Genomic DNA, 55,666 nt, shown 5'->3' with positions numbered 1-55,666 from the left:
GGGGCGTCGTGATCGTCGACGCGCACGTCGACCCACCGGTCGTTGCGGCCGTCGTACCCGCCCTCGGGCTTGGCGACGTACAGCGCCGCCGACTGTTCGCCCCGCTTGTCGCCGCCGGCCTCGTTGCCGGCGTGGAGCGCCGCGATCAGCCGCTCCGGGAGTCCGCCCGCCGTCGCCTCGAACGTCTCGGCCATCGCGGTCAGCGTCTCGGCGTTCTCCAGGATGTTCCCCTGGACGGTGTAGGTCTCGCCCTGCAGGTCGCCGGCGTGGTCGTGGCAGTCGTCGCCGGTGAACGCGGCCACAGAGCCGTCGGCGCCGACGACGCCCACCTGGCGCGAGGGCGCCTCGTCGTCGCCGTCGGTGAGTCGGTCGACGACCTCGGCGGCGCCGTGTCCCTCGCGGAGGAGGTCGAGCCCGTCGGGGCCGTAGGCGACGTTCGCGTAGCTCTGCGTCGCGACCGCGCCGGCGTCGGCGCTCGCGAACGGGACGACCGCGCCGACGCCGACGAACTTCGACTGGACCGCGACGCCGACGGCGTCGGTCTCCGGGTCGCGCGCGACGATCGAGAAGGTCGAGGGACGGGGTTGCATGCGGATCGTGCGGTCGGTCGGACCCTTGATAAATCCGGTCGGAGTCGGGCCTCCGCACCTGCGTTCGGGCCCCGCGCCGGCGCTCGCGACCGCGTTCTGCAACGCTTATGCACGCTGACCGACTTCGATCGGACATGAGCGACGACGACGCCGTCGACGTCGAGGTCGAGTCCCCCGACGACGCCGCGGCCGACGCGGCGAGGACGAACGGCATCGCGGACGCGACCGCCGAGGAACCGAGCGGCGAGTCGGCCGGCGCGAACGGCGACGCCCGCGACGCCGAGGCGCTGGCCGCCGCCGTCGCCGAGCACGACGAGGCGCTCGCTCGGGAGGTCGCGGCACTGGAGGCGGAGCTCGACGAGACGCGCGACGAACTCCTCGAAGCCGAGGAGGAGGTCGAGGAGCTGACGAGCAAGCTCGCCCGGGTTAAGGCCGACTTCAGCAACTACAAGCAGCGCGCCAAGCGGAAGCAGGACGAGATCCGCGAGCGCGCCTCCGAGGACCTCGTCGAGCGCATCACGCCGGTCCGCAACGACCTCCTGCGCGCGCTCGACCAGGAGGAGGGAAGCGACCTCCGCCCGGGCGTCGAGTCGACGCTGGAGAAGTTCGACGAGGTGCTCGCCGACGAGGGCGTCGAGCCCATCGATCCCGATCCCGGCGAGGAAGTCGATCCCGCCCGCCATCAGGTGATGCTGCGCGTCGAGAGCGACCAGCCCTCGGGGACCGTCCACGAGGTGTACGAGCCCGGCTACGAGATGGGCGACCGCGTGGTCAGCGAGGCGAAGGTCACCGTCAGCGCCGCCGAGGAGTAGCTCGGGCAGTCTGTCACCGGACGCTCTCGGTCGCCCGCCCGTACGCGGCCGCTACCTCGTCGAGCCCCGCGTCCGGCTCCGCGGCGTGGGGGACCGACAGCGGCGAGACGGAGATCTCGCCGTCGACGACCGCCCGGCGGTCGGTGCCGATCGAGTCGGGCACGTCGCCCTCGTTCATCCGACCCCAGATCGGGTCCGAGAAGCTCACGCGACCGTTTCCGTCGTGTACCGCCTCCATCCCGTACCACGGCGAGGGCGCGGTGACGCGCATCGGCGCCGGGCCGTCGCGCTCGCCGTCCGCGATCGGGGCGTTGACGTTGAGGTAGTCGACGCGGTCGAACGCTCCCGACGCGGTCGCCTCCGCGACGAGGTACCGGGTCGCGCGGGTCGCGTTCGCGAACTCCGCCGGCTCTAACTCCCGCTTCCACCAGTCGTCGCCGCCCGGAACGTACATGGAAGTCGCCACCGCGGGCACGTCGAAGAAGGCGGCCTCGACCGCGGCGGAGACGGTCCCCGACCGGCCGAGGGTGTACGCGCCGAGGTTCGCCCCCTCGTTACAGCCCGCGACCACGACGTCGGCGTCCGGGACTAAGGCGTCGAGCCCCGCGACGACGCAGTCGACCGGCGTGCCGTCGACGGCGTAGCCGAGCTCGTGGTCCGCGACCTCGACGCCCTCCGAGAGGGCGCGTCCCGCCGACGACCGGTCACCGGTCGGCGCGACCGCCACCACGTCGTAGTCGGTCGCCAGCGCGTCGTAGAGCGCTCTGATACCGGTGGCGTCGATCCCGTCGTCGTTGGTCAACAGGACGCGTTCGACGCTCATACCGGTTCCAGGGGCGGTTCGGCCAAAAGTCCACCGTCGCGGGGTGGAGGTGGCGGGGGCGGACCGCCGACCCGCCGCGCCGAACGGAAAGGCCCACGTACCCCGGGTTCGATCGGCCGGTATGGGATTCGGGGACACAGCGAAGAAGATCCAGACGCTCGCCGACAGGGCGGAGCGCACGTACCAGAAGATCAACGAGCTCCGCAGCGAAGTCGAGGAGACGCAGACGACCGTGCTCGACACCTCGGAGCGCGTCCAGCGGCTCGAAAACGAGATGGCCGAACAGCGGGCCGTCCTCGACGCTGTCGCCGAGGAGGTCGGCGTCGACTTGGAGAGCGTAAGCACCGAGGCGCACATCACCGACGCCGAGGAAATCGCCGCGTCGAAGGAAGGCGAGGCCGAGGACGCCGGGAACGCCGGAGGCGCCCGCTCGGAGAGCGACGCCGACGAGTCCGCGGACGACGGCGGGAAGTAGCTGAGACGCTCCGATCAGTCGTCGTCCAAGTCCTTCTCACCGCCCGTTTCACTGCCCGCGCGCGAGGCGACCTCGGCCGGCACGCCGGCGACCGTCGTCCCGGGCGGCACGTCCTCGGCGACGAGAGAGTTGGCGGCGACGCGGGCGCCCTCGCCGACCGTGACGCCCGGGAGGACCACCGCGCCCGCGCCGATCATCGCGCCCTCTTCGACGACAACGTCGCCGAGGCGGTACTCGTCTCGGAGGAACTCGTGGCAGAGCAACGTGGCGTCGTAGCCGACGATGGCGTCGTTTCCGACCGTGATCCGCTCCGGCCAGAACACGTCCGGCGTCGACTCCAACCCCCACGAGACGCCGGCGCCGACGGTCACGCCGATCCGGCGCAACAGCCAGTTCTTCAGCCGGAGGCTCGGGCAGATCCGCGCCAACACGATCACGACGTAGTTGCGGACGACCGCGAGCGGCGACTTCGCGTCGGGCCACGACCACAGCGAGTTCCGCGCGCCGCCGGTCGGGTGGCGCTCAAGCCGATCGGCGCGGGAGCCGCCGGTCTCTGCGGTGTCGGTCGCTCCGGCGTCTGCCCCCGCGGAATCCGCCCCGCCGATCGCGCGCTCGTCCTCGTGAGTCACAGGGGACGGTTCGGGCGGCTCATGTAAAAGAGTCGCTGACGGGACGCGTTACTCGCGGAGTTCGGCCATGTGCTCGATCCGACGCTCGACGAGGTCGGCCGTGCCGATGTCGTGACGGATGCGGACGCGGTCGCCCGCGGCGGCCAGCGCGTCCTCGGCCTCGGCCTCCGCGGCCGCGATGGAGTCACCGCGGCCGACGACCGCGAACGACCGGGAGGTGGTGGTGTACAGGCCGTCCTCGCGCTCGTCGACGCTGGCGTAGTAGAGGAGCGCGTCGCCGACGCTCTCCTCGTCGACGGCGACCTCCGCGCCCGCGTCGGGGTCGGTGGGGTAGCCGTCCGGCACGGCGTACTTACAGACGGTGGCCTCGCCGGAGAAGGCGAGTTCGGGGAGGGCGTCGTCGTCGCGCGCGGCGGTGAGCACGTCGAGGAAGGGGGTCTCCAGGACGGGGAGCGTGTTCATCGCCTCCGGGTCGCCGAAGCGCGCGTTGAACTCGACGACTTTCGGTCCCGCGTCGGTGAGCATGAACTGGCCGTAGAGGACGCCCTTGTAGTCGGGGAGCGCGTCGACGACCGCCTCCAGCACGTCGACGGCGGCGTCGTAGTCGCCCTCGGCCATGAACGGCAGCGAGAGCCCGGTGTCGGTGTACGACCCCATCCCGCCGGTGTTCGGCCCCTCGTCGCCCTCGTAGGCGCGCTTGTGATCCTGGACCGCGGGGGTCGTGCGGATCTCGCCGTTCGCGACGAACGCCTGCACGGTGAACTCCTCGCCGACGAGCCGCTCCTCCAACACGACCCGGTCGTAGTCGGAGTCGCGGAGGTACGCCTTCGCCTCTTCGGCGGTCACCTGATCGCCGATAACCTTCACGCCCTTCCCGCCGGTGAGCCCGACCGGCTTCACCGCGAGGTCGCCGTCGTACGCGTCGATGTAGTCGCAGGCGGCCTCGATGTCGTCGAACACCGCGTAGTCGGGGCAGCCGGGGATCGCGTTCTCGTCCATGAACTCGCGCTGGAACGCCTTGTCGGTCTCCAGCCGCGCCTCCTCGGCCCGCGGGCCGAACGCGTACACGCCGGCCTCGTCGAGCGCGTCGGCGACGCCCGCCGCGAGCGCGGACTCGGGGCCGATCACGGCGAGATCCGCGCCGACCGCGGTCGCGTAGTCCGCGACGGCCTCGGCGTCGGTCTCGTCGATCGTCTCGAACCCGTCGGCGAGCCGGCGGATCCCCGGGTTCCGGTTGCTCGCGCAGGCGTACAGCGCGCAGTCGTCGGCCACGGCGCGGGCGATCGCGTGCTCGCGTCCGCCGCCCCCCACCAGGAGTACGGTCTCCGTCATGTGCGACCGATCACTACACGGTAGTGTAAGCTTTACTCTCTATCGGAGCGCGGATACACACGTCTGTGGGTACACGACCTCGCCGTCGCTCTAGTGACGGGTTTTTGCCGTCCCGGGCCGAACCGGGCGTATGTCACAGCCGACCGAGCGGAACCGCCTCGACGGGGAGGCGAGTCCGTACCTCCAGCAGCACGCGGATAACCCCGTCAACTGGCAGCCGTGGGGCGAGGCGGCGTTCGAGCGCGCCCGCGAGCACGACGTGCCGGTGTTCGTCTCGATCGGCTACTCCTCCTGTCACTGGTGTCACGTGATGGCCGAGGAGAGCTTCGAGGACGAGTCGGTCGCGGCCGTGCTGAACGAGGAGTTCGTCCCCGTGAAGGTCGACCGCGAGGAGCGACCCGACGTCGACAGCGCGTTCATGACCGTCTCGCAGCTCGTCACCGGCGGGGGCGGGTGGCCCCTCTCCGCGTGGTGTACGCCGGAGGGCGAGCCGTTCTACGTCGGGACCTACTTCCCGCCGGAGCCGCGCCGGAACCAGCCCGGATTCCGCGATCTGTGCGAGCGCATCGCCGACTCGTGGGCCGACCCGGAGCAGCGCGAGGAGATGCAGCGGCGCGCCGACCAGTGGACCACGAGCGCCCGCGACGAGCTGGAGTCGGTTCCGGACGCGGAGGCGGGCCCTGCCGGCGGCGCGGACGACGCGGGCGGCACGGACGGAGCGGACGGCGAGGCGCCCGGCCCCGACCTCCTCGACGAGGCCGCCGCCGCCGCGATCCGCGGGTACGACGACGAGTACGGCGGGTTCGGGAGCGGGGGCGCGAAGTTCCCGATGCCCGGCCGGATCGACGTGCTCATGCGGGCGTACGCGCGGACCGGCCGCGACGCCGCCCTCACGGCCGCGACGGGCACGCTCGACGGGATGGCCCGCGGGGGGATGTACGACCAGATCGGCGGGGGGTTCCACCGGTACGCGGTCGACCGACAGTGGACGGTCCCGCACTTCGAGAAGATGCTGTACGACAACGCGGAGCTCCCGATGGCGTTCCTCGACGCCGCCCGGCTCACCGGCGACGCCTCGTACGCCCGCGTCGCGAGCGAGACCCTCGGGTTCCTCGACCGCGAGCTCCGCCACGACGACGGCGGGTTCTTCAGCACGCTCGACGCCCGGAGCCGGCCGCCTGAGACCAGGCGGGGGGGCGTGGGCTCCGACGGCAGCGACGGGAGCGGTCACGCCGCCGACGTGGAGGGCGCCTTCTACGTCTGGACGCCCGGGGAGGTCGACGCGGTCCTCGACGAGCCCGCGGCGTCGCTCGCGAAGGAGCGGTACGGGATCGAGTCCGGCGGCAACTTCGAGCGCGGCACGACCGTCCCGACGGTCGCGGCGTCGATCGAGGAGTTGGCCGACGACCACGACATGTCGCCTGAGGCGGTTCGGGAGGCCCTGACGGAGGCCCGCGTCGCGCTCTTCGAGGCGCGCGAGTCGCGGCCGCGTCCCGCGCGCGACGAGAAGGTGCTCGCGTCGTGGAACGGACGAGCGATCTCCGCGTTCGCCGCGGCCGGGCAGGTCCTCGGAGAGCCGTACGCAGACATCGCGGGCGACGCCCTCGCGTTCTGCCGCGAGAACCTCTACGACGAGTCGACCGGCGACCTCGCGCGGCGGTGGCTCGACGGCGACGTGCGCGGACCGGGCTACCTCGACGACCACGCGTTCCTCGCGCGCGGCGCGCTCGACGTGTACGCCGCCACCGGCGATCCGGACGCGCTCGGGTTCGCGCTCGATCTGGCGGAGACGGTCGTCGCGGACTTCTACGACGACGAGGACGGGACGATCTACTTCACCCGGGATCCGGACGAAGCCGCCGGAGAGGACGGCGACGACACCCTCTTCGCCCGACCGCAGGAGTTCACCGACCGGTCGACGCCGTCGAGCCTCGGCGTGGCGGCGGAGACGCTCGTGCTCCTCGACGGGTTCCGGACCGACCGCGAGTTCGCGGAGGTCGCCGAGGCGGTCGTGACGACCCACGCGGATCGCATTCGGGCGAGCCCGCTGGAGCACGTCTCGCTGGTGCGCGCCGCCGACCGGGTCGCCTCCGGCGGGATCGAGGTGACCGTCGCCGCCGAGAGCGTGCCGGACGCGTGGCGCGAGACGCTCGGGGAGCGCTACCTGCCGGGCGCGCTCGTCGCGCCGCGCCCCCCGACCGAAGACGGGCTCGCGGTGTGGCTCGACCGGCTCGACATGGACGAAGCCCCGCCGGTCTGGGCCGACCGTGACGCCGCCGACGGCGAGCCGACCGCCTACGTCTGCGAGGGGCGGACGTGTTCGCCGCCCGAGACCGACCTCGACGCGGCGCTGGAGTGGCTGGCGGCGCGGCGCGAGGCCGAGTAAGTCACGTCGTAATTATATGCGTCCGCGACGATTCCGCGGACATGCACGATTTCGTCGTCGTGGGCGCGGGGCCGCCGGGCTCGCGGTTCGCCCGGCGCGCGGCCGAGGCCGGCCGCGACGTGGTCGTCTTCGAGAAGGGGTCGGTCGGCCAGCCGCTGGCCTGCTCCGGGCACGTCTCCGACGACGTGTGGGAGTACGTCCCGAGCGACGCCCGCGACGAGCTCCTCCAGAACCGGGTGTACGGCGCGCGCTTCCGCGTCGGCGGCCCGGGATCGAAGGCGTACCCGTTTTACAAGTCCGAGCCCGTCTCGAACGTGATCGACCGCGTCGGGCTCGACCGCGCCCTCGCCGACTGCGCGCGCGACGCCGGCGCCGACGTGCGAGAGAACCACACGGTCGTCGGCGTCGAGGAGCGTCCCGACCGGGTCGTCGTCGAGGTCCGGACGCCCGCGGGCGACGTGGCGGAGGTCGAGGCGCGGATGGTCGCGGGCTGCGACGGCCCGACCTCGCGCGTCCGTCGGTCGCTCGACCTCCCGGAACCGGACGAGCTGCTCCACGGCGTGCTCGCGTTCGACGACGCCCCGGACGACGGCGACCTCGTCGACGTCCACCTCACCGCGCCGACCTTCTTCGCGTGGCGGATCCCCCGCGGCGACGCGGGCGTGGAGTACGGGCTCGCCGCGCCGCCGAGCGACGACGTGTCCGCGATGTTCGACCGGCTCACCGACGCGTACGACGTGACGACCGACCGGTTCTGCTCGGGCGCGATCCCGATCGGTCCGCCGGACCGCGTGACGACCGATCGCGCGTTCCTCGTCGGCGACGCCGCCGCGCAGACGAAGCCGTTCACCGGCGGCGGAATCTTATACGGGATGACCGCGGCGGACGTGGCGGCGGACGCCATCGACCCGCGGGACCCGGCGACGCTCGCCGACTACGAGTCGGGGTGGCGCGACGCGATCGGCACCGAGATCCGGCTCGGCGCGGCGATCCGGCGGTGTTACTCGCTCCCGGAGCCGGTCCAGCGAGCTGGGCTGTGGGCGCTGTCGGGCGAGATCGGCGTCCACATGGACCGGCCGAGCTCCTTCTTCTCGCCGGCGCACCTCAAGAAGCTGTTCTCGCGGAGCGATCCCGAGGACGCGCCGCGGTAGCCCGGATCGGCGGGAGCGCTACTCCTCGACGACTTCCGCGAACGACACGTTTTCGCGGACGCTCGTGATCTCGACCGTCGGCTCGTCGCCCGGCTCCGAATCGGGGACGATGACGACGTACCCCCGCTCGATCTTCGCGATCCCGTCGCCCTTGTCGCCGAGCGTCTCGATCGTCACCTCTCGTACGTCCCCCTCGGAGACCGGCGGGCCGGAGGCCCCGGCGTCGCTCGTCGGTCGCGACGACGTCGACGCCTGACTCCTCCCGGCGCCGTTGCCGGCGACCGCGCGGTCCGCGGCGCCGTCGGTCGCGACACTCGCACCGTCCTCGCCCTCGCGTTTGATCAGCGCGACGCGGTACGACGCCCCCGCCTCGATCGTGCCGTGCTCGATCTCGGTGGCGGGGACCGTGACGACGTGTTCGTCGCCGCGCTCCTCGACAGTTCCGGTAAAGAGACACTTCAGCGAATCCGTGAGTTCGACCATGCGGGTAGTTGAGGGTACGTCAATGAAAAACTCCCTATTCGCACAGCGACCGAAACGCGGCGCTCGGGGCGCCGCGAAGCTTCCTGCGGAGGAACATAAACATTTACCCTGTTCCGAATGAATCGGGTGCTATGAGCCGGAACTACGAGTCGCTCCACGACCCGAACGCGGAGTACACGATGCGAGAGCTCTCCGCCGAGACGATGGGCACGACGGGCTCGCGCGGCGGCGGACGCGACGTCGAGATCACGGACGTGCAGACGACGATGGTCGACGGGAACTTCCCGTGGACGCTGGTCCGCGTGTACACCGACGCGGGCGTCGTCGGCACCGGTGAGGCGTACTGGGGCGCGGGCGTGCCGGAACTCATCGAGCGCATGAAGCCGTTCGTGATCGGCGAGAACCCGCTCGACATCGACCGCCTCTACGAGCACCTCATCCAGAAGATGTCCGGCGAGGGCTCCGTCGAGGGCGTCACCGTCACCGCGATCTCCGGGATCGAGGTCGCGCTGCACGACGTGGCCGGCAAGATCCTCGACGTGCCCGCCTACCAGCTGCTCGGCGGCAAGTACCGCGACAAGATGCGCGTGTACTGCGACTGCCACACCGAGGAGGAGGCCGACCCCGAGGCGTGCGCCGACGAGGCCGAGCGCGTCGTCGACGAGCTCGGCTACGACGCTCTGAAGTTCGACCTCGACGTGCCGAGCGGCTTCGAGAAGGACCGCGCGAACCGTCACCTGCGCCCCGGCGAGATCCGCCACAAGGCGGAGATCGTCGAGACGGTCACCGAGCGCGTGAAGGACAAGGCCGACGTGGCGTTCGACTGCCACTGGACGTTCTCGGGCGGCTCCGCGAAGCGCCTCGCGGACGCCATCGAGGAGTACGACGTGTGGTGGCTCGAAGACCCCGTCCCGCCGGAGAACCTCGACGTGCAGGAGGAAGTGACGAAGAACACGACCACGCCGATCACGGTCGGCGAGAACCGCTACCGCGTCACGGAGCTCCGCCGCCTCATCGAGAACCAGGCGGTCGACATCGTCGCGCCCGACCTGCCGAAGGTCGGCGGGATGCGCGAGACCCGCAAGATCGCTGACGTTGCGAACCAGTACTACGTTCCCGTCGCGATGCACAACGTCGCCTCCCCGATCGCGACGATGGCGGCGGCCCACGTCGGCACCTCCATCCCGAACTCGCTCGCGATCGAGTACCACTCCTACGAGCTCGGCTGGTGGGAGGATCTCGTCGAGGAGGATGTCATCGAGGACGGTTACATCGAGGTGCCGGAGAAGCCGGGGATCGGCCTCACGCTCGATCTGGACACCGTCGAGGAGCACATGGTCGAGGGCGAGACGCTGTTCGACGAGGCGTAAGCCTCGTCGAGCCCGCCTGACGCAGTCAGGCGGTGTTCGATCCGGCGTAGCCGGGTCAGGCTCGGCCGACGCGGTCGGCCGGTGTTCGACTGAGCGTAGCGAAGTCGAACTCGACAGGCGGGCGTAGCTTCGTCGATCGCTACTTCTCCGGCATCCACGCCGGCCGGATCACCGTCGCGTCTCCGAACTCGGAAACGTCGTATCTCGTCTGCCGGGAGAACCCGTCGTTTCCCCTCGTGACGTTGAATTCCGCGATGTATCCCTTCTCAGTGACGACGACGTGCCCGGTCGCGTTCACTCCGACCTCCGACAGGGGCCGTATCAGCGTCTCGTAGGAGGCGAAGCGAGCTGGTACCCTCTTTTCGTCGAGGTTTCGGGTCAGCTCACCCGTCGTGCGGTCGTACTCGAAAACGCCCTCGTCGCTGTAGTAATAGTGAACGTCGCTACCGAACAGCGTATCGCTCCATCGCACTGAGGCGGTTCCGGAATCGGTGTCTACCGCTCTCACAGTCGTGCGGTTTCCGTCCCCGCTGACGATGCTCAATCGAGTTCTGCGGGAGGCGTTGTTCACCGTCGCGTCGTGCGCTTCCAGCGCGGCGGGGAGGTCTGCGATCTCGTCTTGTGACCAGCCTGAGGGATACGGGAACTCCTCCACCGTCGGTTCGGAAGTCGATTCCTGTCGGTCCGTGGCGGGCAGCCCGGAACAGCCGGCCAGAAGGAGGACAAGGACCAGTGTAATTGCGGGGAGGGGCCCTCGGATCCGGCGGACCATACCGACACTGGCCGGTCTCCGGTGAAGACGTTTGTGGCGAGTCCCACCGCGGAAGCGACGCCGCCCACCACGGAAACGTTCAATTCGTCAGGGGATCTATTCCGGCGTATGGAGACGACAGCCTCCGCAGCCGACCCGCGTCCCGACCGAACCGAGGTGGCGGGCCCCCGCCCCTGAGGTCGTCGGCGTCGACATCAGCGGCCGCCACGAGGAGGACGGCGAGTACCTGATGGTCGCGGCCGCTGTCCACGCCCGGATCGACTCGACGCGGATCCGGACGGTCGAAGGGATGGGGTTCGCCGCCGTGCGCGAAGGCCCCACACTCGACGCGACCGTGGCGCTCACGGCCGAGGCGGTCGGGAACCTCCCGGAGCCGCCGGGGGGACCGATCGTCGCGGAGGGCGGTGAGTTCTACGAGGAGCCCGCGGAGCGGGTGGGACTGAGCTTCCAACCCGAGTTTAAATACGTCGAGAGCATAGGGGAACGCGAAACAGTGCAGGCAGCACACCACGCCGCGTACGCCGCCCGCGACCTCCTGTTATGACCGGGAGCGCCGAGGGTGCGAGCACCGACGGAGACACCGAATCGGCCCCCCGTGAGCGACGCGCGGTCGTCGCCAAGCGCGTCGAGTCCGGATCGGCGGACCTGACGGAGATCACGCAGCTCGCGGCCGCCGCGGGCTACGAGGTGGTCGGCGAGCTCACCCAGACCCGCACCGAGGACGCCGCGTTCATGTTCGGGAAGGGGAAGGTCTCCGAGCTCCGCGACCTGGTCCGCCGGACCGGCGCCGGAGCCGTCATCATCGACAACGACGTGGGGCCGTACCAGACGTTCAACATCGGCGGCGAGCTTCCCGAGGGCGTCGAGGTGATCGACCGGTTCACGCTCATTCTCGAGATTTTCGGGCAGCGCGCCAACACCCGGAAAGCGCAGCTTCAGGTCGAACTCGCCGAACTGCGGTACGAGCTTCCGCGCGCGGAGGCGAAGGCGAGCCTCGCGAAGCGCGACGAGCGTCCCGGGTTCATGGGGCTCGGCGAGTACGACGAGAGCGTCGAGCGCGACATCAAACGCCAGATATCCGAGATCCGCGACGAGCTGGAGTCGATCGCGGAGAAGGAGGAGGCGCGCCGCGAGCAGCGCCGCGACTCCGGGTTCGACCTGGTGGCGCTCGCGGGCTACACCAACGCCGGGAAGTCGACGCTGATGCGCCGGCTCGCGGCCGAGATCGATGTCGACGAGAACGCCGAGCGCCACCCCGACCTCGACACGACCGCCGAGTCGCAGGACATGCTGTTCACCACGCTCGGCACCACCACCCGCCGGGCCGAGATGGAGAAGCGCGACGTGCTCTTGACCGACACGGTCGGGTTCATCTCGGACCTCCCTCACTGGCTGGTGGAGTCGTTCGAGTCGACGCTCGACTCGGTGTACCGCGCCGACCTCGTGCTGCTCGTCGTCGACGCCAGCGAGCCGGTCGAGGAGATGCGCGAGAAGCTCGTCACGAGCCACGACACCCTCTACGAGCGCAACGAGGCCCCCGTCGTCACCGTGTTCAACAAGGTCGACCGGCTGGCTCCGGGCGAACTGGCCGACAAGCGCGCCGCGCTCTCTGGGGTCGCGCCGGACCCCGTCGCCGTCTCGGCGAAGACGGGCGCCGGCGTCGCGGAGCTCCGGGACCGCGTCGAGGCGGAGCTGCCGGACTGGGAGCGCGAGCGGCTCGTCCTCCCCCTCTCCGACGACGCGATGAGCCTCGTCTCGTGGATCCACGACCACGGCCACGTCGAGGAGGAGACGTACGCGGACGACCAGGTCACGCTCGACTTCGAGGCGAAGCCGTCGATCGTCGCGCGCGCCCGGTCGAAGGCGGCCGGGCTGGCGCCCGCGGAGTCGAGGTAGACGTCCGGCTCTCCCCCTCCCTCCCTCGACCGGTCTCATCTTCTCTGATCGCTCTGACCTCCCTCGACCGGTCTCACAGAGTAACAAGGAGTAGGCCCACGGCTTCAGCCGTGGGTGGAATCCGACGTGCCGGCGTCGCGGACAAAGTATACATTCCTTCGATTGTGAGGTAGTATCATGGATTACGCCGGAGTCGACGGCCGGCGGACGGACGAGACCGCCGCCGGCGACGACGAGGACGTCGTCCAGCCGCCCGCCGCGTTCAGCGACGGGGCCGTCGCCAGGGACCCGGAGCTGTACGAGGCCTTCGCCGAGGAGGGGCCGGCGGCGTGGCGCCGCGCCGCCGACCTGCTCGACTGGGAACGGCCCTACGAGACGGTACTGGACGACGGCGACCCGCCCTTCTACGAGTGGTTCCCGGACGGGCGGCTCAACGCCGCGGCGAACTGCGTCGACCGCCACCTCGACGAGCGGCGGAACCAGCTCGCGATCCGCTGGTTCGGCAAGCGCGGGGAGCGCCGGTCGTACACCTACCTCGACCTCCACCGCGAGGTGAACGCGCTCGCGGCCGGGCTCCGCGATCTGGGAGTCGAGGAGGACGACGTGGTGACGCTGTACCTCCCGATGGTCCCGGAGCTGCCGATCGCGATGCTGGCGTGCGCCCGGATCGGCGCGCCCCACAACGTCGTCTTCGCGGGGCTGTCGGCGGAGGCGCTCGCGACGCGCATCGACGCCGCCGACTCGGAGTACCTCGTCACCTGCGACGGCTACTACCGCCGGGAGGACGCGTTCAATCAGAAGTCGAAGGCGGACAACGCCCGGCTCCGTGCCGACGCCGACCTGTCGGCGACGGTGGTCGTCGACCGGCTCGGCGACGCGCTCGACGTGCCCCTCGGGGACGACGAACACGAGTACGAGGCGATCGTGGAGGCGCACGACGGGGAGACCGTCGAGCCGGTCGCGCGCGACGCCACCGACCTCCTCTTCGTGATGTACACCTCCGGGACCACGGGGCGCCCGAAGGGCGTCGAGCACGCGACCGGCGGCTACCTCGCGCACGTCGCGTGGACGACCCGGAACGTGCTCGACGTGCGCCCCGACGACACCTACTGGTGCGCGGCCGACATCGGCTGGATCACGGGTCACTCCTACGGCGTGTACGGCCCCCTCTCGATCGGGACCACGAGCGTGCTCTACGAGGGCTCGCCCGACTACCCCGACCGCGACCGCGTGTGGGACCTGATCGAGCGCAACGCCGTCAGCGTCTTCTACACCTCGCCGACCGCGATCCGGTCGTTCATGAAGTGGGGCGCGGAGTACCCCGAGGCTCACGACCTGTCGTCGATCCGCCTGCTGGGGACCGTCGGGGAGTCGATCACTCCGAAGGCGTGGCGCTGGTACCGAGAGCACGTCGGCGGCGGCGAGGTGCCGATCGTCGACACCTGGTGGCAGACCGAGACCGGCGCCATCTCCCTCGCGACGCTGCCGGGGATCACTCCGATGAAGCCCGGAAAGGTCGGGCCGCCGCTGCCGGGAATCGACGCCCGCGTCGTCGACGAGGACGGCGAGCCCGTCGAGCCCGGCGAGCCGGGGTACCTCACGATCGCCGCCCCGTGGCCCGGCATGCTCCGCGGGCTCCGCGAGGGCGACGAGCGGTACCGTCGGGAGTACTGGCTGGAGGGAGAAGACGGGTGGCGGTACCGCACCGGCGACGGCGCCACCGTCGACGAGGACGGCTACGTGTCGATCCTCGGTCGGGTCGACGACGTGATCAACGTCCGGACGCACCGGTTCAACACCGCGGAACTGGAGGCGGCCATCGTCGAGGCCGACGGCGTCACCGAGGCCGCGGTCGTCGGCGACGGCGACGGGCGGATCGTCGCGTACGTCACCACCCGAGGCGATGTCGATCCAGACGAACCCCTCCGCGAGGCGATCGGCGAGCGGCTGGCGCAGGCGGTCGGCGACGTGGCACGCCCCGACCGGATCGTGTTCACTCCCGACCTCCCGAAGACTCGATCCGGAAAGATCATGCGACGCCTGCTGGAGGACATCGCGCGCGGCGACGAGTTCGGCGACGTGAGCGCCCTCCGCAATCCGGAGGTCGTCGGCGAGATCGAGTCGTCGGTTCGCAATGAGTAACTGATAGTAGTTTCTTTTTCAGATATTAGAAACTACTGTAGGTTTCTTAGCGCTGCAGTCCGTCTCACGCCCCATGAGCAGTCTCGTCTCTCGTTCGGCGCTACACGCGCGGAAGCGGGCGCTCGCGAAGACCCTCTGCTACCGGGCGCTCATGGTCGCGATCACCGTTCTCGTGGCTTGGATCGTCGTCGACGACATCAGCGCCGCCGTGAACATCGGACTGGTCGCCAACGTGGTGAAGACGATAACCTACTACAGTTACGAGCGACTGTGGGATCACATCACGTGGGGAATCACCGAAACGGTCTGAACCGACGGCTTCGAGCGCGAGCGGGGGATCTCCCCGTCACGCGACAGTCGTGTTCTGACATCGTTTCGGCTAGCAATTTGAAAGCGAAATAGATCGGTAATCGATCGGAGTGTTCTCGACCGCGAGAGGAGCATTAGAAACCCAACCAGAGTTGAGAACTCGATTAACACGAGTTTTCGGGGAAACACTTACTTCGCATCTCGCTGTGAATACGAAACGAATGGCCGACGGATTGGACGCCGACGCGTACGACTCGCTCGTGACTGCGGCGGAGACGTACCGCGCGGCGCTGGTCGTCCGCCTCGGCGGCGAGGCCGGCCTCCGAACCGGGGAGATCACGCGCGTCGCCCCGCGACACCTCCGAGAGACGGAGGGCGACGCCGATGTCTCGCTCCTCGCGGTCCCAGCGGACGGCGCTGGACCGAACGAGGGATCGGAGTCGGGAGCGGGCGGCGACACGAAGGCGGAGACCGCGGCGCGAGACCGAGAGGCGGTCGCGCGCGAGACGGCGATCCCGGCGTCGCTGGCGGCGGAGTTGCGGCGGTACGCCGAGAGCGCCGACCTGGGCGAGACGGAGCCGTTCGTCGACGTGTCGCCCCGGCGCGTCCAGATGATCGTGAGCGAGACGGCGGAGCGCGCGGCGGCGCGGACCGACGGCCTCGTCGACCCCGACGTGACCCCGCGAGACCTCCGCCGGACCTTCGCGCGGCGGCTCCTCGTCGACCGCGGCGTCGACCCCCACGCCGTCCGCGAGGCCGGCGGCTGGGAGACGATGGGGACGCTCGACGGCTACCTCGGACCGCTCGACGGGGAGGCGATCGCCGAGGCCGTCGCCGACGGTCGGGCCGGTCCCGCGGGCGGATCGGCAGGGGGTTCGGCGCCGACCGCCCTCGGCGGGTTCGAGGCGCTCGCCGACGGCGACGACCGGTCGACGCCCCTCGCGGCGGTTCCCGAGGGCGTGGTCGAGTCCGACCGCTGGGCCGAGGCGTGGGTCGTCCGCGGGACGGGGAACCGCGAACGCGTCGAGATCGCGGGCGCGGCCGGAGCCGACCGGGGGACGCTCGTCGACCGCGGCGTCACCGGCGACGGGCCGTGGATCGACGCGGTCGAGGAGGGGGAGCCGATCGCGACCGAGGGATTGCCCGCGACCGCCGGTCGGCCGGGGGTCGCGGTTCCCCTCCGGTACCGCGACGTGACACACGGCGCGCTGTGCGTCGTCACCGGGGGAGATCCCCCCCTACCCCCAGTCTCGCCGGTCGAGCGTCGGGAGATCGCGGCGCTCGGCCGGTGTCTCGGGTGGGCGGTGACCGCGCGGCGCTGGCGCGACCTGCTCCACTCGGACACCGTGACCGAGGTGGAGTTCCACACCGGCGACGAGGGGGCGTTCCTCGCCCGCGCGAGCGCCGCGCTCGGCTGTCGGATCGAACTGGCCTCGACCGTGGCGGTCGACGACGAGGCCTCTCGCTTCTACCTCTCCGTCGAGGGGGCGCGCCCGCAGGCGCTGGCCGACGCGGTCGCGGGCGCGTCCGGCGTCTCGGACCTCCGCGTGATCGAGACCCGCGAGAACGGCTGCGACGTGTCCGCTCGCGTGGAGGGTGGATCCGCTGTCCGGACGCTCACGGAGCACGGTGCGACCGTCCGCGACGCGACCGCGGAGGACGGACGGGTCAGAGTCGTCGCGGACCTCCCGGAGGGCGCCGACGTCCGCCCCGTCGCCGACGGGTTCCGGAGCGCGTTCTCCGACGCGCGGCTCGCGAGCAAGGAGTCGGTCCCTCGGTCGCCACGGAGCGAGGACTCGCTGCGGGAGGGGGTCACGGACCGATTCACCGATCGGCAGTGGGCCGCGCTGTCGGCCGCGTACCACGGCGGGTACTTCGACTGGCCGCGGGGGAGCACCGCCGAAGAGGTCGCCGACGCCATGGACGTCTCCTCGCCGACGTTCCACAACCACCTCCGGAAGGCGCAACGCAGGCTGCTCGACGAGCTCTTCGAGGACGGCCGGCGGGCGCGACGCCCCGATCAGAGGTGAATCGAAGCCGAGCGGCCGAGACGCTCCGAATTGTGGCCCGTATCCTTCACGATTTTTCGTATTTAGCGCCAGCGTTTATATGGTGAGATCGGTTGGGTATGCCCGTACCATGACAGAGGGAGACGGTCAACTGGAAGCGAGACTCGCAGAGCAGGAGGTGTTCGAGCCGCAGGAGTCGTTCGTCGAACAGGCGAACGTCTCGGATCCCGGTATCTACGACGAGTTCGAGGAGAACTGGCCGGAGTGCTGGGAGGCGGCCGCCGATCTGCTCGACTGGGAGACGGGGTACGACCAGGTGTTGGACGACAGCAACCCTCCCTTCTACGAGTGGTTCACGGGCGGCGAGCTGAACGCGTCGGCCAACTGCCTCGACCGACACCTCGACGAGCGCGGCGACGAGGTCGCGATCGAGTGGGTCGGCGAGCCCGTCGACGAGGACGACCGGTCGTTCACCTACGAGGAGCTCCACCGCGAGGTCAACGAGTTCGCGGCGGCGCTCCGGGCGCAGGGCGTCGAAGAGGACGACGTGGTGACGATGTACATGCCGATGATCCCGGAGCTGCCGATCGCGATGCTGGCGTGCGCCCGCATCGGCGCGCCCCACAGCGTCGTCTTCGCCGGGTTCTCGGCCGACGCGCTCGCGACGCGGATGAACTCCGCGGACTCGGAGTACCTCGTCACCTGCGACGGCTACTACCGCCGCGGCGACCCCCTCGACCACCTCGACAAGGCCAACGAGGGGCTCGCGGACGTCGAACACGACACGACGACGGTCGTCGTCGACCGGCTCGGCCCGAACGGCGACGGCTTCGGTCACGATCTCGGCGACGACCAGATCGACTACGGCGACCTCGTCGCGGACCACGAGGGCGCCGAGGTCGAGCCGGTCACCCGCGACGCCGAGGACATGCTGTTCCTGATGTACACGTCGGGGACGACCGGGAAGCCGAAGGGCGTGAAACACACGACCGGCGGCTACCTCTCGTGGGTGTCGTGGACCTCGCAGTCCGTCCTCGACATCAAGCCGGATGACACGTACTTCTGTTCGGCCGACATCGGCTGGATCACGGGGCACTCCTACATCGTCTACGGACCGCTCTCGCTCGGGACGACGACGATGATGTACGAGGGGACGCCCGACCACCCGGAGCGCGACCGGCTCTGGGAGATCGTCGAGGAGTACGACGCGACGCAGCTGTACACCGCGCCCACCGCGATCCGCGCGTTCATGAAGTGGGGCGAGGAGTTCCCCGACCGCCACGACCTCTCCTCGCTGCGGCTGCTCGGCACGGTCGGCGAGCCGATCAACCCGCGCGCCTGGAAGTGGTACTACCAGCACATCGGGAACGAGGAGTGTCCCATCGTCGACACGTGGTGGCAGACCGAGACCGGCGGCATGATGGTGACGACGCTGCCCGGGGTCAAAGACATGAAGCCCGGGGCGGCCGGACCGCCGCTCCCGGGCCTCGACGTACAGATCCTCGACACGCTCGGCGACGAGGTCGAGCCGGGGAAGGCCGGCTACCTCACGGTACAGAAGCCGTGGCCCGGGATGCTCCGGACGCTGTACAACAACGACGAGCGCTACATCGAGGAGTACTGGGCGGAGTACTCCGACACCGACAGCGACGACCCCGAGGACTGGGTGTACTTCCCAGAGGACGGGGCGAAGATCGACGAGGACGGATACATCACCGTTCTCGGGCGCGTCGACGACGTGCTCAACGTCTCCGGCCATCGACTCGGAACGATGGAGATCGAGTCGGCGATCGTCGGCGTCGAGGGCGTCGCCGAGGCGGCCGTCGTCGGCGGTGACCACGACATCAAGGGCGAGGCGGTGTACGCGTACGTGACCACCGAAGACGGGTACGAGGGCACCGACGAGCTCCGCGACGCGATCGTCGCGGGCGTCGAGGACGCCATCGGCCCGATCGCCCGGCCGGAACAGGTCGTGTTCACGCCCGATCTGCCGAAGACGCGGTCCGGGAAGATCATGCGTCGCCTACTCGAGAACATCGCCGACGGGAAAGAGCTGGGTAACACCAGCACGCTCCGGAACCCGGAGATCGTCGAGGAGATCCAGCGGAAGGCGGAGAACGACTGACCGCTACACCCCCGTTTTCGAAACACGAAGCGAGAGACGACGCGCTCGACACCGAAACTAAATATCACGATAAAACCGCATAAACGCACCACGACAATACACACCACAACACATGACAGACAATAGCTCACGAAGTTCTGACGACGCGGCCACCGACGGCGGCGTCGCCACGGGTGCGGCACAGAAGCACAGCGACACCGACTACCTCGGAGCGGAGGTGAACATCCTGAATCCGAGCACGCCGTACATGCGAGACCACCTCCGTATCGTCTGGTCGGGGTTCGCCGTCTGGGTCCTCGCGGTGTGGGGGCCGGTGACCCTGACGCGGCTCGCGCCCGGTCCGATGACGAATCAGATGCCGATCTTAGGCTTCCCGCTCCACTACTTCCTCGTCGCGTTCGGCGCGCCGACCAGCGCGCTGATCTTAGCGTTCTGGTACTCGCGCAAACGGGACGCGCTCGACGAGAAGTACGGTATCGAACACGGTACCGCTGACGTCGCAACCGACGGAGGGGCCGACGAATGAAGGCGAGTTCGATCCTCCTGCAGAGCGAGCTCCTTCCGGAAGCGCTCGACATCTCGTTCAAGGTGGGACCTGCCCTCCTCGTGATCGGGATGTTGGGGCTGTTCCTCACGATCGGCTTCGTCTTCCGCGTCGCCGACACCGAGGACATGTGGGTCGCCGGCCGCTCGATCGGGAACGTCGAGAACGGGATGGCGATCGGGGCGAACTGGATGTCGGCCGCCTCCTACCTCGGTATGGCGGCGTCGATCGCGCTCGCGGGCTTCTACGGGCTCGTGTACGTCGTCGGCTGGACGACGGGATACTTCATCCTGCTCATCTTCCTCGCCGCGCAGCTGCGCCGGTTCGGGAAGTACACGGCGCCGGACTTCGTCGGCGACCGGTTCAACTCCGACACCGCGCGTGCCATCGCGGCGGTGACGACGTTCCTCATCGGCTTCGTCTACGCGATCGGCCAGGCGAAGGGGATGGCCTTGGTCGGCCTGTACATCTTCGGTAACTACGGAGGCCTCATCCCGGGTCTCGACGGGTACCAGGTGATGGTCGTCGCCATGATGGTCGTCACCGTGGGCTACCTGACGCTGTCCGGAATGTTAGGCGCCACGAAGAACCAGGCCGTCCAGTACGTCATCCTCATCCTCGCGTTCGTCGTGGGGCTGTTCGTCGTCGGCTACACGAACGGCTACTCCACGGTGTTGCCGCAGCTCGAATACGGAATGTTGATCAGCGAGCTCGGCAGCGAGTTCTCCGAACCGTTCGCCTCGTCGAGCTACTACCTCTGGGTAGCGACGACGTTCTCGCTGATCGTCGGCACCTGCGGGCTCCCGCACGTGCTCGTCCGGTTCTACACGGTCGAGAGCGAACGGACGGCCCGCTGGTCGACGGTCTGGGGGCTGTTCTTCATCTGCATCCTGTACTGGAGCGCTCCGGCGTTCGCCGCGTTCGGGACCGACCTCTACTCGCAGACGGTCAGCCCGACCTACGGCGATCCCGGCATGACGAGCGCCGCCAGCGAAGTCATCGTCGTGCTGGCGGCACAGCTTTCGGGGCTCCCGGACTGGTTCGTCGGCATCGTCGCGGCGGGCGGTATCGCCGCGGCGATCGCGACGGTCGCCGGACTCTTTATCGCCGGCTCGTCGGCGATCAGCCACGACATCTACACCAACATCATCAACGAGGACGCGACGCAGCGCCAGCAGATCCTCGTCGGCCGCCTCTCGATCGTCGCGCTGGGCGCGCTGACCACGCTGGCCGCGCTCAACCCCGCGTCGTCGATCGCGGCGCTCGTGGGCTACGCGTTCTCGCTCGCCGGCTCCGTCCTGTTCCCGATGTTCTTCCTCGGCATGTGGTGGGAGAACGCCAACCGCCAGGGCGCGCTCGCCGGCATGACCACCGGGCTGACGCTCTGGTCGCTCCCGATGATCAACCAGATCGTCCCGACGTACATCGGCTCGCTCGAGGCGCCGCTGTCGACGGGGCTGGCGACGTGGATGCCCGCCATCGGCTCCGCGCTCATCACGCTCCCCGTCGTGTTCGTCGTCACCATCGCCGTCTCGATGGCGACCGACGAGCCGTCGCTCGAAACGAAGCGGATCGTCCGGCAGTGTCACAGCCCCGAGCCGATGGGGCAGCAGGAGACCGCCGAGGACGTCGTCGCCGCGGACGGCGGCGAGGACGTTGCGACTGACGGCGGTCGCGCAGTTGACGACGCGGCCGCCGAGGGGGACCGTGCAGTTGACGACGCGGCCGCCGACGAGAGCCGCGCAGTTGACGACGCGACCACGGAGGAGGAGCGATAATGTACGAACGCATCCTCGTACCCACGGACGGAAGCGACGTCGCGGAGGCCGCCGTCGACCACGCGCTCGACCTCGCGGAGAAGTACGACGCCGAGGTCCACGCGCTGTACGTGGTCGACATCGACTCCGTGAACTTCAGCCTCGGCACCGAGCAGGTCGATCGGCTCAAGCAGGGCCGGTTCGACGAGATGGGGGAGCTGAAAGAGCAGGCCGACGAGGCGACCGGGGTGGTCGCCGATCGCGGAGCCGAACGCGGCGTCGACATCGTCGAACACGTCTCGGGCGGTCGTCCGCACAAGGTGATCGGCGACTACGCGGAGAACCACGACATCGACCTCATCGTGATGGGGAGTCACGGTCGGGCCGGCGTCCGGAGAGCGCTCCTCGGGAGCGTCACCGAGCGGACGCTGCGTTCGACGCACGTCCCCGTCCTCGTCGTCGACTACCTGGACGAGGACTGAACAGCCGAGCGCGCACCCACGCGGGGCCGCTCGGGCGCTGGACCGTTCCGGAACACCGACGTATTTCGACGCCGACCTTTACCCATGACCGACGCCGAGCACATCGACGACCCCGACGCGAACGAGAGCCTCACCGACAGGATCCGGTCCCATGTCAAGGGGAACCGAACCGGGATGATACAGGACCTCGCGTTCGCGGTCGCATGGGTGACGCTCGTGTCGCTGTTGTACGACTTCGCGTTTTCCGCCTCGCCCCGGTGGGTGTTGTACATGTTCATGCTCGCCGGGATTCCGGCGTACTTCGGCTTCTTCATCTCCCTGGAAATGGCGAAGGCACAGCGGTGATCGACGCGGGCCCAACGCAGACGGGGATCCGACCGTCCGTCGACTCCGAGCGAGCGTGACGCGTCGGCCGGCGTCAGCGGGGCGGTCGATCGGCTTCTTCGCCCGGGTCGGTTTTTTCCACCGGGTCGGCTCTTTCGATCGGAGCGGGTTTCTCGACCCGGTGCGGAAGTCGGAGACCGTTCGTTTTGCGGGCCCGTCTCAAACACGGTCGAGGATTCTGGGGGTCACACAACACTTATCAATCAGTCGGGAGTGGATCGAAATGCGATGGCGACAGGCAAGGTCGACTTCTTCAACGACACTGGCGGCTACGGATTCATCGAGACTGACGACGCTGACGAGGACGTATTCTTCCACATGGAAGACGTCGGCGGCCCGGACCTCGAGGAAGGACAGGAAGTAGAGTTCGAGATCGAGGAGGCCGATAAGGGGCCGCGCGCGACGAACCTCACCCGGCTGTAATCGTCGGCTTCGACCCCCTCGGACAGCTCTCGAAACGCGTCTCGCGTATATGATAGCCTCCAGCGGCGGCGCCGAAATTCCGATCGCCGGGCCCTACCGGTCGCGGGGCGTCGAGCCCTACCGGCCGCAGGGCGCTGTTCGCACGCGACGACCGCGTGCGAGAGGGGCCGTTGCACTCGGGAGCGCCTCGACGCTTCAAACCGGGAACGCGACGCCGGTCGCCTCCGTCGAGTACTCCCAGAGCCGCCGGGCGTCCTCGCGGTCGTAGGAGGCGTCGTTCGACCGACCGGTTGTCGGCTTGCCGCGCATGTTCAGCAGCCCGCCGGGCTCGACGTAGGCGCCGCCGTCGACGTCGGCGGTGGCTGCGTACAGCATCGGGAGGGCGCCCGTCGCGGCGTCCTGACCGAACAGCGCGTTCGCCAGCCGCATGGCGACCGTCAGCAGGGGGTTGCCGCTCTCCGCGGCGGTGCGCAACTGCAGGTTGGTGTCGGCGTACCCGGGGTGGCAGGCGGCGCTGCGGACGCCGATCGCGGCGTCGCCCTCGCGGTTCGCGGCGTCGATCCGGCGCTGAAGCTCGTAGGCGAACAGGAGATTCGCGAGCTTGCTCCGGCCGTACGCCTTCCACTTGCCGTACGACTCCTCCCAGTTGAGATCGGAGAAGTCCATCTCGCCCTGCTCGTGCGCGCCCGACGACTGCGTGACGACGCGCGCGTTATCCTCGATCCCCTCGGCGGCTTCGAGGAGGTCGAACAGGCGCCCGGTGAGCGCGAAGTGACCGAGGTGGTTCACGCCGAACTGCGTCTCGAAGCCGTCCTCGGTCTCGCTCCGCGGGATCGCCATCACTCCGGCGTTGTTACAGAGGGCGTCGACCGCGTCGTAGTCGTCGCGCAGGTCTTCCGCGAAGGCCGCCACCGAGTCGAGCGACGCGAGGTCGCACTCCCGCACGTCGAGGTCGCCGTCGACCTCGCCGCCGGCGTCGGCGCGGAGCTCGTCGGCCGCGTCCTCGCCGCGCTGGACGCTCCGGCACGCCATCACCACGGTGGCGCCCTTCGCGGCGAACTCGCGCGTCCCCTCGTAGCCGAGCCCGCTGTTCGCGCCGGTGACGACCGCTGTCTTCCCGTCCAGTCGCGGCATGTCCTCCGCGGTCCACCCTGACATGATCGAACGAAAGGGCGTCGCGGGGAGAAATCTGTCGGCGGGATCGGACGTTGCCCGTTCGTGCGACACGTTCCCGAACAGGGCGACGAGACGGCGTCTGACGACGAGATACACTTTCACCGCGCCGGCGGTGCGTTTTTAGGTGCCTCGGTGGAAGGGGAGGGTACCGAATGACGTCCTTCCAGTCGACGATCGGCGACGAGGAGGGGATCGCGGAGGAGCTGGCCGAGGGTCAGCGCGAGATCTCCATCGCCGAGTTCTTCGAGAAGAACAAACACATGCTCGGGTTCGACTCGGGCGCCCGCGGGCTCGTCACCGCCGTCAAGGAGGCGGTCGACAACGCCCTCGACGCGACCGAGGAGGCCGGCGTCCTCCCCGACATCTACATCGAGATCGAGGAGGTGGGCGACTACTACCGGCTCGTGATCGAAGACAACGGGCCGGGCATCACGAAGGAACAGCTCCCGAAGGTGTTCGGGAAGCTCCTGTATGGGAGTCGTTTTCATGCCAGGGAGCAGTCTCGCGGTCAACAGGGAATCGGTATCTCAGCCGCTGTACTGTACTCTCAGTTGACTTCCGGCCAGCCCGCGAAGATCACCTCGCGCCCGAAGGGGCAGTCGCGGGCGCAGTACTTCGAGCTCATCATCGACACCGACACGAACGAGCCGGAGATCAAGGCGGACGAGGAGACGACGTGGGACCGCCCCCACGGCACCCGGATCGAGCTGGAGATGGAGGCGAACATGCGCGCTCGCCAGCAGCTCCACGACTACGTGAAACACACCGCGGTCGTCAACCCCCATGCGCGGCTCGAACTGCGCGAGCCGGGACTCGACGAGCCGATGAAGTTCGAGCGCGCGACCGACGAGCTGCCGGCGGAGACGAAGGAGATCCGGCCGCATCCCCACGGCGTCGAGCTGGGCGCGCTGATCAAGATGCTGGAGGCCACCGAGTCGTACTCCGTCTCCGGGTTCCTCCAGGAGGAGTTCACACGGGTCGGCAAGAAGACCGCCGACAGCGTGATCGACAACTTCCGCGACGTGTACTACGGTCGCGAGCTCGCGTGGTCGCCGCCGCGGACCCACGACGACCGCGACGTCGCCGCCGCGGTCAGCGAGGCGGTCGCCAACAAGGGCGAGACGGCGACGACCGCCTTCGCCGAGGGGGTCGCCGAGACGGTCGCGAGCAACGACCGGCTCTCCCGCTCCGAGCTCGCGACGATCGTCGACAACGTCGCCGAGACGGTCGCGAACGACACCGGCAAGACGTTCGGCGGGACCGTCCGCGAGAACGCGGTCGGCGCCGCGTGGCGGGCTATCTCCGGGCTCGGCGGCGACGAGGCCGGCGGCGACGAGGCCGGCGAGGGCGGTAACAGCGAGGACGCGACCGAGTCGCCGCTCGTCGCCGACGCCTACGCTCTCGTCGACGACGCCACCTCGACCCGGAAGGACGACGCCGCGGTGCGGGCGATGGCCGAGGCCCTCGCGCGCCGGTTCGAGAACCTCGACGGCGACGCGTTCCGGATCGCCCGCGACGACCTCGACCGCCTCGTCGCGGACGCGGCCTCGTTCGTCGCCGAGCAGCACGACGCGACCTTCGGTGAGACCGCCCGCGAGAACGTCGCGGAGGCGTTCTGGTCGCGGGCGCGGACGGTGCCGGACGACCCGCCGAAGGTGAAGTCGATCGCGGGCAGCCGCGACGCCGCCGCCGACCTGCTCGACGCGATGCGGACGACCGACATCCTCGCGCCGCCGACCGACTGTCTCGCGCCGATCACGGCCGAGCTGGTCGAGGCCGGGCTCCGCAAGGAGTACGACGCCGACTTCTACGCGGCGGCGACCCGCGACGCCGAGGTCCACGGCGGCGACCCGTTCATCGTCGAGGCCGGCATCGCCTACGGCGGCGAGATCCCGGCGGAGGGCAAAGTGGAGCTCCTCCGGTTCGCGAACCGCGTCCCGCTCGTGTACCAGCGCGGCGCCTGCGCGACGACGGACGTGATCAAGAACATCGGCTGGCGCAACTACGGCCTCGACCAGCCCGGCGGCTCGGGGCTCCCCAACGGGCCGGCCGTCATCTCGATCCACGTCGCCTCAACGAACGTCCCGTTCACGAGCGAGTCGAAGGACGCGCTCGCGAACGTCCCGGCGATCGAAGACGAGATCGAACTCGCGGTGCGCGAGGCGGCCCGCGAGCTGAAGTCGTTCCTCAACAAGCGGCGCTCGATGCAGCAGCGGCGGGAGAAACAGGACGTGCTGGGCCGAATACTCCCCGAGATGGCCGACAAGGTCTCCGAGGTCACGGGGCGGCCGCGCCCCGACATCGACGGGGCCTTGGCGCGGATCATGAACAACGTCAGCATCGAGCGCGAGGTGAACGGCGAGACGGTGACGCTCGTCGTCGAGAACCACTCGGACGTGAACGAGCGGCTGGAGATCACGGACATCGTCTCCACGGAGCCGACCGACCTCTCCGACGGGATGGTCGTGGACATGGACGGCGAGTGGTTCGTGCAGTGGAAACCCGAGGTGGCCTCGGGCGACGAGCGGGAACTGACGTACGCGGTCGACGACGGCGCGGAGTTCGAGGTCAGCGTCGGCGGCGTCGAGACTGAGAAACTCACGGTGAACGACTAATGACGACCGAAAGCGACGCACGAGACGAGCTGATCGACCTGGCCGCGGACTTCTACGACCAGTTCGCCGCCGGGGACATCCCGGAGATGACGCTTCCCACGCGGACGAAGAGCAACATCGAGTACGACGAGGAGAGCGGCGTGTGGACGTACGGCGACCGCACGTCGACGCGCAGCGCGAACTCGGTGCGAGGCGCGCGCAAGCTGTTGAAGGCCGCCTACACGATCGAGTTCCTCGCGAATCAGCTCGACGACGACCGCTCGTCGACGCTGCGTGAGCTGTACTACCTCTCGGAGTCGTGGGACAACGACGAGGCGCAGTTCTCCAGTCAGGACGAGTCGAACGACCTCGTGGAGGACTTAGAGATCGTCACGGGCGTCACCCGTGAGGACTTCCACATGCGCCCGGAGGAGTCGGGCGCGACCCTGATGGGGCCCCTCCTCATCCGCGAGCAGACCCGCCGCGGGGAACGGGAGATCCACTGTCAGGAGGACGTGGGCGCGGGCGGCTACCAGATCCCGAACAACCCGGACATGATCGACTTTCTCGACGACGACATCGACTTCGCGCTCGCCGTCGAGACCGGCGGGATGCGCGACCGGCTCGTCGAGAACGGGTTCGACGAGGCGTACAACTGCCTCGTCATCCACCTCAAGGGCCAGCCAGCGCGGGCGACCCGCCGGATCACGAAGCGCGTCCACGACGAGCTCGACGTGCCGATTGCCGTCTTCGCCGACGGCGACCCGTGGTCCTACCGGATCTACGGCTCCGTGGCGTACGGCTCGATCAAGTCCGCCCACCTCTCGAAGTACCTCGCGACGCCGGAGGCGCAGTTCGTCGGGATCCAGCCGGAGGACATCGTCGAGTACGACCTCCCGTCCGATCCGCTCTCCGACTCGGACGTGAACGCCCTCGAATCGGAGTTAGAGGACCCCCGGTTCCAGACCGACTACTGGGAGGAGCAGATCGAACTGCAGCTCGACATCGGGAAGAAGTCCGAACAGCAGTCGCTCGCGAGCCGCGGGCTCGACTTCGTCACCGACACGTACCTCCCCGAGCGGCTCGACGCGATGGGCGTGCTGTAGCGGGGCGCCACCGCGGCTCGACGCGGCGTCTCACTCCCCTTCGTACGCGATCTCGTCGATCTCGCGCCGCTCGCCGTCGGCGTCGTCGTTCTCGTACTTGTACACGACGCCGTCCGCCTCGTCCGCTGTCGCGTTGTGCGAGCCGTCGCAGAGCGGCTTCGAGTCGGAGAGGCCGCACTGACAGACGTAGATCAGGTCGTCGTCTCCCATGTCGGACTCGTCGAGTATCGCCGGTCCTCGGTCCTCGTGCGTGACTTCGCGTGCCATGGTCGTCGATCGACGGCCGTCCGAATACCGCTTGCGGCCGCCGATCGGAAGCAGCCGGGTCCCGGTGCGACCGCCGCAACCCCCTTGCACGTGGGGCGCCTATCGAAGATATGAGCGAAACCGAAGAGGGCGACGCGGTCGACCCGGGCGATCTGACCGACGAAGAGTGGCGCGAACGGCTCTCCGAGGAGGAGTACCGCGTGCTCCGTGAGAGCGGCACGGAGGCGAAGTTCTCGGGCGAGTACGTCGATCATCACCCCGACGACGGGGAGTACCGCTGTCGGGCCTGCGGGACCCTCCTCTTCGACGCCGAGACGAAGTACGAGTCCGGCTGCGGCTGGCCCGCCTTCTACGCCGCCGAGGAGGAGTCGGTGACGACGACGGTCGACACCAGCCACGGGATGCGCCGCACCGAGGTCCGGTGCGCGAACTGCGACTCCCATCTGGGCCACGTGTTCGACGACGGCCCCGAGCCCACGGGCAAGCGGTTCTGTATCAACTCGGTCGCGATGGAGTACGACGAGGAGTAGCTCGACCTCGGTGCGGCCGAGTCGACGCGAACGCCGCTACTCCGCCAGCGGGAGCGTGAGCGCGAATACGGTGCCTTTCGGCTCGTTGTCCTCGATCCACACGTCCCCGTCGTACAGGTCGACGAGCGACTGCACGAGGTAGAGCCCGATCCCCGCGCCCGGGCTGTCGAGCCCCTTCTCGCCTTTCCCGAACACCTCCTCGCGCTGGTCTTCGGGGATTCCCGGGCCGTCGTCGGCGACGCGGACCTCGGCGACGCCGTCCTCCTCGTCGACCGCCGCCGACACCGTTACCCTCGGGGGCGTCTCGTCGTTGTGCTGGACCGCGTTCCGCAGGACGTTCCGGAACACCGAGCTCAGCATCTCGTCGGCGACGACCGCCTTCTCGGGGAACGATCCCTCGACCGTGAAGACGGCCTGCGAGTACGCGGACCGGACCTCCTCGACCTGCTGGGAGAGGACCGGGGCGAGCGAGACGCTGTCCGGCTCGGCGTCCTCGCGGAGCATCACGTCGGCGAGATCTCGGACCGTCGTGGTGAGCTCGACGGCGCTTCGGGTGTTCTCTCTGATCACGTCGAGGTACTCCTCGCCCTCCTCGTCGACGTGGCCGTCCAGCAGTTCCGCGTACGCGCTGACCAGCTGGAGGTCGTTGCGGATGTCGTGGCGCATCACCTGGTTCAGCAGCCGGAGGTCGTCGCGCTGCCGTTTGAGTCGCTCCTCGGGCGTCGCGTCGTCGCTCATAACGGGCTATGCGACGCCTGTCGTTTTTAAATGCCGGTCACGTCCCCCGGGCGACGTACGGTGGCCCACTCAGATCCCCTCGTCGAGCAGTTCGCGGGCGATGATGTTCTTCTGGATCTCGGTGGTTCCTTCGTAGATCTGGGTGATTTTGGCGTCTCGGTAGAGCCGTTCCACGTCGTGGTCGTTGACGAAGCCGGCGCCGCCGTGGACCTGAACCGCCTCGTCGGCGACGTCGACGGCGACCCGCGAGGCGAACTCCTTGGCCATCGACGCGAGCGCGGTCAGGTCACCCGACTCGTTGTCGACGGCCCATGCGGAGCGGTAGGTGAGCCAGCGCGCGGCCTCGGTGTTGGTGTGCATCTCCGCGAGCTTGTGTTTGATCGCCTGGAAGTCGCTGATCGGGCGGTCGAACTGCTCGCGCTCCTCCGCGTACTCCAGCGCGCGCTCGGCCGCACCGCGGGCGATCCCGACGCCCTGCGCGGCGACCGCGGTGCGGGTCTCGTCGAAGAACTGCATGAGCTGGAGGAATCCCATCCCGCGCTGGCCGATCTGGTTCTCCTCCGGCACCCTGACATCGTCGAACCGCAGTTCGGCGGTGTCGCTCGCGCGGATGCCGAGCTTCCCGGTGATCTTGTCGCGGGTGAGCCCGTCGCGGTCGCCCTCGACGAGGATCTGCGAGTAGCCGGAGTAGCGGTCGTCGATCTCGGGATCGGTCTCGCAGACGACGACGAAGTAGTCGGCGACGGTGCCGTTCGTGATCCACATCTTCGAGCCGTTGATCACCCACTCGTCCCCGTCCTTTCGAGCGCGCGTCGCGACCGAGGTCACGTCAGAGCCCGCCTGCGGCTCGGAGATCGCCGACCCCATCACCGCGTCGCCGGCGGTCACCTCGGGGAGGACGCGCTCCTTCTGTTCCTCCGTTCCGAACTCCATCAGCGCCTCGGCGCCGAAGCCGGCGCTGGAAACGCAGAGACCGATCCCCGGGTCGGCGGCGAACAGCTCCTCGGTGAGGATCGCGTTCTCCAGCGAGGAGTAGCCGACGCCGCCGTACTCGACCGGGACGTGCGGCGCGAGCAGGCCCATCTCTGCCGCTTTCTCCATCACCTCGTGTGGGTACTTCTCCTCCACGTCGTGCTCGGTCGCGACCGGCCGGATCTCCTCGTCGGCGAACCGGCGGACCTCCTCGCGGAGCTGCGTCTGTTCGTCCGTGAGCTGGAACTCCATGCCCGAACTATCAGGATAAAGAGTGATAATCGTTAGCGAACGTCGAACAATTCGCGAAGAGTTGTTCGTTCACGGGGCGCGGGAGACGGCCCCGGCTGCGAGGGTCGAGAGTCGTCTCAGCGGTTCTCGACGAACGTCGCGATCCGGTCCGTGGCCTCCTTCAGCTCGCGCATCGAGGTCGCGTACGAGACGCGGAGATGCCCCTCGCCGCCCTCGCCGAAGACCGAGCCGGGGACGACGGCGACGCCCTGCGCCTCCAGCAGCTCCTCGGCGAAGGCCTCGTCGTCGCCGCCGCAGTCCGGGAACGCGTAGAACGCGCCGCCGGGCTCGAAGGTGTCGAGGCCCATCTCGTTGAACCGGGAGACGACCAGCCGCCGCCGGCGGTTGTACTCCTCGACCATCTCCGCGACCTCGTCGTCGCAGCGGTCCAGCGCCTCGATCGCGGCGTACTGCGGCGTCGTCGGCGCCGACAGCATCGTGTACTGGTGGATCCGGTTCATGGCGTCGATGACGTCGGTGGGGCCCAGCGCGTAGCCGAGCCGCAGGCCGGTCATCGCGTACGCCTTCGAGAACCCGTTGACGACGACGGTACGCTCTCGCATCCCCGGCTGGGTCGCGATCGAGGCGTGGTCGGCGCCGTAGGTGAGCGCGGAGTAGATCTCGTCGGCGATCACCCGGAGGTCCTCGTCGCGACAGAACGCGGCGACCTCGGCGTACTCCTCCTCGGTCATCGTCGCGCCAGTCGGGTTGTTCGGGTAACAGAGCACGAGCAGGTCGGCCTCGGCGGCGCCCGCCGCCTCCAGCGACTCCCGCGTGAGCGCGAAGTCGTCTTCGGCCCGCGTGGGGACCGTCAGCTGCTCGCCGCCCGCGAGCTCGATCCCCGGCCCGTAGGAGATGTACGTCGGCTCGTGGACAGCGACCGTGTCGCCGGGGTCGACGAGCGCGCGGAACGCCAGATCGACCGCCTCGCTCGCGCCGGTCGTGACGAGCACCTCCTCGGCCGGGTCGTACGACTGGTCGTAGCGCTCGTGGTGGGCAGAGATTCGCTCGCGGAGCGCGGCCATTCCGCGGTTCGAGGTGTAGGAGGTCTTCCCGCGTTCGAGCGAGTCGATCGCGGCGGTGCGAGCGGCCCACGGCGCCGAGAAGTCGGGCTCGCCGACGCCCAAGGAGATCACGTCGTCGCGCGCCTCCGCGAGCTCGAAGAACTTCCGGATCCCCGACTCCGGGAGGTCGCGCGCGCGGTCGGACAGCCTCATGGCGACACGGAGAGCCGGTCGTCGTCGTCGCCGTCCTCGAAGCGGATCCCGCCGTCCTTGTAGGTGTCCATGATGTAGTGGGTCACCGTTTGGGTGACCTCCGGCATGGGCGCGACCTGCTCGGAGATGAACCGCGAGACGTCTTCCATCGTCTCGCCGAGCACCTCGACGGCGAAGTCGTAGTCGCCGGAGACGAGGTGGAGCGCGTCGACCGCGGGGAACTTCGCGATCCGGTCGGCGACCTGCTCGTAGCCGGTCTCGCGGTCGAGTTCGACGTTGATTTCGACGATCGCGCGGATCTTCCCCTCGTCGACGCGGTCCCAGTCGACGACCGCTTGGTAGCCGTGAACGACGTTGTCCGCCTCCAGCGCGTCGATGGCGTCCGCTACCGCGTCCGCGTCGAGGCCCGTCTGGGCCGCGATGTCGTCGATGTCCTCGCGGGCGTTCCGCGCCAACACGTCGAGTACCTCGCGCTCGGCGTCCATACCTCACGATCACGCGGGGGCGGTTTATTAGTAGCGACGTGCGCAAGACGGGCGACTCGTTTCGGCACCGACCGGTCGTCGTCGACACACGCCCTTCCGCCATCCCCACCGATTTCCGCGTGGCGCGCGATCGGTCGAGCATGGCTCCAGACACGACCGGGCGGAGCGACACGTTCGATATCGGCGGCGAACTGACCGTCAACCGGCTCGGCTTCGGCGCGATGCGGATCACGGGCGAGGACATCATCGGCCGCCCCGCCGACGAGGACGAGGCCAAGCGCGTGCTCCGACGCGCGGTCGAACTCGGCGTCGACTTCGTCGACACCGCCGACTCCTACGGGCCGGGCGTCTCGGAGCGGCTGATCGGCGATGCGCTCGGCGACCCCGACGACACGGTCGTCGCCTCGAAGGCCGGCCTGCTCCGCAACCGCGAGGGCGACTGGCTTCCCCACGGCGACCCCGACTTCCTGAAGAACCAGGTCCTGTGTAGCCTCGACCGACTCGGAACCGACACGATCGACCTCTACCAGTACCACCGGCCCGACCCGGACACCGACTTCGAGGAGTCGGTCCACGCGTTCGCGGAGATGAAAGACGCGGGTCAGGTCGCCCACGTCGGGCTCTCGAACGTCTCCGTCGAGCAGTTAGAGACCGCCATGGAGATCGTCGACGTCGCCACCGTCCAGAACCGCTACAACGTCGGTCACCGGGACGACGAGGACGTGTTGCGGGCCTGCGAGCGCCACGGCGTGGGCTTCATCCCGTGGGGGCCGATGTACGCGGTCGACGACGACGAAACCCCCGACGCGCTCCACGACGTCGCCGACCGCCGCGGCGTGACGGCGCGCCAAGTCGCGCTCGCGTGGCTGCTCGATCACTCCGACGTGACGCTCCCGATCCCGGGCACGTCGAGCGTCGACCACCTCGAATCGAACCTCGCGGCCGCGGACCTGTCGCTGAGCGACGAGGACATGGCCGCGCTGAACGGGATCGATTCGCAGGCGTAGCCGCGAGAAGTCCGCACTGTGGACGCGCGAGCGCCCTACTCCTCGAACGGGTTCGTCAACTCGACCGTCTCCTCGCGGTCGGGACCGACGCCGACCGCGTAGATCGGGGTGTCGATCTCGTCGGCGACGAACTCCAGGTAGTCGCGGGCCGCCTCGGGTAAGGCGTCGTAGCCGTCCTCGGCGACCGCGGCCGAGTCGAACGGCTCCCAGGTGTCGAGCGTCTCGTAGACGGGGTCACAGCGCTCCCACCGATCGGTCGTGGTGGGCACGGTGTCGAGCTCCTCGCCATTCAGCTCGTACCCCGTACACACCTTCAGCTCGTCCAGCCCGGCGAGCACGTCGACGTGGTTGACCGCGACGCCCGTGAACCCGGAGACGCGCGCGGCGTGCCGGAGCATGGGGAGGTCGAGCCAGCCGATCCGGCGCGGGCGTCCGGTGACGGTGCCGAACTCGCCGCCCTTCTCGCGGATGTCGTCGGCGAGCGCCTCCTCGTCGGCGTCGCCGTCGAGCTCGGTCGGGAGCGGCCCCTCGCCGACCCGCGAGAGGTACGCCTTCACGATGCCGACGACCTCGCCGTCGCCGACCGCGGTGACGCCGAGCCCGGAGCCGACCGACGCGGCGCCGGCTGTCGGGTTCGAGGAGGTGACGAACGGGTAGTTCCCGTGATCGATGTCGATGTGGGTGCCCTGCGCACCCTCGAAGAGGATCTCGTCGCCCGCCTCGCGGCGGCGGTGGAGGTAGTCGGAGCAGTTGACGGTCATCCCCTCGTCGGCGAGCCGCTCGCCGATCGCGGCGAACTCCTCGTGGAGCGCGTCGACGTCGAACGCCTCGGCGCGGTCTTCGCCGTCGTCGAGGTCGAGCCCGTACACGTCCTCGACGAGCGCCCGCTTCTGCGGGACGACGTACTCGAGCTTCTCGCGGAGCACGTCGGGGTCGAGCAGGTCCGCGATCCGGACCCCGCGACGACCGGCCTTGTCCTCGTACGTCGGGCCGATGCCGCGACCGGTCGTGCCGACCGCGTCGCCGGCGTCGTCGTCGGCCTTGACCTCCTCTTCGATCCCGTCCAGCACGCGGTGGTACGGGAGGATGACGTGCGCCCGGCGGGCGACCCGCACGTCGGGGTCGAGCCCGCGTTCGCGCAGGTCGTCGATCTCGGTGAACAGCGTCTTCGGGTTGACGACGCAGCCGTTGCCAAGGATGCCGGTCGTGCCCCGGACCGCGCCGCTCGGCACGAGCGACAGCTTGTACTCGACGCCGCCCTCGACGACGGTGTGGCCGGCGTTGTCGCCGCCCTGATAACGGACCACGACGTCCGCGTCCCCTCCCCACCGGTCGACGAGCGCGCCCTTGCCCTCGTCTCCCAGCTGGGAGCCGACGATGGTGAGTGTCATACGACCCGGTGGTTCCCGGCGGGGGGTAAAACCGATTACGGTCCATCGCCGAGAATTCACCACGAACGGCGATAGCGACGCGCGTCCATTGCGTGTCTAATGCACGTTCGTGGTGATACCTCACCGTTCGTGGCTGTATCTCCCCCTCACCGGCGGCGGCTCGATCCGACGGGAACGGCGTCGCTGCGATCGAATGCGTTAACTACTGCCACGTCAAAGCGTCGGGTCGAGCGATTACGGGTCCGTCTCCGACAGCAACTTTTAAACGGGGGCATGACGAGTTAACATGTGCCATGATAGATCGACTAGAGAAAGAGGTAGACATGCTGGAACGTCACCTCCAAGTCCTGCGGATGGTCATCGAAAACGAGCCGATCGGCATCGTGAAGATGTCGAACGAGACGGGGTACCCCCATCACAAGGTCCGCTACTCGCTGCGCGTCCTCGAAGAGGAGAACCTCATCGAGCCGTCCAGCCAGGGCGCGATCACGACGGAGCGCACTCACGAGTTCGTCGACGAGCTCGACGAGAAGCTCGATGAGACGGTCGATAAGCTCGGCTCCATGCGGATCGACGACGCCGCAGAGCTCGAGAACTGATCGTTCGACTTCGACGAGACGACGGACGGATAGCGTTTTGACGGCGTCAAAGCCGCGTTTAGGTGCGTTTGAACCGTGATTTCTCCGACTCGGCTGACTCGCGGTGAGATGCGTCGAGATATCGATCGGTTCGGCGGCGACAGTTCGAACCCAGCTACAGGTCCGGGACCGTCATGTGGAAGCCGCCGTCGCGGGCCTCGACCAGACAGAGGTGATACCCCCGTTTGCGCGAGAGCTTCACGAAGCTCGCGCGCTTCGACCGGCTGAACAGCCCGCCGCCGACCGCGTCGCTCGCGGTCTCTAACGCCCCCGGTTCGAAGAAGCTCTCCGTCACCGCGAACGCCGCCGCGAAGGGTTCGTTCGATCCGGCGATGTCGCGGCCGTTCTCGACGAGTGACTCCAGCGTCCCCTCGGCGGTCGGGTCGCGGCTGTCGTTGAGATCGGCGACGAACAGCGGGTTCCCCATCCGGTCGCGCAACACCAGATCGAACGACCGCTGCTCGCGGGTCTCCTCGCCGTTCTCGGTGATCGCGATCGACACGGATCCGCCGATCTCCGCGCGGTCGATCTCCGGGATCGCGTCGTAGAGGTCTCGGAGCACGCTCTGGTTGCCGGTCCCGCTCACCTCGAAGGGAAGGTCCTCGACGAGCCACCGGGTGAACCCGTACTCTATCGTGTCTTCCAGGAACTCCTCGTACGGCCGCCCGTCCACCGCGAGCCCCTCCGTCTCGAAGCTCGTGTGGTGTTCGATCCGGAGGTTCTCGCGGAGCGCGTCGCGGTCGACCGTCCCGTCGTGGGCGTCTTCGAGCGTCGCGCCGCCCTTGGACTCGTACCTGACGAAGAGGTTCGTCCCGCTCCGCGCCTCCGCCGGAGAGATCGTCCGATCGCTTTCGGGGAGCCGATCGCGGGCGGCCGACAGCTCGGACTCCAACCGATCGCGCTCCTCGCGGAGCGTCGACAGCTCAGACTCCAGCCGATCGACCTCGGTCGAGAGTTCGTCCCGCTCGGCGGCGATCTCGTCGCGATCGACCGCGAGACTGTCCCGTTCCGCCTCCAGCGACTCTCGCTTCTCCTTAGCGGCCTTGAGTTCGGCTTGAAGCTGTTCGACGCGCTCGTCGACCGGCTCGCGCTCGCCCGCGCTCGCCCCCGACGCGCGCTGTGAGACGGCCGAGCGGTCCGACCGGTCGCGCTCGGTCGAGCGCGGCTCGGGAGACCGCTCGTCGCCGTTCGCGGCGGCCGAGCCGGCGGCTCCGCTTCGACCGGCGCTCCCGGAGCGTCGCCGCTCGCTCGCCTCCCGCGGGGGCCGGCCGGCCGCGTCCGACTCGGCCTCACCGCGGCTCCGGTCGCCCGGCGGATCGCTCGCCTCCGACGGGTCGAGCGCGGGGATCGACTTCTGCTCGCGCCACTGCTCCTCCTCGGAGAACACGTCGTCGCTCGGGTGGTCGCCCTCGCTCCCGGGCTCGGGTTCGTCCGCCGCGTCGGGAGCGTCGGACGAATCGGGCGTCTCAGACGTGGCGGCGCGTTCGGTCGTGGCGGCGCGTTCGGTCGCGGCGTCCGCCTCCGCGCTTTCGTCCGCGCGCTCGGCGTTCTCCCTCTCGACGGTGTCCGCCGCCGGTTCGGATTCGATCGGTTCGCCGGCCCGCTCCCCCGGCGAGGGCGGGGTCTCCCCGTCTTCTCCTCCGTCGTCGCGGGCGCCGGGTCTCGGCGTTTCCTCGCGGTCGACCGTTTCTCCGTCGGATGACTCGCTGTCGACCGCTGCCGTAGCCGTCTCAGCCCCGGCGTCGGCGGCCTCGTCGCCGGGAGTCGCGTCCCGGACGGGCCCCTCCTCGTCGGTCTCGCCCTCAACGGGCTCGTCGGCCTCCGATTCGACGGGGGTGTCCTCACCGGCGGTGTCCTCACCGGCGGTGGTCGCACCGCCGCTCGCCTCCGCGGCCGGGATCTCCTGCACGTCTAGATCGACCTCGTAGACGGTGTAGATCCCGACCTCGTCGTCGGCCAGTTCGAAGGCCTCGTCGCCGGTTTCGAGTCGGCGCGAGTTCCCGACGTACGCCGCGGCCATCGACTCGCCCGCGGTGTAGGTGACGTAGTAGTCGCCCGAGAGCACGTTCTCCGACAGTTCGACGTAGCCGGTGAACCCGCCCTGCGTGAGCTTCCGGTCGGCCTCGGAGAGCGGCGTGTCGTTCGTGTAGTACTGCGCCCGCGGCTCGCCGCCCCGCTCCTGCATGGCGAACAGGACCGGGAGCACCGCCGCCGGTGCCTCGTAAACCGTTCCGGAGGCGTCCGCGAACGCGTCGAGGTCGGCGTCGGCGGTACCGACGACGCGGCCCTCGAACACGAACAGCCACCCCGTGCCGTTCGTCACCGCGCCGGAGAACCCCCGGTCGACGAGACGCCCAAGCCCCGCGAAGCCGTCCGAGAACTCCCGGGCGTCCCACCCGGTTATCTCCGCTCTTCGCTGTGCGTCCATTCTTGCGTTTACGTCGCCTGCAACGACCCAAATACCTTCCGGAGCGTGAGACGGTCGTCTGACGCCGGCCGTCGGCCGATCCGGTCTCGATCGTGACGAGTCTCCTCTGTCCGATCCCGGCTACGCCCCGTCGACGGCGGCGATCGCTTCGCGGCCGAGGTCGATCACGTCACGCTGGAGGTCGCTCTCGGCCAGCTCCGCCGGCGTGTACCAGCGCCAGCCGTCCGACTCGACCTCCTCCGTCCCGTTCGGCGTGATCTCCCGGGAGCCGACCCGGGCGTAGTAGAGGTGGTCGACGTGCTGGTGACCCACCGACCCGTCCTCGTGGACGTTGATGTCGTGGAGCATGAGGTGTGCCGGCTCCGGGAGCCCGCGCGTGTTCGGCCCCTCGATCGGCGACTCGGTCGCGACGAGCTCCGCTTCCAGTCCCGTCTCCTCGCGGACCTCCCGGAGCGCGGCCTCGTGGGGGAGCTCGTCGCGGTCGACGTGCCCGCCCGGCGGGAGGCGGATCCCCAGGCGCTCGTGCGCGTGGAGCGCGGTCGCGCCGTCGTTGACGACGTACGTCGTCGCCGTGAAGTGGCGAGTGGTCTCCATACGCGTGGCTCGGCCCGGGCGGGCTTGGACGTTCGGAAAAGCGGCGAGCGTCTGCGGGTCGGTCGCTGTAGAGTCAGTTCAGCGCGACGCCGTCCTCGGCCTCCAACAGCTCGTGGTACCGGTTCCGGATGGTGACCTCGCTGATGTTCGCGACGTCGCTGACCTCGCTTTGGGTCACCTTCTCGTTGACGAGCAGCGAGGCGGCGTAGACGGCGGCGGCCGCGAGTCCAACGGGCGACTTCCCCGAGTGGATCCCCTGCGACTTCGCGGTGTCGAGCAGCGAGCGCGCCCGGCGCTCGGCCTCGTCTGAGAGGCCCAGATCGGAGGCGAACCGGGGGACGTAGCTCTCGGGGTCGGCGGGCTGGATCTCCAGTTTGAGCTCGCGGACGACGTAGCGGTACGTCCGGGCGATCTCGTCTTTCTCGACCCGCGAGACCGCCGAAATCTCGTCGAGGCTCCGCGGCGTGCCGGCCTGCCGGGCGGCGGCGTACAGCGACGCCGTCGAGACGCCCTCGATGGAGCGGCCGGGAAGCAGGTCCTCGTCGAGCGCGCGGCGGTAGATGACGGAGGCGGTCTCGCGGACGTTGTCCGGGAGGCCGAGCGCGCTGGCCATCCGGTCGATCTCACCGAGCGCCTGTTTCAGGTTCCGCTCTTTGGAGTCGCGGGTGCGGAACCGCTCGTTCCAGGTGCGCAGCCGCTGCATCTTCTCGCGCTGGCGGCTGGACAGCGACTTGCCGTAGGCGTCCTTGTCCTGCCAGCCGATGTTCGTCGAGAGCCCCTTGTCGTGCATCATGTTCGTCGTCGGGGCGCCGACGCGGCTCTTCTCGTCTTTCTCCTTCGAGTCGAACGCGCGCCACTCCGGCCCGCGGTCGATCTCGTCCTCCTCGACGACGAGGCCGCAGTCGACGCAGACGGTCTCGCCGTGTTCCGTGTCGGTCGCGAGCTGGCCACCGCACTCGGGGCAGTGAAGCTCCTCGTCGGCCGACTCGGTCTCGGTCTCGGACTCGGTCTCGTCGGCGTGCTCCGCCGTGTACGTTCGAACGTTTTCGCTCATTGGTTAGATCAGGTGGAGGGAACGAGGGGACCGAGAGACGCGTCTCGGTTGGTTTTCCTCACCGTTACGTAATCGGCGGAAATATTTAAATGCTTGGGTGAGTTTCGATTCGGAGAACCTCATGGAGAGCGGTTCTCAAGGCTCCATTCGACGATTATTGCCGGTTTTTCGGCCAGCCTTAACAACGGGCGGAGACGATCGCCGATCGGTAACCCCCACCTATATATCTATTTCGCGGGACGAGCGCCGTCTCGGACGCCGGGGAGAGTGCCGCGAGGACAACGGATTTGGGGGTCGCCCGAGCAGGTTCCGTATGAACCGCGCGCGACTCGACGACCGGCTCGCCGACCTCGAGACGGACGGCTACCTGATCGACGCCTCGCAGGACGACGCCAACCAGCTGTACCTCTCCGGGTTCACCGGACCCGACCCCTTCCTCACGCTGTACGCCGACGGCGAGATCCACGTCCTCGTCGGCGGGCTGGAGTACGGCCGGGCGAAGAAGGAAGCGACCGCCGACGCGGTCGAGCGCCACGCCGACTACGACTACGAGTACGGCGGCCGCGAGGAACGCAACGACATGTACGCCGCCTTCGTCCGCGACAAGGGCGTCGAGTCCGTGTCGATGCCGCCCCGCGGCCCGGTCGGCACCGCCGACGCCCTCCGCGAGCGCGGTGTCGAGGTCGCCGTCGACGCCGACGACCGGATCCGCGAGGCCCGGGCGGTGAAGACCGACGAGGAGGTCGACGCGATCCGCGAGGCGCAGCGCGCCAACGAGGCGGCGATGCGGGCCGCCGAGGAGCTGATCGCCGGCGCCGACGTGGCCGGCGAGGACGTGCCCGCCGACGGCGAGGACGATCCTGCCGACGGCGAGATCGAACCCGGAACGCTCCTTCACGACGGCGAGCCGCTCACCAGCGAACGGGTGACCGAGGAGATCGAAGTGACGCTCCTGCGGCACGGGTGCGCGCTCGACCAGACGATCGTCGCCGGCGGCGCGCAGGCCGCGGACCCTCACGACCGCGGTTCGGGGGCGTTGCGGGCGAACGAGGCGATCATCATCGATATCTTCCCGCGGTCGAAGGCCACCAAGTACAACGCCGACATGACCCGGACGTTCTGCGTCGGCGAGCCGAGCGAGCGGCTCCGCGAGTGGTACGACCTCACCGAGCGCGCGCTCGACGCCGCGCTCGACGCGGTCGAGCCGGGCGCGACCGGCGAGGACGTGCACGCGGCGGCCTGCGAGGTGTACGAGGACGCCGGCGAGCCCACCTTCCGTACCGACCCCGAGACGGAGACGGGGTTCATCCACTCCACCGGCCACGGGGTCGGTCTCGACGTCCACGAGTCCCCCCGGCTCGCGAGCGGGGGAGAGGAGCTTGAGCCCGGCCACGTGATCACCGTCGAACCGGGGCTCTACGATCCCGACGTGGGCGGCGTCCGGATCGAGGACATCGCCGTCGTCACCGAGGAGGGGTACGAGAACTTCACGGAGTACCCGATCGAGTTCGTGGTCGGGTGACGTGAGGAACGTCGTCGGGTGACGTCAGAGGCGTCGCCAAGTGATGCGAGGGCTGTCGCCGCACTCGAACGCGCGGTCCGCCTCAGGCCGTCGGCGCGGAGCCGGGGTCGGTCGCACCGCTCTCGCCGAGTTCGCCTCGCCGGTCGCGCTCCTCGCGGAGGCGCTCGAACGCCTCGGCGATCACGCCGAGGATCACGATACTGAACGCCATCGAGATCGCGACGGTGACGAGCGTCGCGGCCGCCGACGCCGGACCGACCGCGATCGTGAGCCCTATCGACAGCGCGGTTACCGCGACGGTGAACGGGACGATGACGATCGCCAGCAGCACGAACAGGCGGATCCAGTTCCCGCGGGTGAGACGCCAGCTGTCGGCCATCGCGGCGACGAAGTTCTCGTCCTCGACCGCGACGAAGACCGCCATGAACAGCAGGGCGACGTAGACGATGATGCCGGGAATGAGGAACAGAACCGTCCCGACCGTCACCAACACGCCGAAGACCGCACCGCCGACCATGAGGTTCACCACGACCCAGCCGATCCGGCGCGTGACGAACTCGCGCGGGATGCTGCCGGTCTCGCCCGCGACGAACGTCCGGATCGCGACGACCGAGACGACCGGTAACACGAGGAACGAGACGACCGCGAATGCGGCGAGCACGGGGAACGGCGCGTCGACTACCGGTGCGAGCTGACCAGCGGCCTCGGCCGGGAGCGACGCCGCCATGACGCTGTTGAACGCCACCTGCCACGCCGCCCCGAGGACGACTGACGCGACGACCAACAGCAGGCCGTTCCGATTCGCCACCCGGCGGAGACCGTGCGTTATCGTCGAACCGATCTGGAGGGACATGCGAATCGCCGTTTCCGGGGGAGTTCACGTAAAACCATTGAAAAGATGTGGGCCAGTCTCGACGCGTGAGGCGGGCGGGGCCGACGCCGAAGTCGCGCCGGGATCGGAAGCCGCTTTTCCGCCCGGACGAAATTCCGGCCGTGAACTGGCGGTACAAGCACACTGCGCTCGCGCTCTGTACGCTCGCGTTCACCGCGACGATGGTCGCGCGACTGGTGATCAGCCCGCTGATCCCCCAGATCCGCCTCGAGTTCGGCGTCACGAACGCGACCGTCGGGCTGGGCCTCTCTGGCATGTGGCTGGCGTACGCGCTCGCGCAGTTCCCCTCCGGCGTGCTCGGCGACCGGTACGGCGAGCGGACCGTCATCCTGACCGCCGTGGGCGCCACCGCGGTCGCCTCGCTGCTCATCGCCGCCTCCCCCTCGATCGTCGCGTTCATCGTCTTCGCCGTCGTGCTCGGTGCCGGCGCCGGCCTCCACTACTCGGTGGCGACCACCTTCCTCACGCGGCAGTTCGACGACATCGGCCGAGCCATCGGCGTCCACGTCGCCGGCGGCCCGGTCGCGGGGCTCGCCGCCCCGCCGCTGGCCGCGCTCGTCGGGTCGCGGTACGGCTGGCGCGCCGGCATCGCCCTCGGCGTCGCCGCCGCGGTCCCCGTGTTCGTCCTGTTCGCGTGGCGGGTGCGACCCACCGAGCCGCTCCGTCCCGATCAGGCGATGCGCGAGCGGTTCGCGTTCGGGCCGCTCGCGGAGCTGCTCTCCCGACCCCGAATCCTCTACACGACCGCGCTGGCGACGATGGGCGCGTTCACGTGGCAGGCGACGGCCTCCTTCCTCCCGTCGTTCCTCGAGTTCGGGACGGAGCTCTCGACCGCGGTGTCGGCGCTTCTGTTCTCGCTGTACTTCCTCGTCCACGGCGCGACGCAGCCGGTGACGGGATCGATATCCGATCGCATCGGCCGCGACGCGACCGTGATGGCCACGATGGCCGCCGGGGTCGTCGGCTACGGGCTGCTCGTCGCGGCGGCGGAGTTCGGGTTCGGACTCCGCGTCACCGTCGTCGGCGTCGGGTTCGTCGGTCTCGCGATGTCGTGGGGCGCGCCGCTGCAGTCGCGGTTCATGGACCTCCTCTCCGACGCCGAGCGCGGCGCGGGATTCGGACTCGTCCGGACCGCCTACATGGTCGTCGGCGCGTCGGGGAGCGTCGTCGTCGGCGCGGTCTCCGACGCCGCCGGCTGGACGGTCGCGTTCGGGCTGCTCGCCGGCGTGATGGGGCTCGCACTGACCGCGCTGGCGGCGAACCGGCTGCTGGGGCTGGGGTACTAGCGGACCGTCTTTGAAAATTGCCGTCGGTTCGCAAGGCGGACCGGCTACAGCCGGTCGTCTTCGAGGCTTCCCGGGTCCTCAGCCGTGTCGAACATGTTGTTCTCGGCGCCGTCGAGCATCTCGTCGCGAGGCTCGTCGTCGACGACGCTCACGTTGTACGCCTCGATGCCGGAGGCGATCAGGTCCTCCGCGGCCTGCTCCTCGGAGACGAACTCCTGTTCGGCGAGCTGCTGGAACTCCGCGTACACGTCGTCTGATAGGTTCAGCTCGAAGGTGGGCATACGCACCCGTTCCGGCCGGACGCTTTTAAGCGTTCTTACGCCGGTGACCGGCGCGTGCGCGGCGGAGCGGCGCCCTTCGACGGCGGGGATGAGACCGCGATCGCCTATATGTCGCGCCACGCGCCGAGGAACCGCTGGACCGCGGTGAGATGCCCGACGGCGGCGAACAGCGCGAGCAGGAGACCGACGACGTTCAGCCCGGCGACGATGGGGGCGGAGTACGCCGCGGCGACGACGCCGACGATCCCCATCAGCGCGAGCCGGTCGGCGCGTCCGAGCAGCCCGCCGTACTCGCGGCCGATGCCGACGGCCTGGATCTGGGTGCCCATGTACGACGTCATCAGGACGCCGGTCACCGCGGCGAAGCCGAGCGCGTACGCCCCGACACCGACGGTGAACCCCGCGATCACCGCGATGTCGGCGTAGCGGTCGAGGACGTGATCGAGGAGGTCGCCCCCGTCGGAAGAGACCTCGAGGTGGCGGGCCAAGGCGCCGTCGACGAGGTCGAGCCAGCCGTTGAGCAGGACGCAGACCGCTCCGACGAGGTAGAAGACGGGGTCGCCGACCGCGAACGCGCCGGCGGCGGCGACCGCGACGCCGAACGCGAGGACGCTCACCTGGTCCGGCGAGAGCCCGAGTCGCGCCGCGGCGCGCACCCACGGGCCGAGCAGGCGGTCCGCGACCGAGCGGTACTGATCGAGGGTCATCTATCGATCCGACCGTCGCGGCGGGCTCATATATAATCGATGAAGTCGACGGTCCCCGCGCTCGGCTCGCGCTCGCCCTCGATCGCCGCGCGGATCGCGTCCGCGACCGCCTCCGGGTCGCGGTCGGTCGCGTCGATCTCGTAGACGGTCTCGACCCCGTGTTCGGCGACCGCCTCCGAGAGGATCACGTCGAGCGCCTCGCTCTCCGCGTTCTCCTCGGCGGTCGCCGGGGATTCACCGCGGGCTTCGAGCCGGCGTTCGATCTCCTCCGGACGACACCGGAGGACGACGACGCGGTCGACGTCGAGCCGGTGCGCGAGGTGGGAGTCGAGCACGCCGGACCAGTCGCCGAGGTGTTCGCGGACCGCGTCGAGGTCGGCGACGAGCGTGTCGCGGTCGGGGTCGCGCTCGGTCCAGAGGTCGTCGTCGCCCTTGATCCGGTCGTTGAGGTGGATCACGTCGTACTCGTCTTCGAGCAGCGCCGTCGCCGTCGACTTGCCGGTGCCGGGGGTTCCGGTGACGGCGACGCGGTCGGCGGTCATGGCCGGGCACCGAGCTCCAAGTCCGAGAGCGTCTCGTTGAGCCGGTCGACGGCCTCGCAGGTCCCCTCGCGCGTGCCGGTCGAGATCCGGACGTGGCTCGGGAGGCCGAAGGAGGTGCAGTCGCGGATGATGACGCCGCGCTCCTGCGCTTCCTCGGCGACCCGCTCCGCGTCGCCGACCTCGGCGAGGACGAAGTTCCCGGCCGACTCGACGGTCGGGGCGTCGAGCTCGTCCGCGATGTACTCGCGGGCCCAGCGCGCCGTCTCGACCGACTCCGCGACGTGCTCCTCGTCGTCGAGGGCGGCGAGCGCGGCCCGGCACCCGAGTTCGCTCGCGGCGAACGGGGTGTTGACGCGGGCGTACGCCTCGCCCCACGCCTCCGGGACGACGCAGTATCCGACCCGGAGCCCGGCGAGGCCGTACGCCTTCGAGAAGGTTCGGAGCACCGCCACGTCGTCGCGCTCGGCCGTCAGCGGGACCGCGCTGTCGACCTCGGTGAACTCCCCGTACGCCTCGTCGACGACGACGAGCGTCTCCTCCGCGGTCGCGTCCGCGATCGCCCGCACCTCGTCGAGGGGCATGACCGATCCCGAGGGGTTGTGCGGCGACGTGAGATAGACGATCCGCTCGCCGCCGTAGGCGGTGAGCACGGTCTCGGCGTCCTGCGCGAAGTCGTCATCGGGGGAGAGCGCGTACTCGGAGACCTCGCCGTGGTGGTAGCGGGCGGACATCCCGTAGTAGGCGAACCCCGGCGTGGGGGCGAGCACCGCGTCGCCGGGCTCTAGCGCGGCTCGCGAGAGGTAGTCGATCGAGCCGTCGGCGCCGGGCGAGACCCACACCTGCTCGGTCGGCACGTCCCACTTTGCGGCCAGCTTCGCGGTGAGGTCCGTGTGGGAGGACTTGGGGTACTGGTGGACGCGGTCGGCGTGCTCGTGGATGGCCTCGACGGCCGCCGGGCTCGGGCCGTGGGGGTTCTCGTTCGAGGAGAGCTTGATGAGGTCGTCGGGGTCGAGCCCGCGATCGCGGGCGACCTCCTCGACGCCCCGGCCCGGAACGTACGGCGAGTGATCGGAGAGATCCCGTGGTTGCATGCGCGTGGATCCGGGCGGGGCGCTCTTAAGAGTGGCCGAACCGATCGTTCACCGGAAACGCGGTGTGCGACCAGGCGGCACGGGGCGGTGACAGCCGCGAACGGCGGCGAGGGGCTCAGGGGACCCGAACGTCGTGTTCGAGGGTCCCGACGCCCTCGATCTCGACCGCGACGGTGTCGCCGTCCGAGAGGGCGCCGACGCCCTCGGGCGTGCCGGTCGAGATCACGTCGCCCGGTTCCAAGGTGAGGTAGGTCGTGATCTCCTCGATCAGCGTCGGCACGTCGAAGATGAGGTGCTCGCGGTCGCTCGACTGCTTCGTCTCGCCGTTGACGCGGAGCTCGACGTTCGCGTCGTCCGGCACCTCGTCCGGTGTCGCCATCACGGGACCGAGCGGCGCGGCGCCGTCGAACGCCTTCCCGCGCACCCAGTTCTGCTCGCGGTTCTGGTCGTCTCGGTTGGACACGTCGTTCATGCAGGTGAAGCCGGCGACGACGTCCATCGCGTCGTCGGCGTCGACGCCCCTGCACTGCTCGCCGATCACGACCGCGATCTCGGCCTCCCAGTCGATCCGGTCTTTCCCCGCGGGGACCGTGATCTCGTCGCCGTGGCCCGCCAGCGCGTTCGGGGGCTTCAAGAAGAGGAGCGGTCGGTCCGGCACGTCGTTGCCGAGCTCGGCGGCGTGGTCGGCGTAGTTGCGGCCGATACAGACGATCTTCGTCGGTTCGGCGGGCGGGAGCACGTCGATCGCGGGGTCGTCGAGGGCGTACTCGTCGCCGGCGAAGGCGACGGTGTCGGCCTCGGGGTCGTAGGTGCCCTCGCGGATCGATCCGGCCGGATCGCGGAACCGTGCGCGGTGCATACCGACCCATCGAACGGGCTGATAAAAGGACTGCCGGAGGACGTTCGGTGCAGGTCAGTCACCGCTCCGCCAGCCGCTCCGGACCGTCATCGCTCCGCCAGCCGCTCCGGACCGTCATCGCTCCCGCTCCGCCTCTTCGTCCCGTCTCAGCTCGTCGGCGTCGATCGCGACGTCCGGATCCGCCCCCTGTTCGCCCGCGTCACCACCGAACAGCTCCTCGCGGGCGCAGTCGGCGCAGTAGTGGTTGTGCCGTACCGAGCGGGTCCGGATCGGGACGCCGGCGACGACCGTCTCGTCGCGGCGCCGGCGGACGACCCCGCGCTCGAACGCCTCGCCGCAGACGACGCAGGGCGACTCCGTCCGCTCCGTCGCGGGGGTGATCCGGTGGTCGACGGTCCGGACTCGCCCGAACCGGGAGATCCCGTGTCGGCGGTCGAGCCGCCGTTCCACGGGCGGGGACAGTGCCAGTCCGATCGCGGCGAAGGCGAGCCCGAACAGCGCGCCGGGGACCGCCCCGGCCTCGACCGAGACGGCGGCGATGCCCAGCCCGATCAGCAGCAGCAGCCCGCTCAGGAGGTACCCGGAGAGCGTGACTAGCGGGTCCTCGTCGCGTCCGGGAGTGGACAGCTCCGAGGCCGGGAGCGGCTCGTCGACGGCGAGCCGGCGCGTCTCCGACAGCTCGGTGTAGTGATACCAGCCGTACAGCACGTTCCCGACGCCGCCGGTCGTCGGCAGGAGGAGGACGTGGACCGGGATCGAGCCGATGTCCCTGTCGACGAGGACGACCCGGTCGCCGTGGTCTTCGGTGAGCTCCCAGCCGGCGTCGAGGTGGTCGCGGACGCGGGTGCGGAAGGCTCGGCGGGCGTCGGCGTCGGTGCCGGAGTCGGCGTCGGTGCCGGAGTCGGCGTCGGTGCCGGAGTCGCGAGCCCTAACGGTCGAACCCCCGGTGCTCCCGCACGGCTCCCCGCAGTTCGCACAGAACTCGTCGTCGGACGCGACGGGCTCGCCGCACTCGGTGCAGTACGCGGACGCGGCGTCGTCCGTCGGTTCCGTGGCGCGCAGGTCGGCGCCGCAGCCCGGACAGAAGTTCGCGTCGGGCGCGACCGATCGGTCGCACTCGCGACACCGATCGGTCAGCGCCGGGGCGTCGTTCCGCTCAGAGGGCATCGGAGGGGATTCGTGCGGCGGGCGGTTAACTCCTCTCCCGGCGGGCGACGTCACCGCGGCGTCGACTTTTATTACGACTCGCTGAGACGTATCACGCGTACCATGGAACTCACCTGGCACGGCCACTCCACGTGGCACGTCGTCGTCGACGAGACGGAACTGCTGATCGATCCGTTCTTCGACAACCCGAAGACCGACGTCGACCCGGAGGAGCTCGACCCCGACTACCTCCTCTTGACTCACGGCCACTCGGATCACATCGGCGACGTGGACCGGTACGAGGACGCGACGGTGGTCGCCACTCCGGAGCTGACGGGGTACATCCAGGACAACTTCGGCCACGAGGACGCCGTCGGCGGCATGGGGATGAACATCGGCGGCACCGTCGAGTGCGGCGACGCCTGGGTGACGATGGTCCGCGCGGACCACTCGAACGGGATCGACACGGGATACGGCACCTCCGCCGGGATGCCGGCCGGCTTCGTGGTCGGGGACAAGAAACCGACTCAGGAGTCGGACCCCGACTGCACGACGTTCTACCACGCCGGCGACACCGGGCTGATGTCCGAGATGGTCGACGTGATCGCGCCGTACCTCGAGCCCGACGCCGCCGCGCTCCCCGTCGGCGACCACTTCACGATGGGGCCCGCCGGGGCCGGCATCGCCGCCGACTGGGTGGGCGCCGACGTGGTGTTCCCGATGCACTACGACTCGTTCCCGCCGATCGAGATCGAGACGCGGGAGTTCGTCAACGAGGTGAAAGCCGCGGGCGCCGCGGCCGAACCCGTCGTCCTCGAGGGCGACGAGACGTACGTACTAGAGTAGTCGGTCCGACACGCGGCAGTGATTTTTTCCCGCGACGACGACAGAGAGCCGCGGGACTCGGACTCTCGATCGACGACTGCGCCGCCGCCTTCTCACGATCGTAGAATACTATTCAAATGTGAATAAATATTATACGAATAGCGGTAGATTCCGGTGATCTCCAAGGGCACAAAGTTACTTCACAGACTTAAATTAATAATAAATCAGAAGCCTTCTAAATAAAAGACTGTTACCGTCGGAATGGTACGCCATGTCAACCGCAGATATGCGGGCTGTGATCCGCGGGGAAGGCGGACGATTCGTCTACATCGTCTCCGCGCTCGCAGCGCTCAACGGACTCCTGTTCGGGTTCGACACCGGGATCATCTCCGGAGCCATCCTCTTCATCGACACGGCCTTCGAGCTGACGCCGCTGGTGGAGGGGATCGTCGTCAGCGGCGCGATGGTCGGGGCGGCGGCCGGCGCGGCCGTCGGCGGGCAGATCTCCGATCGCATCGGCCGCAAGCGGTTCATCCTGTTGTCGGCCGTCGTGTTCTTCCTCGGCTCGTTCCTCATGGCGGTCGCGCCGACCGTCGAGGTGCTCGTCGCGGGGCGGATGATCGACGGGATCGCCATCGGCTTCGCGTCGATCGTTGGGCCCCTGTACATCTCCGAGATCGCGCCGCCCTCGGTCCGGGGCGGCCTCACGTCGCTGAACCAGCTGATGGTCACCGTGGGGATCCTCTCGTCGTACTTCGTCAACTACGCCTTCTCCGGCTCCGGCTCGTGGCGGATCATGCTCGGCGCGGGGATGGTCCCCGCCGTCGTGCTCGCGGTCGGCATGCTCCGGATGCCCGAGAGCCCCCGGTGGCTCTACGAGCGAGGCCGGACGGACGAGGCCCGCGCGGTGCTCCGCCGCACGCGCGACGGGGACATCGAGTCGGAGCTCTCCGAGATCGAGGCGACCGTCGAGGCGCAGTCCGGGAACGGGGTCCGCGACCTGCTCAGCCCGTGGATGCGCCCGGCGCTGGTCGTCGGGCTCGGGCTCGCGATCTTCCAGCAGATCACCGGGATCAACGCCGTGATGTACTACGCGCCGACGATCCTGGAGTCGACCGCGTTCGGGAGCTCGCAGTCGATCCTCGCGTCGGTGTTCATCGGGACCGTCAACGTCGCGATGACGGTCGTCGCGATCCTCCTCGTCGACCGCGTCGGGCGGCGCCCCCTCCTACTCGTCGGGACCGGGGGAATGATCGGGTCGCTCACCGTCGCCGGCCTCGTCTTCCAGTTCGCCGACCCGACCGGCGGGCTCGGCTGGCTCGCGACGCTCACGCTCGTGTCGTTCGTCGCGTTCTTCGCGATCGGGCTCGGGCCGGTGTTCTGGCTGCTCATCTCCGAGATCTACCCGCTCGCCGTTCGCGGGAGCGCGATGGGGATCGTGACGGTCGCCAACTGGCTCGCGAACCTCGCCGTGGCGCTGTCGTTCCCTGTGCTGCTCGACGGGATCGGCACGCCGGCGACGTTCTGGCTGTTCGGCGTCTGTAGCGTCGTCGCGCTGCTGTTCACCTACCGCACCGTCCCCGAGACCAAGGGCCGGACGCTGGAGGCGATCGAGGCCGACCTCCGGAGCGCGACCGGGGGCGCGGCGGACGTTCCGGGAGACGACTGAGCCGGTAGACGGTGTCTGAGCGCGTCGGCGATAAGCGCGCCGTCGCTCGATCGCGCCGACGTTCCGATGCCGATAACCTTTATCCTCGCCAGACCGAACCGGAAGACGACTATGGCAGACATCGAGACATCCACCGTTTCCGAAGAGGGCTACGCCTGCACGAGTCAGGTCGGCGAGTTCGACCTGCAGATCGACGCGACCGACGAGACGGGGCCGAACCCGAACGCCGCGCTCGTCGCCACGTACGCCTCCTGTTACCTCCCCGCGTTCCGAGTCGGCGGGAGCCAGCGCGGCGAGGAGGAGCTCGGCAAGGTCCAGATCGACGCGAGCGCGGAGCTCGACGACGACGACGATCTGGAGTCCATCGCCTTCGACGTGCACGTCGAGGCCGACCTCGACGACGAGACCGCCGACGACATCGCCGAGCGCGCCGAGGGCATCTGCCACGTCCACAGCGCGCTGCGCGACGGCCTCCACGCCGACATCAGCGTCTACCCCGGCGCGTTCTGAGCCGGCGAAGCGGTTAGCGGATCGACGGCTCAATCGCTCGACGACCCGACCGATTTTTCGCGTATCGGACCCGACTCGGAAGCCGCAGGGCCGTCAGTGATAAGCGGTTACGGCCGCTCGACGCCCGTGAACTCGAAGCGGGCGCCCCCCGTCTCGCCCTCGGTCAGCGTCACTTCCCAGCCGTGGGCCTCCGCGATGCGCTCGACGATCGCAAGCCCGAATCCGGTCCCCGACTCGGAGGTCGTGTGGCCGCTCTGGAACACCTCGTCGCGGCGGGATTCGGGGATGCCGGGACCGTCGTCTTCGACGTAGAACCCGTCGGGAATGTCGCCGACGACGATGCGGTCTCCCCCGTGTTCCGCCGCGTTGCGGAAGAGGTTCTGGAGCAGCCGCTTGACCCGACCGGGGTCCGCGAGCACGTCGCCCTCGGTCTCGACGGCGACATCGAGCCGGTCGGGGATGTCGCCGCCGTTCTCACCGTCCGCGTCTCCGCCATCCGAATCCTCGCCGTCCGCGTCCCCGCCGTCCGCGTCGACGCTCCCCGCCCCCTCAACCGGGCCGAGCACGTCGGTCGCATGACGGGTCGCCAACTCGCCGAGCGGGACGGGATCGACCGACCCCACGGCGTCTCCCTGCCGTGCGAGGGTGAGCACGTCGTCGATCAGCCGCTCCATCTCGTCGAGCGCGGTGTCACAGCGCTCGAAGTACGACTCGTTGCCCGTCTCTCTGGCGAGTCGGAGGTACCCGGAGAGCACGTTGAGGGGGTTCCGGAGGTCGTGCGAGACGATGCTCGCGAACTCGTCGAGCCGCTCGTTCTCGCGCTCGATCCGGCGCTCGTACGCCCTCCGCTCCGAGATGTCGCGGCTGGTGGCGAGGAACCGGTCTTCACCCTGCACGTCGACCCGCCGGACCTGCACTTCGACCGGGAACGACGTGCCGTCCGCTCGGCGGAACGTCGTCTCCAGCCGACGCGTCTCGTCCATCTGCAGGCTCTGCCAGAGATCAGGTCCCTCTCGGGGGTCGAGCTCCTCGTCGATCTCCCAGACGTCCATCCCCACGATCTCCTCGCGGTCGTAGCCGAGCTCGGCCGCCATCACGGGGTTCGCGTCGACGATCTGGCCCGCCTCGTCGTGGATGTCGATCATGTCCGGCGAGTCCTCGTAGAGGGCCTCGAGTCGGGCCGAGGTGCGTTCGAGTTCCCGCTGGCGGCGGCGCTTCTCGGTCACGTCGCGGGAGGTGCCGAGTACGCCGTCGAACTCGCCGTCGATGACGAGCCGTCGGAAGCCGAAGTCGACGATCGCGTCGGACCGGGCGGGGAGGTCGAGCTCGACCGTTCCGGACAGCGTCTCGCGGTCGCCGGCGACCAGCGCCGCGAACGGGTCGTCTTCGCGGGTCTCGCGGAGCCGCGAAACGAGCCGGCTCCGCCGACCGACGAGCTCCTCGGGAGTCGTGTCGTACACCTCGGCGGTCCGGTCGTTGACGACCGAGAACCGTCCGTCGGCGTCGTAGACTGCCACCGAGTCGGGGAGTTCGTCGACGAGCCGCCGGTAGCGCTCTAGGTCGCGTTCCCGCTTCTTCTCCTCGGTCACGTCGATGTGGATCCCGACGGCGCGGACCGGCTCCCCCTCGTCGGTGCGCTCGACGACGCGGCCGCGGTCGCGGATCCACTTCCAGTCGCCCGATTTCGTCTCCATCCGGTGGTCGCACTGGTAGTACTCCGTCTCGCCGGCGAAGTGCGACTCCAGCGCCGCCCACACCTTGGAGAGGTCGTCGGGGTGGACGCGATCCTCCCACTCCGTGAGCTCGAAGGCGATCTCCGACTGGTCGTACCCCAGCATGCCGGCCCACCGCTCGTCGAATCGCACCTCGTCGGTGCGGACATCCCAGTCCCAGACGCCGGCGTCTGCGCCCTCGATGGCGAGGCGGAACCGCTCGGAGAGCTCGCGGAGCTCGCGCTCGCGCTCCTTCTCCTCGGTCACGTCGCGGAAGTACACCGACAGTCCGGTGTCGGAGGGGTACGCGTCGATCGCGAGGTCCAGAGCCGGGCCGTCGAAGTGGAACTCGAAGGCGGTCGGCTCCCCGGTCGCCATCGCCTCGCGGAACTCCGTCTCGAGCACAGTCCCGCGGAGAGCTTCGAACCGGTCCCAGATCCGCTCTCCGAGCAGCTCTCCTGCGTCGCGCCCGAGCAGTTCCGCCGCCCGCTCGTTGAGGTACGTGAGGCGCCAGTCCTCGTCGATACCGCAGAACGCGTCCGTCATCCGGTCGAGGTGTTCCGTCACCCGGCGCTCGGTGCGCGACCGGGACACGGCGCGGTCGACGCGAGACGCGAGCGTCGCGTAGGAATCCCCGCTGTCGTCTGGGTTCCCGCTGTCGTCGGGGTCGTCGTCCACCGGGAGGTACTCGTCGACCCCCGCGGCGACCGCCTCGCTCGCCACCGCCTCGGACCCGTGAGCCGTGAACAGCACGAAGGGGAGGTCGCGATCGCGCTCGCGGACAGCGCGGAGGAACTCGACGCCATCCGTCTCTGAGAGGTCGTAGCCGCTGACGACGCAGTCGATCTCCCCGGAATCGACGACACCGAGGCCCTCGGCCGCGTCGGCGGCCGGCGTCACTTCGAACCGGTCGGCGTGGTCCTCGATGGCCGCCACCGCGCGGTCCCAGACCGCCGGCTGTTCGGCGACTAGGAGTACTTGCGCCGCCTCGGACCGCGCGTCCGCCGAGAGCGCGTCCGACCGACGGCCGTCCCGTGTTGTCATCTGTTGGTGTGTCAACACTCGGGCATAGTAATTATTTTCATGTTACACATCAGGTCCCGGTCATTTCCGACGCGTACGCGACGACGGCGCTCGACGCGGCGTACCCGATCGCCGCCACGATCGCGGCCGCGACGAGCGCGACCGCGAACTCCCGAGCGACCGCGAACGCGATCAGGAATCCCGCCATGCCGACCGCGTTCGCGCACAGCAGTCGGAGCGTTCGGTAGGACGGCTCTCGGGTTGACATACACGTGGTACGGAGCCCCTGACCAAAAAGCCACGAGACACCGTCATCGAGCGAGTGTCGGCGGGCCGCGCTCCGCGACCCCGCCACGGAGCGATTTCGGGCCGACGCGGGGAACGATTTAGGGACGATGCCGCGGCCACCCGCCCCCATGCGACCGCGAGACGATCCGACCGAGCGGCGGCGACGGCGTGCGAGCGCCCAGAAGCGGTACCGGTCTCACCGAGGCACCGAGACCAACCTGTGCGGTCGCAGGCTCCGAGCCGGGGGGTATCAGGCTCTCCTGCCGATCGCGACGCTCGCGGGGGTCGTCATCGGCGGGCTCCTCGTCGCACTGCGGGCGACGAGCGCGCTCCTCCGGGAGTGGTCCCTCGCGATCGCGGTTCTCCTCGCCGTCGCGGGATGCTGGCTGTGTGCGGTCGCCGTCGCGCACGTCGCGGCCACGGTCGTGGCGCGCGGATCCGGTACGAGCCGATGAGAATCCCGCGGAACGGTTTTGAGGACGGCGCTGGAACAGGCGCGTATGGTCGCGATGGAATCCGACTCGGACCTCGACCGCGGCGACGCCGCGCCGGCGTTCGAGCTACCGGGCACCGACGGCGAGACGCACACGCTCGACTCGTTCGACGCGGACGCACTGCTTGCGGTGTTCACCTGCAACCACTGCCCGTACGCGCAGGCGAAGTTCGGCCTTCTCAACGATCTGGCGGCCGAGTACGACGACCTGGCCGTCGTGGGAATCAACCCGAACGACGCCGACGAGTACCCCGACGACTCCTTCGAGGCGATGCGCGAGCGCGTCGCCGACGGCACGATCGCGTACGACGCCTACCTCCGCGACGAGGCGGGTGAGGTAGCGGACGCGTACGGCGCGGTCTGTACCCCCGACCCGTTCCTGTTCGGCCGCGACGGCGACGCGTTCCGGCTCCGGTATCACGGCCGGCTCGACGACGCGTTGAACCCCGACGACGAGCCGACCGAGTTCTACATCCGCGACGCCGTCGACGCGGTGCTGGCGGGCGAGGAGGTCGAGATCCCGGACCGCCCCTCTCGGGGCTGTTCGATCAAGTGGCCGGACGCGTGAGGAGCGGGTTGCTGAGAGGCGGGTGCGTCGGGAGCGGGCGAGAGACGGACGGCGACGGTTCGGACGCGGGTCCGAGGGCGATCGCCACCTGATCTCCTCCCAGCGGCGTCGACGTTCCCGGATACGATCCTACAAGTCAGTTCGGCGAGGAGCGGACGCATGGCACGCGTCACGGTTTGGAACGAGTACCGCCACGAACGGGAGAGCGACGCGGTCGCCGACGTGTACCCCGACGGGATCCACGCGGTCATCGCCGAGGCCCTCCGTGAGGCCGACCACGAGGTCCGTACCGCGACCCTCGACGAGGGACCGGACCACGGGCTCACCGAGGCGGTCTTAGACGATACCGACGTGCTCACGTGGTGGGGTCACGCGGCACACGACGAGGTGCGCGACGAAGTCGTCGACCGGATCCACGAGCGCGTCCTCGACGGGATGGGTCTGTTGGTGCTCCACTCCGCGCACTACTCGAAGATCTTCAAGCGGCTGATGGGCACCAGCTGCTCGCTCAAGTGGCGAGAGGCCGCCGAGACCGAGCGGCTGTGGACCGTCGAGCCGGGCCACCCGATCGCCGACGGGATCGGCGAGTACATCGAACTCGACGAGACGGAGATGTACGGCGAGCGATTCGACGTTCCGGCGCCGGACACGCTCGTGTTCAACTCCTGGTTCGCGGGCGGCGAGGTGTTTCGCTCCGGCTGCTGTTACCGCCGCGGCAACGGGAAGGTGTTCTACTTCCGTCCCGGCCACGAGACGTACCCGATCTACCACGACGACGACGTGCGACGGGTGCTCCGGAACGCGGTCTCGTGGGCGGAACCGGGCGACGGCCCGACGCCCGACTTCGGCAACGCAGATCCGATCGAAGAC

General features: G+C 69.3%; 54 protein-coding genes (2 of these 54 running past the window's edge). 29 read left to right on the top strand and 25 right to left on the bottom strand.

The window, feature by feature from the left end; genetic code table 11:
* A protein-coding gene (locus C471_RS00980; RefSeq protein ID WP_004045887.1) for a DUF1028 domain-containing protein crosses the window boundary here: on the bottom strand, positions 1–590 show its 5' portion. Its footprint begins 385 nt before the window's first position; 590 of the gene's 975 nt are visible here — the first part of the coding sequence; it begins with the start codon at positions 588–590; the stop codon falls past the left edge of the window.
* 134 nt (positions 591–724) lie between these two features.
* Here C471_RS00980 and C471_RS00975 point away from each other — a divergent pair, with 134 nt between their 5' ends.
* The gene (locus C471_RS00975; RefSeq protein ID WP_004045886.1) at positions 725–1,402 is read left to right on the top strand and encodes a nucleotide exchange factor GrpE; all 678 of its coding nucleotides are present in this window, start codon (positions 725–727) and stop codon (positions 1,400–1,402) included.
* A gap of 13 nt (positions 1,403–1,415) precedes the next feature.
* Here the strand turns inward: C471_RS00975 and surE are convergent, their stop codons facing one another.
* Complete coding sequence (gene surE / locus C471_RS00970; protein WP_004045885.1) at positions 1,416–2,225, bottom strand: 5'/3'-nucleotidase SurE; 810 nt, start codon at positions 2,223–2,225, stop codon at positions 1,416–1,418.
* 121 nt (positions 2,226–2,346) lie between these two features.
* Between surE and C471_RS00965 the strand changes: the two genes are divergently transcribed.
* Positions 2,347–2,700, top strand: a complete 354-nt coding sequence (locus tag C471_RS00965; RefSeq protein WP_004045884.1) for a DUF5798 family protein — start codon at positions 2,347–2,349, stop codon at positions 2,698–2,700.
* A 14-nt stretch (positions 2,701–2,714) separates the two neighbouring features.
* On the opposite strand, the gene C471_RS00960 is transcribed toward C471_RS00965, so the two are convergent.
* Complete coding sequence (locus C471_RS00960; protein ID WP_049908904.1) at positions 2,715–3,191, bottom strand: acyltransferase; 477 nt, start codon at positions 3,189–3,191, stop codon at positions 2,715–2,717.
* Positions 3,192–3,377: 186 nt separating this feature from the next.
* On the bottom strand, positions 3,378–4,661 hold the full coding sequence (purD, locus tag C471_RS00955) for a phosphoribosylamine--glycine ligase (RefSeq protein WP_004045882.1): 1,284 nt from the start codon (positions 4,659–4,661) through the stop codon (positions 3,378–3,380).
* Between the two features lie 130 nt (positions 4,662–4,791).
* Here purD and C471_RS00950 point away from each other — a divergent pair, with 130 nt between their 5' ends.
* The gene (locus tag C471_RS00950; RefSeq protein ID WP_004045881.1) at positions 4,792–7,047 is read left to right on the top strand and encodes a thioredoxin domain-containing protein; all 2,256 of its coding nucleotides are present in this window, start codon (positions 4,792–4,794) and stop codon (positions 7,045–7,047) included.
* Between the two features lie 41 nt (positions 7,048–7,088).
* Positions 7,089–8,198: a geranylgeranyl reductase family protein gene (locus C471_RS00945; protein ID WP_004045880.1), complete on the top strand. Its 1,110-nt coding sequence runs from the start codon at positions 7,089–7,091 to the stop codon at positions 8,196–8,198.
* An 18-nt stretch (positions 8,199–8,216) separates the two neighbouring features.
* Here the strand turns inward: C471_RS00945 and C471_RS00940 are convergent, their stop codons facing one another.
* The gene (locus tag C471_RS00940; protein ID WP_004045879.1) at positions 8,217–8,681 is read right to left on the bottom strand and encodes a TRAM domain-containing protein; all 465 of its coding nucleotides are present in this window, start codon (positions 8,679–8,681) and stop codon (positions 8,217–8,219) included.
* Positions 8,682–8,812: 131 nt separating this feature from the next.
* Between C471_RS00940 and C471_RS00935 the strand changes: the two genes are divergently transcribed.
* Positions 8,813–10,051 (top strand): mandelate racemase/muconate lactonizing enzyme family protein, encoded by a 1,239-nt coding sequence (locus C471_RS00935; protein WP_004045878.1) that lies wholly within the window; start codon positions 8,813–8,815, stop codon positions 10,049–10,051.
* Positions 10,052–10,190: 139 nt separating this feature from the next.
* On the opposite strand, the gene C471_RS00930 is transcribed toward C471_RS00935, so the two are convergent.
* Positions 10,191–10,823, bottom strand: a complete 633-nt coding sequence (locus C471_RS00930) for a hypothetical protein (protein WP_049908896.1) — start codon at positions 10,821–10,823, stop codon at positions 10,191–10,193.
* Positions 10,824–11,016: 193 nt separating this feature from the next.
* Here C471_RS00930 and C471_RS00925 point away from each other — a divergent pair, with 193 nt between their 5' ends.
* The 11 genes from C471_RS00925 (at position 11,017) to C471_RS00875 (ending at position 22,894) form a co-directional block, all read left to right on the top strand.
* Positions 11,017–11,367: a DUF2209 family protein gene (locus tag C471_RS00925; RefSeq protein ID WP_080505514.1), complete on the top strand. Its 351-nt coding sequence runs from the start codon at positions 11,017–11,019 to the stop codon at positions 11,365–11,367.
* The gene (gene hflX, locus C471_RS00920) at positions 11,364–12,719 is read left to right on the top strand and encodes a GTPase HflX (protein ID WP_004045875.1); all 1,356 of its coding nucleotides are present in this window, start codon (positions 11,364–11,366) and stop codon (positions 12,717–12,719) included. Before C471_RS00925 ends, hflX begins: the two co-directional genes overlap by 4 nt.
* 177 nt (positions 12,720–12,896) lie before the next feature.
* Positions 12,897–14,861, top strand: coding sequence for an acetate--CoA ligase (acs, locus tag C471_RS00915; protein ID WP_004045874.1), 1,965 nt, complete (start codon positions 12,897–12,899; stop codon positions 14,859–14,861).
* A gap of 73 nt (positions 14,862–14,934) precedes the next feature.
* Positions 14,935–15,171 (top strand): DUF2061 domain-containing protein, encoded by a 237-nt coding sequence (locus C471_RS00910; protein WP_004045873.1) that lies wholly within the window; start codon positions 14,935–14,937, stop codon positions 15,169–15,171.
* A 220-nt stretch (positions 15,172–15,391) separates the two neighbouring features.
* Complete coding sequence (locus tag C471_RS00905) at positions 15,392–17,200, top strand: bacterio-opsin activator domain-containing protein (RefSeq protein WP_004045872.1); 1,809 nt, start codon at positions 15,392–15,394, stop codon at positions 17,198–17,200.
* A gap of 109 nt (positions 17,201–17,309) precedes the next feature.
* The gene (gene acs, locus C471_RS00900) at positions 17,310–19,304 is read left to right on the top strand and encodes an acetate--CoA ligase (protein ID WP_004045871.1); all 1,995 of its coding nucleotides are present in this window, start codon (positions 17,310–17,312) and stop codon (positions 19,302–19,304) included.
* A 112-nt stretch (positions 19,305–19,416) separates the two neighbouring features.
* Positions 19,417–19,830 carry a DUF4212 domain-containing protein gene (locus C471_RS00895; RefSeq protein ID WP_004045870.1) on the top strand — a complete coding sequence of 138 codons (414 nt, stop codon included), beginning with the start codon at positions 19,417–19,419 and terminating at the stop codon, positions 19,828–19,830.
* Complete coding sequence (locus C471_RS00890) at positions 19,827–21,626, top strand: VC_2705 family sodium/solute symporter (RefSeq protein ID WP_004045869.1); 1,800 nt, start codon at positions 19,827–19,829, stop codon at positions 21,624–21,626. Before C471_RS00895 ends, C471_RS00890 begins: the two co-directional genes overlap by 4 nt.
* Positions 21,626–22,087 carry a universal stress protein gene (locus C471_RS00885; RefSeq protein ID WP_004045868.1) on the top strand — a complete coding sequence of 154 codons (462 nt, stop codon included), beginning with the start codon at positions 21,626–21,628 and terminating at the stop codon, positions 22,085–22,087. The genes C471_RS00890 and C471_RS00885 overlap by 1 nt, the downstream gene beginning before the upstream one ends.
* Positions 22,088–22,171: 84 nt before the next feature.
* Positions 22,172–22,432, top strand: a complete 261-nt coding sequence (locus tag C471_RS00880) for a hypothetical protein (RefSeq protein ID WP_004045867.1) — start codon at positions 22,172–22,174, stop codon at positions 22,430–22,432.
* Between the two features lie 267 nt (positions 22,433–22,699).
* Positions 22,700–22,894 (top strand): cold-shock protein, encoded by a 195-nt coding sequence (locus tag C471_RS00875; RefSeq protein WP_004045866.1) that lies wholly within the window; start codon positions 22,700–22,702, stop codon positions 22,892–22,894.
* 195 nt (positions 22,895–23,089) lie between these two features.
* Here the strand turns inward: C471_RS00875 and C471_RS00870 are convergent, their stop codons facing one another.
* Positions 23,090–24,052, bottom strand: coding sequence for an oxidoreductase (locus C471_RS00870; RefSeq protein WP_004045865.1), 963 nt, complete (start codon positions 24,050–24,052; stop codon positions 23,090–23,092).
* 170 nt (positions 24,053–24,222) lie between these two features.
* On the opposite strand from C471_RS00870, the gene C471_RS00865 reads away from it, so the two are divergent.
* Together C471_RS00865 and C471_RS00860 are read left to right on the top strand one after the other, a co-directional pair.
* Positions 24,223–26,685 carry a DNA topoisomerase VI subunit B gene (locus C471_RS00865; protein ID WP_004045864.1) on the top strand — a complete coding sequence of 821 codons (2,463 nt, stop codon included), beginning with the start codon at positions 24,223–24,225 and terminating at the stop codon, positions 26,683–26,685.
* On the top strand, positions 26,685–27,770 hold the full coding sequence (locus tag C471_RS00860) for a DNA topoisomerase IV subunit A (RefSeq protein WP_004045863.1): 1,086 nt from the start codon (positions 26,685–26,687) through the stop codon (positions 27,768–27,770). Before C471_RS00865 ends, C471_RS00860 begins: the two co-directional genes overlap by 1 nt.
* Before the next feature lie 30 nt (positions 27,771–27,800).
* On the opposite strand, the gene C471_RS00855 is transcribed toward C471_RS00860, so the two are convergent.
* Positions 27,801–28,037 carry a CDGSH iron-sulfur domain-containing protein gene (locus C471_RS00855; RefSeq protein ID WP_004045862.1) on the bottom strand — a complete coding sequence of 79 codons (237 nt, stop codon included), beginning with the start codon at positions 28,035–28,037 and terminating at the stop codon, positions 27,801–27,803.
* A 110-nt stretch (positions 28,038–28,147) separates the two neighbouring features.
* On the opposite strand from C471_RS00855, the gene msrB reads away from it, so the two are divergent.
* Positions 28,148–28,567 (top strand): peptide-methionine (R)-S-oxide reductase MsrB, encoded by a 420-nt coding sequence (gene msrB / locus C471_RS00850; RefSeq protein ID WP_004045861.1) that lies wholly within the window; start codon positions 28,148–28,150, stop codon positions 28,565–28,567.
* A gap of 36 nt (positions 28,568–28,603) precedes the next feature.
* Here msrB and C471_RS00845 read toward each other — a convergent pair whose 3' ends face one another.
* The 4 genes from C471_RS00845 to C471_RS00830 form a co-directional block, all read right to left on the bottom strand.
* Positions 28,604–29,305, bottom strand: coding sequence for a sensor histidine kinase (locus C471_RS00845; RefSeq protein ID WP_004045860.1), 702 nt, complete (start codon positions 29,303–29,305; stop codon positions 28,604–28,606).
* Between the two features lie 69 nt (positions 29,306–29,374).
* Entirely contained in the window at positions 29,375–30,529 is a 1,155-nt protein-coding gene (locus C471_RS00840) for an acyl-CoA dehydrogenase family protein (RefSeq protein WP_004045859.1), read from the bottom strand.
* Between the two features lie 116 nt (positions 30,530–30,645).
* Complete coding sequence (locus C471_RS00835; RefSeq protein WP_004045858.1) at positions 30,646–31,785, bottom strand: pyridoxal phosphate-dependent aminotransferase; 1,140 nt, start codon at positions 31,783–31,785, stop codon at positions 30,646–30,648.
* Positions 31,782–32,270, bottom strand: coding sequence for an Lrp/AsnC family transcriptional regulator (locus C471_RS00830; RefSeq protein ID WP_004045857.1), 489 nt, complete (start codon positions 32,268–32,270; stop codon positions 31,782–31,784). The genes C471_RS00835 and C471_RS00830 overlap by 4 nt, the downstream gene beginning before the upstream one ends.
* 140 nt (positions 32,271–32,410) lie before the next feature.
* Between C471_RS00830 and C471_RS00825 the strand changes: the two genes are divergently transcribed.
* Positions 32,411–33,277 carry an aldo/keto reductase gene (locus C471_RS00825; protein WP_004045856.1) on the top strand — a complete coding sequence of 289 codons (867 nt, stop codon included), beginning with the start codon at positions 32,411–32,413 and terminating at the stop codon, positions 33,275–33,277.
* Positions 33,278–33,312: 35 nt separating this feature from the next.
* Here C471_RS00825 and C471_RS00820 read toward each other — a convergent pair whose 3' ends face one another.
* Positions 33,313–34,668 carry an adenylosuccinate synthase gene (locus C471_RS00820; RefSeq protein WP_004045855.1) on the bottom strand — a complete coding sequence of 452 codons (1,356 nt, stop codon included), beginning with the start codon at positions 34,666–34,668 and terminating at the stop codon, positions 33,313–33,315.
* A 293-nt stretch (positions 34,669–34,961) separates the two neighbouring features.
* Between C471_RS00820 and C471_RS00815 the strand changes: the two genes are divergently transcribed.
* Positions 34,962–35,267 carry a hypothetical protein gene (locus tag C471_RS00815; RefSeq protein WP_004045854.1) on the top strand — a complete coding sequence of 102 codons (306 nt, stop codon included), beginning with the start codon at positions 34,962–34,964 and terminating at the stop codon, positions 35,265–35,267.
* Positions 35,268–35,421: 154 nt separating this feature from the next.
* Here the strand turns inward: C471_RS00815 and C471_RS00810 are convergent, their stop codons facing one another.
* The 3 genes from C471_RS00810 to C471_RS00800 form a co-directional block, all read right to left on the bottom strand.
* A complete protein-coding gene (locus C471_RS00810; protein ID WP_004045853.1) occupies positions 35,422–37,734 on the bottom strand; it encodes a DUF7527 domain-containing protein in 2,313 nt (770 codons plus the stop codon).
* Positions 37,735–37,854: 120 nt separating this feature from the next.
* Positions 37,855–38,328, bottom strand: coding sequence for an NUDIX hydrolase (locus C471_RS00805; protein ID WP_004045852.1), 474 nt, complete (start codon positions 38,326–38,328; stop codon positions 37,855–37,857).
* A 73-nt stretch (positions 38,329–38,401) separates the two neighbouring features.
* The gene (locus C471_RS00800) at positions 38,402–39,382 is read right to left on the bottom strand and encodes a transcription initiation factor IIB (protein WP_004045851.1); all 981 of its coding nucleotides are present in this window, start codon (positions 39,380–39,382) and stop codon (positions 38,402–38,404) included.
* A gap of 313 nt (positions 39,383–39,695) precedes the next feature.
* Here C471_RS00800 and C471_RS00795 point away from each other — a divergent pair, with 313 nt between their 5' ends.
* Positions 39,696–40,904 carry a M24 family metallopeptidase gene (locus C471_RS00795; protein WP_004045850.1) on the top strand — a complete coding sequence of 403 codons (1,209 nt, stop codon included), beginning with the start codon at positions 39,696–39,698 and terminating at the stop codon, positions 40,902–40,904.
* Between the two features lie 82 nt (positions 40,905–40,986).
* Here C471_RS00795 and C471_RS00790 read toward each other — a convergent pair whose 3' ends face one another.
* On the bottom strand, positions 40,987–41,757 hold the full coding sequence (locus C471_RS00790) for a hypothetical protein (RefSeq protein WP_004045849.1): 771 nt from the start codon (positions 41,755–41,757) through the stop codon (positions 40,987–40,989).
* Between the two features lie 140 nt (positions 41,758–41,897).
* On the opposite strand from C471_RS00790, the gene C471_RS00785 reads away from it, so the two are divergent.
* Positions 41,898–43,082: an MFS transporter gene (locus C471_RS00785; RefSeq protein WP_004045848.1), complete on the top strand. Its 1,185-nt coding sequence runs from the start codon at positions 41,898–41,900 to the stop codon at positions 43,080–43,082.
* Positions 43,083–43,126: 44 nt separating this feature from the next.
* Here the strand turns inward: C471_RS00785 and C471_RS00780 are convergent, their stop codons facing one another.
* The 6 genes from C471_RS00780 to C471_RS00755 all read right to left on the bottom strand — a co-directional run bounded on the left by C471_RS00780 (position 43,127) and on the right by C471_RS00755 (position 47,729).
* Positions 43,127–43,363 (bottom strand): hypothetical protein, encoded by a 237-nt coding sequence (locus C471_RS00780; RefSeq protein WP_004045847.1) that lies wholly within the window; start codon positions 43,361–43,363, stop codon positions 43,127–43,129.
* A gap of 104 nt (positions 43,364–43,467) precedes the next feature.
* Positions 43,468–44,070, bottom strand: a complete 603-nt coding sequence (locus tag C471_RS00775) for a CDP-alcohol phosphatidyltransferase family protein (protein WP_004045846.1) — start codon at positions 44,068–44,070, stop codon at positions 43,468–43,470.
* A 26-nt stretch (positions 44,071–44,096) separates the two neighbouring features.
* A complete protein-coding gene (locus C471_RS00770) occupies positions 44,097–44,612 on the bottom strand; it encodes an adenylate kinase family protein (RefSeq protein ID WP_004045845.1) in 516 nt (171 codons plus the stop codon).
* A complete protein-coding gene (hisC, locus tag C471_RS00765; protein ID WP_004045844.1) occupies positions 44,609–45,703 on the bottom strand; it encodes a histidinol-phosphate transaminase in 1,095 nt (364 codons plus the stop codon). The genes C471_RS00770 and hisC overlap by 4 nt, the downstream gene beginning before the upstream one ends.
* 115 nt (positions 45,704–45,818) lie before the next feature.
* Positions 45,819–46,562 carry a fumarylacetoacetate hydrolase family protein gene (locus C471_RS00760; RefSeq protein ID WP_004045843.1) on the bottom strand — a complete coding sequence of 248 codons (744 nt, stop codon included), beginning with the start codon at positions 46,560–46,562 and terminating at the stop codon, positions 45,819–45,821.
* Positions 46,563–46,676: 114 nt separating this feature from the next.
* Positions 46,677–47,729 carry a zinc ribbon domain-containing protein gene (locus C471_RS00755; RefSeq protein ID WP_004045842.1) on the bottom strand — a complete coding sequence of 351 codons (1,053 nt, stop codon included), beginning with the start codon at positions 47,727–47,729 and terminating at the stop codon, positions 46,677–46,679.
* Positions 47,730–47,831: 102 nt separating this feature from the next.
* Between C471_RS00755 and C471_RS00750 the strand changes: the two genes are divergently transcribed.
* The 3 genes from C471_RS00750 to C471_RS00740 all read left to right on the top strand — a co-directional run bounded on the left by C471_RS00750 (position 47,832) and on the right by C471_RS00740 (position 50,712).
* Positions 47,832–48,554, top strand: coding sequence for a metal-dependent hydrolase (locus tag C471_RS00750; RefSeq protein WP_004045841.1), 723 nt, complete (start codon positions 47,832–47,834; stop codon positions 48,552–48,554).
* Positions 48,555–48,804: 250 nt separating this feature from the next.
* Entirely contained in the window at positions 48,805–50,202 is a 1,398-nt protein-coding gene (locus C471_RS00745) for a sugar porter family MFS transporter (protein ID WP_049908895.1), read from the top strand.
* Positions 50,203–50,313: 111 nt separating this feature from the next.
* Positions 50,314–50,712 (top strand): OsmC family protein, encoded by a 399-nt coding sequence (locus C471_RS00740; protein ID WP_004045839.1) that lies wholly within the window; start codon positions 50,314–50,316, stop codon positions 50,710–50,712.
* Between the two features lie 107 nt (positions 50,713–50,819).
* Here C471_RS00740 and C471_RS00735 read toward each other — a convergent pair whose 3' ends face one another.
* The gene (locus tag C471_RS00735; RefSeq protein WP_004045838.1) at positions 50,820–53,468 is read right to left on the bottom strand and encodes a PAS domain S-box protein; all 2,649 of its coding nucleotides are present in this window, start codon (positions 53,466–53,468) and stop codon (positions 50,820–50,822) included.
* A gap of 49 nt (positions 53,469–53,517) precedes the next feature.
* Positions 53,518–53,715 carry a hypothetical protein gene (locus C471_RS00730; protein ID WP_049908894.1) on the bottom strand — a complete coding sequence of 66 codons (198 nt, stop codon included), beginning with the start codon at positions 53,713–53,715 and terminating at the stop codon, positions 53,518–53,520.
* A gap of 148 nt (positions 53,716–53,863) precedes the next feature.
* Between C471_RS00730 and C471_RS00725 the strand changes: the two genes are divergently transcribed.
* The 3 genes from C471_RS00725 to C471_RS00715 all read left to right on the top strand — a co-directional run.
* Positions 53,864–54,190, top strand: coding sequence for a hypothetical protein (locus C471_RS00725; RefSeq protein WP_004045837.1), 327 nt, complete (start codon positions 53,864–53,866; stop codon positions 54,188–54,190).
* A 45-nt stretch (positions 54,191–54,235) separates the two neighbouring features.
* Positions 54,236–54,796: a thioredoxin family protein gene (locus C471_RS00720; RefSeq protein ID WP_004045836.1), complete on the top strand. Its 561-nt coding sequence runs from the start codon at positions 54,236–54,238 to the stop codon at positions 54,794–54,796.
* 159 nt (positions 54,797–54,955) lie between these two features.
* Positions 54,956–55,666 carry the 5' portion of a ThuA domain-containing protein gene (locus C471_RS00715; RefSeq protein ID WP_004045835.1) on the top strand. Its footprint extends 33 nt past the window's final position, so only the first 711 of its 744 coding nucleotides appear in the window; the start codon lies at positions 54,956–54,958; the stop codon falls past the right edge of the window.

This window comes from Halorubrum saccharovorum DSM 1137, assembly GCF_000337915.1.
Taxonomy (GTDB): Archaea; Halobacteriota; Halobacteria; order Halobacteriales; family Haloferacaceae; genus Halorubrum; species Halorubrum saccharovorum.
The sequence above is the reverse complement of the archived record's forward strand: the minus strand, read 5'-3'. Positions and strand labels throughout refer to the sequence as shown.

What these genes read in the sequence shown, in the direction of transcription:
- acs (WP_004045874.1), top strand. Translation starts at nt 12,897, where the DNA reads ATGGATTACGCCGGAGTCGACGGCCGGCGGACGGACGAGACCGCCGCC.
- purD (WP_004045882.1), bottom strand. Translation starts at nt 4,661, where the DNA reads ATGACGGAGACCGTACTCCTGGTGGGGGGCGGCGGACGCGAGCACGCG.
- acs (WP_004045871.1), top strand. Translation starts at nt 17,310, where the DNA reads ATGACAGAGGGAGACGGTCAACTGGAAGCGAGACTCGCAGAGCAGGAG.
- C471_RS00975 (WP_004045886.1), top strand. Translation starts at nt 725, where the DNA reads ATGAGCGACGACGACGCCGTCGACGTCGAGGTCGAGTCCCCCGACGAC.
- C471_RS00825 (WP_004045856.1), top strand. Translation starts at nt 32,411, where the DNA reads ATGGCTCCAGACACGACCGGGCGGAGCGACACGTTCGATATCGGCGGC.
- msrB (WP_004045861.1), top strand. Translation starts at nt 28,148, where the DNA reads ATGAGCGAAACCGAAGAGGGCGACGCGGTCGACCCGGGCGATCTGACC.
- C471_RS00805 (WP_004045852.1), bottom strand. Translation starts at nt 38,328, where the DNA reads ATGGAGACCACTCGCCACTTCACGGCGACGACGTACGTCGTCAACGAC.
- C471_RS00870 (WP_004045865.1), bottom strand. Translation starts at nt 24,052, where the DNA reads ATGTCAGGGTGGACCGCGGAGGACATGCCGCGACTGGACGGGAAGACA.
- C471_RS00845 (WP_004045860.1), bottom strand. Translation starts at nt 29,305, where the DNA reads ATGAGCGACGACGCGACGCCCGAGGAGCGACTCAAACGGCAGCGCGAC.
- C471_RS00835 (WP_004045858.1), bottom strand. Translation starts at nt 31,785, where the DNA reads ATGAGGCTGTCCGACCGCGCGCGCGACCTCCCGGAGTCGGGGATCCGG.
- C471_RS00800 (WP_004045851.1), bottom strand. Translation starts at nt 39,382, where the DNA reads ATGAGCGAAAACGTTCGAACGTACACGGCGGAGCACGCCGACGAGACC.
- C471_RS00910 (WP_004045873.1), top strand. Translation starts at nt 14,935, where the DNA reads ATGAGCAGTCTCGTCTCTCGTTCGGCGCTACACGCGCGGAAGCGGGCG.
- C471_RS00740 (WP_004045839.1), top strand. Translation starts at nt 50,314, where the DNA reads ATGGCAGACATCGAGACATCCACCGTTTCCGAAGAGGGCTACGCCTGC.
- C471_RS00830 (WP_004045857.1), bottom strand. Translation starts at nt 32,270, where the DNA reads ATGGACGCCGAGCGCGAGGTACTCGACGTGTTGGCGCGGAACGCCCGC.
- C471_RS00880 (WP_004045867.1), top strand. Translation starts at nt 22,172, where the DNA reads ATGACCGACGCCGAGCACATCGACGACCCCGACGCGAACGAGAGCCTC.
- C471_RS00865 (WP_004045864.1), top strand. Translation starts at nt 24,223, where the DNA reads ATGACGTCCTTCCAGTCGACGATCGGCGACGAGGAGGGGATCGCGGAG.
- C471_RS00810 (WP_004045853.1), bottom strand. Translation starts at nt 37,734, where the DNA reads ATGGACGCACAGCGAAGAGCGGAGATAACCGGGTGGGACGCCCGGGAG.
- C471_RS00945 (WP_004045880.1), top strand. Translation starts at nt 7,089, where the DNA reads ATGCACGATTTCGTCGTCGTGGGCGCGGGGCCGCCGGGCTCGCGGTTC.
- C471_RS00840 (WP_004045859.1), bottom strand. Translation starts at nt 30,529, where the DNA reads ATGGAGTTCCAGCTCACGGACGAACAGACGCAGCTCCGCGAGGAGGTC.
- C471_RS00720 (WP_004045836.1), top strand. Translation starts at nt 54,236, where the DNA reads ATGGTCGCGATGGAATCCGACTCGGACCTCGACCGCGGCGACGCCGCG.
- C471_RS00965 (WP_004045884.1), top strand. Translation starts at nt 2,347, where the DNA reads ATGGGATTCGGGGACACAGCGAAGAAGATCCAGACGCTCGCCGACAGG.
- hflX (WP_004045875.1), top strand. Translation starts at nt 11,364, where the DNA reads ATGACCGGGAGCGCCGAGGGTGCGAGCACCGACGGAGACACCGAATCG.
- C471_RS00815 (WP_004045854.1), top strand. Translation starts at nt 34,962, where the DNA reads ATGATAGATCGACTAGAGAAAGAGGTAGACATGCTGGAACGTCACCTC.
- C471_RS00725 (WP_004045837.1), top strand. Translation starts at nt 53,864, where the DNA reads ATGCGACCGCGAGACGATCCGACCGAGCGGCGGCGACGGCGTGCGAGC.
- surE (WP_004045885.1), bottom strand. Translation starts at nt 2,225, where the DNA reads ATGAGCGTCGAACGCGTCCTGTTGACCAACGACGACGGGATCGACGCC.
- C471_RS00760 (WP_004045843.1), bottom strand. Translation starts at nt 46,562, where the DNA reads ATGCACCGCGCACGGTTCCGCGATCCGGCCGGATCGATCCGCGAGGGC.
- C471_RS00735 (WP_004045838.1), bottom strand. Translation starts at nt 53,468, where the DNA reads ATGACAACACGGGACGGCCGTCGGTCGGACGCGCTCTCGGCGGACGCG.
- C471_RS00755 (WP_004045842.1), bottom strand. Translation starts at nt 47,729, where the DNA reads ATGCCCTCTGAGCGGAACGACGCCCCGGCGCTGACCGATCGGTGTCGC.
- C471_RS00775 (WP_004045846.1), bottom strand. Translation starts at nt 44,070, where the DNA reads ATGACCCTCGATCAGTACCGCTCGGTCGCGGACCGCCTGCTCGGCCCG.
- C471_RS00780 (WP_004045847.1), bottom strand. Translation starts at nt 43,363, where the DNA reads ATGCCCACCTTCGAGCTGAACCTATCAGACGACGTGTACGCGGAGTTC.
- C471_RS00745 (WP_049908895.1), top strand. Translation starts at nt 48,805, where the DNA reads ATGTCAACCGCAGATATGCGGGCTGTGATCCGCGGGGAAGGCGGACGA.
- C471_RS00890 (WP_004045869.1), top strand. Translation starts at nt 19,827, where the DNA reads ATGAAGGCGAGTTCGATCCTCCTGCAGAGCGAGCTCCTTCCGGAAGCG.
- C471_RS00750 (WP_004045841.1), top strand. Translation starts at nt 47,832, where the DNA reads ATGGAACTCACCTGGCACGGCCACTCCACGTGGCACGTCGTCGTCGAC.
- C471_RS00860 (WP_004045863.1), top strand. Translation starts at nt 26,685, where the DNA reads ATGACGACCGAAAGCGACGCACGAGACGAGCTGATCGACCTGGCCGCG.
- C471_RS00855 (WP_004045862.1), bottom strand. Translation starts at nt 28,037, where the DNA reads ATGGCACGCGAAGTCACGCACGAGGACCGAGGACCGGCGATACTCGAC.
- C471_RS00770 (WP_004045845.1), bottom strand. Translation starts at nt 44,612, where the DNA reads ATGACCGCCGACCGCGTCGCCGTCACCGGAACCCCCGGCACCGGCAAG.
- C471_RS00730 (WP_049908894.1), bottom strand. Translation starts at nt 53,715, where the DNA reads ATGTCAACCCGAGAGCCGTCCTACCGAACGCTCCGACTGCTGTGCGCG.
- hisC (WP_004045844.1), bottom strand. Translation starts at nt 45,703, where the DNA reads ATGCAACCACGGGATCTCTCCGATCACTCGCCGTACGTTCCGGGCCGG.
- C471_RS00950 (WP_004045881.1), top strand. Translation starts at nt 4,792, where the DNA reads ATGTCACAGCCGACCGAGCGGAACCGCCTCGACGGGGAGGCGAGTCCG.
- C471_RS00875 (WP_004045866.1), top strand. Translation starts at nt 22,700, where the DNA reads ATGGCGACAGGCAAGGTCGACTTCTTCAACGACACTGGCGGCTACGGA.
- C471_RS00820 (WP_004045855.1), bottom strand. Translation starts at nt 34,668, where the DNA reads ATGACACTCACCATCGTCGGCTCCCAGCTGGGAGACGAGGGCAAGGGC.
- C471_RS00895 (WP_004045870.1), top strand. Translation starts at nt 19,417, where the DNA reads ATGACAGACAATAGCTCACGAAGTTCTGACGACGCGGCCACCGACGGC.
- C471_RS00790 (WP_004045849.1), bottom strand. Translation starts at nt 41,757, where the DNA reads ATGTCCCTCCAGATCGGTTCGACGATAACGCACGGTCTCCGCCGGGTG.
- C471_RS00795 (WP_004045850.1), top strand. Translation starts at nt 39,696, where the DNA reads ATGAACCGCGCGCGACTCGACGACCGGCTCGCCGACCTCGAGACGGAC.
- C471_RS00930 (WP_049908896.1), bottom strand. Translation starts at nt 10,823, where the DNA reads ATGGTCCGCCGGATCCGAGGGCCCCTCCCCGCAATTACACTGGTCCTT.
- C471_RS00885 (WP_004045868.1), top strand. Translation starts at nt 21,626, where the DNA reads ATGTACGAACGCATCCTCGTACCCACGGACGGAAGCGACGTCGCGGAG.
- C471_RS00905 (WP_004045872.1), top strand. Translation starts at nt 15,392, where the DNA reads ATGGCCGACGGATTGGACGCCGACGCGTACGACTCGCTCGTGACTGCG.
- C471_RS00935 (WP_004045878.1), top strand. Translation starts at nt 8,813, where the DNA reads ATGAGCCGGAACTACGAGTCGCTCCACGACCCGAACGCGGAGTACACG.
- C471_RS00940 (WP_004045879.1), bottom strand. Translation starts at nt 8,681, where the DNA reads ATGGTCGAACTCACGGATTCGCTGAAGTGTCTCTTTACCGGAACTGTC.